Origin of the sequence: Heyndrickxia acidiproducens DSM 23148 (genome assembly GCF_000374345.1) — a bacterium.
GTDB classification, from domain to species: Bacteria; Bacillota; Bacilli; order Bacillales; family Bacillaceae_C; genus Weizmannia; species Weizmannia acidiproducens.
Genome location: NZ_KB894005.1, coordinates 1 through 42,961, shown reverse-complemented (window position 1 = coordinate 42,961; position 42,961 = coordinate 1). Strand labels below are relative to the sequence as shown.

The following is a 42,961-nucleotide window of genomic DNA, read 5'->3' as shown; positions in this document are numbered from 1 at the left end:
AATCTCAGCGAACATATCTTTTGCAAAATCAGATATTTCGCTATCGAACACTTGTCTACGGTATTTTACAACCAATACAAGGTGATAATGCAGTAAGAATACTGAATGATTATTACTATCTAATTTCATTGATATATCAACCCTTTATTCCATCTAAGACTGATTATATCAAAACCTTTGGCTAAAGCCAACCGAAATTCATCTCCCACCTACTCATTGGTGCTATTCGCACCTTCACATTCCTTGAGGATGGGAGACTTCTTTCGGAAAGCCGTTAAAAAGTTACTTGGGTCATCCGCATGCTGATTGGACCACCAAAAGCACGGACACATTCTTTTTTGGGGGGGGGGGCCGGAAAAAATTTTGTTGCTGGCCATGAGCGGCTAGCCTTGACCGTCTGCATACGGGTCAAAGAAACCATGGGCGGGAACTTGATCGGTAAACATTTGGGATCTGTATTTTACAGATCCCAATTTTTCTACTACAATTCTTTGAAATTAAAAGAAACTACCATAAGCTACCCTTGTCTTTACCTACACGAAAAATAAACACACCCCATAAAATTACAACCAAAAGTTTATAAGCTTTTAGTAAGCGAGGTACAGGATCCAATATCATACTAACAATAAAACCAACCACAGACAAAAATATAAGTAGGGCTAAAAAAATTTGATTTTGTTTACTCATTAACATTTACTCCTTTGAATTATTAGAGTTAAAAAGCAACAAGAACAAAGGCTCTATATAAAACGAACTAAACATCGCTACTCTGTTGCCTGCTGTAAAAAGTAGTAATCATGCAAATTGATACTTGGTCTTGATGTAAAAACATAAGTTCAATTTATATAGTAACAAAATTTGGCAACTGTTTTATTAACAATATGCTTTCTTACCAAGAAAACTTGTTCATACCCCTTCAATCGTCTCTCAGAATCTGCTCCATAATTTAAAAAGGCTGCGGCAAAACTTCCCTTCTGAACGTGATCGCCGGTTTTCAGGTGCCGGATTCAGGGAAAGTTAATATTGATGGAATTAGGCATGCCAAACCGGGCCCCGATGTTGGCGTCGTTTTTCAGCAACCGAATTTATTCCCCTGGCTGTCAATAGAAAATAACATTGCTTTTGGATTGAAAATGAAAAAAATGGACAAAAAAGAAAGGAAACAATTTATAGCACATTATTTACAACTCACCGGGTTGGAAGCACCTGCAAAAAAATTGCCGTATCAGCTGTCAGGTGGAATGAAGCAAAGAGCAGCCATTGCAAGGACACTCGCCGCCAATCCAAAAGTCATTTTGATGGATGAGCCTTTCAGTGCACTTGATGCGTTGACTCGTGCATCTATGCAGAACCATTTGCTCCAAATATGGAGAAAAGAGAAAAAATGCATTTTGTTTATTACTCATGACGTGGAAGAGGCTCTGTTGCTTGGCACACGGATTATAGTAATGAAACCAAATCCCGGCAGCCTTTCAGCTGATTTTGCGAACCCGCTATTTCGGCCCGGTAACCGCTCCATCGAAGAAATAAAAGCTGACCGGGATTTCCATCAATGGAGTGCCCGTTTGCTGGCAAACATACGGAGTTTTTAAAAGCTTACAAGAAAATGAATACAAGCAAAGGAGGTATACACATGAGCTGGAGCTTTCTTTTTCTCGGAATCTTTTTTGAAATCCTCGGTACAACTTCCATGAAATTATCTGCCGGATTTTCAAAATGGGTGCCCTCTATCCTCTTATTTCTTTTTTACGGGCTCAGCCTTACATTTGTCACATTATCGCTCAAAAAAATAGAGGTAAGCATTGCGTATGCTGTCTGGTCAGGTCTTGGTACTGCAATCATTACAGCCGTCTCTTTCTTCTACTTCAAGGAGCCTGTGACGTTAGCGAAAATTTTTTTCATCCTCATGATCATCGGAGGGGTGATCGGCTTAAATTTCAGCTCCGGGAGCGAACATCAGTATGCTTCCAAAGTATCGAAAATTCAGCAATCAAACAATTAATACGTCATATATCCTGCAATTTAAATATTGACTTTCTGTAAAAAACCGATATAATATCCTTAAACAAAGAAAGTTCATAAGAATACCAGGAATTAGCTTGTGCCGATCAGTCAGCTGAAGGCCCGTTTACCGTGTGGGGTAAACGGGCCTTTTTGATTCTCCTGAACTTTCTTTTTATAAAACACTACAAAAAACGGGAGGAAACAAAAATGAGCAACGCTAACCATACTCAATCCGAAAAAGCCCTGTTAAACATCAAACCGGTTACTGCGCGCATTGGCGCTGAAATCGAGGATATCCGGCTGTCTGCTGATTTACGCCCTGCAGAAGTGGCGGCCATACAGGATGCCCTGTTAAAGTATAAAGTGCTATTTTTCCATAACCAGAGCCATTTAGACGATGCAGGGCAAGAAACTTTTGCCCGCCTTTTCGGAGAGCTTTTCGCACACCCGACTGTCCCAAAACGAAGCGGAACAGGCAGCATATTTGAACTTGATTCAACACACGGCGGCCGAGCGGATGCCTGGCATACTGATGTCACATTCATAGACGCCATACCGAAAATATCCATTCTCCGTGGAGTAACGATTCCGGAAACGGGCGGTGATACCGTTTGGGCCAATACAGCTGCTGCTTATCAGGATCTGCCGGATGAATTGAAAAATCTTGCGGACCATTTATGGGCACTGCACACAAACGAATATGATTATGGTGCTTATCATTCAAAGGCCAGCGAGGCAGACACGCGTTACCATGAAGAAGTATTCACGTCCACCATTTATGAGACAAAACACCCGGTTGTAGCCATCCATCCCGAAACAGGGGGACGCACCCTGATTTTAGGACAGTTTACAAAAAGATTGCTAGGGCTCTCTTTGTCTGACTCCAACCATCTTTATTCCTTGCTACAGGACCATATTACAAAATTGGAAAATACGGTCCGCTGGAGATGGTCTGCCGGAGATGTCGCCATTTGGGACAATCGCGTAACCCAGCACTATGCCGTAAACGATTATGGCCGGCAGAAACGCGTTGTAAGGCGTGTCACTCTAAAAGGAGAGGTGCCGGTCAGTGTAGACGGCCGGAAAAGTGAAATGAAGAAAAAAGAAAGGGCCGTATCGGATCCGGCTATCTTTAAAACAGCTTTATCCTAACTGCCCCGCTTTTGAAAAAAGAATTCTGTTTTTTGTTTATATCCCGCGGTTAAGCGTTTTGGCCTGCGGGATACATTTTTATCCTTGAATTTTCCTTCTTTCTTACGCATCCGTCAGATTATCCTGCTGTCCTGACTTAATCATGGGTCACGGTGTATCTTTTATTTTTTCCGAGTAAAAAAGCAAGCCACGCTATTTAAGTGGGTTGGTTGCTCCTAAAAATGTTTCTTTTTTCTTAGAAGGCCTCCCCAATTTGTTGGAAGTGTGTTCGGTGGTCTTTTTCTAGCGTTTCTTTGCAGGCAGCTTATTGAAAACCTAATTGCTTTTCTTCAACATTCCCCATGATTTGTAAGCAGAAAATGAGGCCAAACCATGTTGGCATCCCCTGTTCTTCTTTACGTTATTTTCTTCTAAAAATTTTATTAAAAGACCCTCTGGATTATGAAGCAATAAAGCCCGCGAAATTACTTCGTGGGTTCCGATACTTGAAAACGTTCCGGGCTCATTAATTGCCATTTACCACCTACTCTCTCAATAATGCCTTGTACGGTTACATCTTTATTATCCCGGTGTGCATTACAAGCCTGCTTGTAATCATCTAAATTTAAAGGAACGTTAACCTTAATGGGTCTATCATTAATTTCGGTTTTTATGGTAATCAGCCTGTTCCCATATTGATCATCTTCGTCTTCAAGATCAGATGCAGACAATTTTACTACCTTTCCTACAATTTTACGCTTGACAGATTCGTCTGTATTCCTTAGCACTTTCGCCGCGCTCTCAATATAATCGAAAGCAATGCCTTCAATTTTCACTTTGTTCGGGACATCATTTGGCTCAGGAATATTGAGAGACCAATTGACACTATATTCAAGGTCGACGTCTAATTGATCTAACTTTAATCCTAATAAAGCCTCGCACATATTTGCATTTAATCCAGCTTTATAATGGTCCACTATAGGAGCGACATCACCCTCACTAACTGACTTTTCAACAAGGCTGATTCCTCTCTGAATGCGTTTAATGACTCGCCGGTTAAAAGGTTCTGTTACCATTTCTTCATCATCAATCGGCAAAGACAATTGCTGCGGGTGGGCAGAATAACTAGGCACAAGGGATTCAATTGTAATAATAAAACTCCCCACCTTCGTTTGGCCGAATCTGCAATTATCTGCATAATTTAAGCCAACCTTCGTTGCTCTCCTATAGAATGGCTGAGGATTTTCTTCTACACATGCCGCTGAGATTAATAAGTCTTTTAACCCGCTTATTAACTTTGCAGCATACCCGAAAGGCAGTGTGCCATCTTTTGATATGTCTGATAAAACCCGCACCTGTAACTTATCAACATTTGGATTCAACATGTCAGTTAGAATATCTTTAATCGGTCTTCCTTCCAACTCACTTAAAGACTCAATAAGTTCTTTCACTCGCGCTGCATAGTCTCTAAAATTTTGATTTGCCGGAATGACAGCTTGAATTTTCTCACCATTAATATCATCCGGTCCATCAAAAACAATGAGCTTGTTTGATGGAAAATTGGCTTTTCTGTCCCATCCTTGAAGCTTTAAGTATCGTATAATATTCGGTATGCTAATCGCCTTATAGTCATCGAGCATTTTCATAGTTGCCCACCCTCCTTTACAATAGACATCAAACGAATGATTTCATCAACTGTTAATTTCCATAGTCATATTCACGAATGGCACAATTCATTCCTGCTCTGGTTGCTATTGCAGAGACATATGATTTACTCAGCCCTTCTTTAATATGCGCTTCAGTTAACATTATTTACCCTCCACATCCCACAATATAAGTATTTATGTCACCCCTGATGTGAAACAAAGATGCTGAAATAATGGTTCCCGACTTACGATCACTGGCATTTTATTTATTTTTTATTATACAATAAAGGTTAAATTATTAAAATATTAAAACGATCTAATGTTCTGTTTTTTGTGTTTTATTGTCATTCTTCTCATATGTTAAAGGTAAAACAAATTACAGTGGAACGGTTGCTCCTAAAAAATTTACTTGCATTTTTAGAAGACTTTCCGTTTCTGTTGGGCGTATTAGAATGGTCTTCTTTTTGCGTTTCTTGAAGGACAGCTTTTTATGGGATGTCATTATCGCAGGCTTTCACAAACATAAACAACAGGAGATTGCTATTTGGCAATCTCCTGTCCAAAGGCTGAAAATAAACATAATGTGCGGTGTTATGTTCTGAATTCACAACTTCATATTTGATTGATTTAAATGTATTGAATGACTTGCATTAATATAGGTACAACCACGACAAACAATAAGGTGCTTGTGGTGACAACATTTGTCGCATAATTGACGTCACCGTGTGCCTCAGCAGCCAATATGGGCAGAACGGCAAGCATCGGAGTTGCCGACTGGACGATTTGTGTTTGCTGTAGCATTGCAGGCAAATGCGTGCCGGAGATATGCGTCCCGCTTATAAGCAGGACAATTAATATGATTGGCGACATCACAAACCTGCCTAATAGCGCAAAAACGGTATCACGATCAAAACGGATGCTTGAAAGCCCTGCGTTATATAAAACAATTCCGATATAAACGAGGGATAATGGGGTTACAATACTGCCCACATACGTTAAAGTGGAATTGATAAAACCAGGTATTGGTATATTCAACAGCAGGAAAATAAGCCCCGCAATAAAACCCAATAATGGCGGCGGAAGAATCTTCTTCCAGTTGATTTTATTTTTGGCTTCTTTTGATTTGACTTTTGTCGGATCATCATTGGAAATCAAAAATACGCCGAAAGCCCATGTTGAGACCGTATTGGTGATGTAATAGACCAGAAAATACGGCAGGCTTTTTTCTCCAAATAATGCAATATTCAGCGGAAGGCCAATAAAAATGGTGTTGGCATTTACAACGGCATTCATAAATATCCCGCGGCGCCCCGGCCGGATTTTTAGAATTTTGACCAGCGCGTAAGAAATACAGTAAGAGATGATAACTGCCAGCACCGGATAAATTAAACTGCCGGAAAGTTCAACCAAGCTATCGCGGGTTAAATATTTTAAAACCGACACGAAGATAGAAGCAGGCAGTGCAATTTTTGTGATAAGGGATGAAATGCTCTTCCCGAAATTATCATCAAACCACTTAAATTTTTTCAAAAAATAGCCCAGCGCAATCATTAAGATAATCGTTATGACACTTTGAATGGATTGTAGAAAGACCACATTTACCCTCCTTTTCTTGCGGTATGGTACTTAATTCAAGTCTAGCCCGGTGTATTTTGGCTCCCATTTGATAGCTTGAATCGCTTTTTTGGCGTCCGTAATCTTTTCACGGTTTAATTGTTGATCAAGGACACTTTGCGCAACGACTTCAGCAATTCTTTGTGAAAACTGGGTTAACTTGGAAACAGGAGGAAGAACGGCAGCTCCGGGTTGTGTTGTATCCACAATTCCGCCCAATGCATGGCTTGCTTGTGATAAAATTTCCCCGTTTACAAGGGAGGCGGTTGAAGCAATTAAGCCAAGGCCGAGGCCGGGATACATAAGGGCATTATTGGCTTGCCCGATTTCATAAGTGACGCCTTTATATTCAACAGGTTGGGCGGGAATACCGGTTGCGACAAGTGCCTTTCCATCTGTCCAGGCAATTAAATCTTCTGCTTTCGCTTCTGCTAATTTGGTGGGATTAGACAGCGGAAAAATAACCGGGCGGCTTGTATTGGCTGCCATTTCTTTTACAATCGATTCCGTAAAAGCACCTGGCTGGGTAGATGTTCCAATCATAATCGTAGGATGGACGGCTTTCACAACTGCCTCAAGATTGGTTAGTTCCCGGCTGTTTGGAAATTCCGGGCGGCTGCGCACAAAATCTTTTTGCCCCGGGGTTAACCCTTCAGTGTCATCGAACAGCAGCCCCTGTTTATCAACCAAGAAGAAATGCTTGCGTGCTTCTTCTACTGATAAACCTTTGCGCATCATTTCATCTAAAATCTGATTGCTGATGCCGACACCGGCTGTTCCGGCACCAAATACAAGAATGCGCTGATCCGTTAATTTTTCTTTGGAAATGTTCATCGCCCCTAAAATACCAGCGAGCACCACAATGCCTGTGCCCTGAATATCATCATTAAAAGTTGGAATGGTGTTTTGGTACTTTTCAAGGATCTTTGCGGCATTGGAACGCCCGAAATCCTCCCAGTGGATGAGAACTTCAGGAAATAGTGCCGTCGCTGCATTCACAAACCGGTCAATAAAGTCATCATACCGATCTCCGCGGACACGTTTGTGTTTATTTCCCAAATAAAGCGGATCGTTTAACAATTTTTCATTATTGGTTCCGGCATCAATAACAACAGGCAGGACATGGGAAGGATTAATTCCTGCTGCAGCGGTGTAAACCATTAATTTACCGATCGCAATATCGACGCCGTTTATCCCCCAGTCGCCCATGCCTAAAATCCCTTCTGAGTCCGTCACCACAATCAAGCGGATATCGCGTCCTCCCGCTGCATTTTTTAATGTAGCCGCTGCATTCCCGGGATCATCAATGGACAAAAAGGCTGCGTCCTGCGGGTTCATGAACAGTTCATGATAATGTTCAATCGAATCGGCAACTGTCGGGTCATAAACAATTGGCATGAATTCCACAACATGCTTGTCCATTAAATAGTAAAACAAGGTCCGGTTTGTATTAAATAATGTCATTAAGAAAATTCTCTTCTCTAAATCGGTTGGTTTGCTTTGATATTGGCGATAAGCCTGGACAGCTTGTTCTTCAATCGTTTGGACTTTCGGAGGCAGTAACCCCTCCAGATGGTAAGCTTTTCTTTCTTCCTCTGTGAAACCTGTAGATTTGTTTATAAATGGATTATTAAGGATTTCCTGAGGTTTGATTGCCATAATTTTGATTCCTCCTTGACTGAATAAGTTCTGATAAGTACAGTGAAGACTATAACAGCGCAAAGATTTTATAGTCAAAACTAGGGGTTAAGCAAAAAAATAGTTATATGAAAAAAAGGCCGGCAGTGAGAAATCCCGTTTCTGCAGCATGTGAAGCGCTTAACAAAAAATCGCGATGGTTGAAGAAATTGCGGAAACCCCGGAGAGCTTATTTTGAACAAAATGTGAAACTTTTACTAGTAGTGAGGATTTTTTTATGAACATCAAAGAATTACAATACTTTAAAAAACTGTACCAGGAGAAGAGTTACACGAAAGTTGCTGACTTTTTCGATGTCAGCCAGCCGGCGATTACAGCTGCCATTCAGCGGCTGGAAAAAGAGTTAAATACGCAGCTGATTATCAGGGACCAATCCCACAAGGAGATACGCTTCACAGCAAGCGGCAGCCAATTCGAAAGGCATGCCTCCCAAATATTGAAAGAGCTTGACATTGCCCGCTTAGAGATCGATGCATTGAAAATGGAAAAAGTGGTATTTGGCTTACCGCCGATTATCGGAAATTATTATTTCCCGTTGATTTCATCCAAGCTGGCTAAGGAAAACTTGCTTCAAAATATCGATGTGCACGAAGACGGTTCACAATCTCTTTTAAAAAACTTAACAACAGGCAAAATCGATATGGCTTTGCTGGGCTCTATTCATCCAATCGAAGAAAGACAGTTAACCCAGCATTTACTTTCCCGTAAAAAATTCAAAATCATTGTGAGTCCAAAGCATCCGCTTGCCACGAAAAAATCTGTTGCTTTTAAAGATCTGAAAAACGAGCCATTCATTCAGCTGAGTGACCGTTTCATCCACCCATTGGCATTTGAAAAATTAATGAAACAAACCCGCACCCAACCCGCTGTGATTTACAGAACCAACGATATCCAAATTATCAAAGGCATGGTCGCTGAAAATGTCGGCATTAGCTTTTTTACAGAAATTGCTGTCGCGGAATATGACCCCGTCGTCGCACTGCCGCTGACTGACCCGGGCCAGCCGGAATTCCTCATTTCCCTTGCCTACCGGTCAAACCACATTTTAACGCCTTTGCAGCAAAAGATGGTGGACATGCTGACGAATTGGGAGTAGATTGGCGGGTACAGGAGCGGCACTGGATGCTTCATTTCCGCAGCACTTGAAAAACAAGACCCTGACCCTTTCATTTTCCGAACGGTTTACATTCATGAATAATCCAAGGGAATAATGTCACGCTAATATTTGGAAGACAATATAAAATGAGAGGAATAGATTTGTCTTTCCGGGAGGCGGAGTATTCTGCTCATTAAGGGGGATAAGAACTACGTAGATTTATTTCGGATTGCGAAATTATACAAAAATGTTAAATTTTCTCCACAAAGGGTGAACATGATGGTAACTCAAAAACGATTACAAAACAAACAAGTAAAAGGAGAAAAAAAGAAGGAAGTTCACTTCATCTCATTGTTTATTACATTGGCTGCAGGTGTCATCATATGGCTGATCGGTGCACCTGCTGGCCTCGATGAAAAAGCCTGGCATTTATTTGCTATTTTTGTGGCGACTATTATTGGACTCATTATTAAACCACTGCCAATGGGCGGTATTGCCATCCTCTCCATTACCGCCGTTGTGCTGACAGGAACGCTGGAACTTCAGCAAGCGTTAAGCGGCTTTCAAAATACAACGATTTGGCTGATCGTTATTGCTTTCTTTATTTCAAGGGGCTTCATTAAAACAGGTTTAGGCAACCGGATTGCGTATATGTTTGTGAAACGATTCGGTAAACTTGGCCTTCTCCGCATGATTAAATTGGATGGTTTTCAGTTCAGGAAAAATCCCCGTTGTTTCTCACCATCACACCAATCCGGCATCCGCATTATATAAATTTTTCTTAAAAAATCTTTCATCTCCCCTATTAAAAAGGTACCACTTCCCAGTTCACTCTCCCGGTGGATTTGCTACAATAAAATAAGAGAAATGAGGGAGCGGGATGATTGAACAAGCCGTACTGGATTATTTGAATACATACATTTTAAGAAAAAATGAGCAGCTCAGCCTGGATGGCATCACACAAGAAACGTTTACAGATATCCCCATTGTAAAAATAACAAAACGAACGTACCGGACTATGGGCATCCTTACGATTGGAAGCCGCCAGCCGGACGGGGATAGTGAAGCAGGCCAGTTACTGAAGGGTATGCATCTGACGCCAAGGAAAAAATTAGCGCTTAGTGAAGATGATCCGCAAACGCTAAAGTGGCTCGAAGAAGGATGGATCTTAAAGGAAGTCCGCCTCAAAACGGACGGAAAAACCGTGGACAGCCAGTGTTTTCGAATGGGCTATACCTTTTATCAATTCCAAAAAGAGCAAAGGATTGTGCAGAAGCAGGAACGAAAAGATGAATTGGAGGAGCTGAATAACGCTTTTGAACAAATAAACTTTTCATCTGTCGAATCTACTGTAAAAAGAAAAATCTATGAGAATATCAGAGAACGGTTTTTATTTGTTTGCCATCCTGATATTTTGAGTGAATCCGATTTATTCGAAAAAATATGGCCGGATCAAAAGCGTATCAAGTTCCTCCATTTCTTGCTTGCACTCATCCAAATAAGCTGTACACATGAACGGTTTGACTGGAAAGAAGTCGGCGCTTCCTATTATAGGAAAATTGGCGGCTCGAAGGTTTTTGACCGGAGCAAAACAGAATTTCTGGATCTTTTTGAAGTTTGGAGCGGTTATCCGGCTGAAGCACTCGGAATGGTAAGCCTCGGCCATATTACTTCTGTCTATTTTTCGGGGCAGGTAACAGGCGCATACTCTTCCTACGGCTACGGACCGGTTCATGCTGTGACGAACTTATCCCTTTATGAAGATGCCTATACCTCGAAAGCTGAAATTTTATGGATCGTTGAAAATCGTGCCATTTTAACAAGAATGGCTGCAGAAAAAAACTTTTTGCAGGAAATGCGGATTTTATTGGTATGCTGTGACGGCCATGTCCGCTCGGCCCACCGGCATTTTATTAAACAGATTCTCCGGCATTCCGCGCTAAAACAGGTCATAATTTGGACAGACTACGATCCGGACGGCGTCAGGATCGCCCGCGAGCTATTTGAAATTGTAAAAGGCACCGGTTCCGTTAAATGGATCGGCCCAATGGGTACGGCTATAGACAGCTGGGTGCAATATGCAAGGCAAATGTCTGTATTCCTCGAAACCAATCGGATGGAACAAGAAGAACAAACAGGAGATGTGATGCTGTGGAAAAAATGGATCACCCTTTAATATCAATCTTTCAAGAACAAGCGGACTCCCCTGCTGTCCTGCAATCAATGCGGGATATTGCGACTTTATCGGGTGTCTTAAGTGAAATGGGCTCACAAAGCGTCTTTGATTCACCCGCTGAGATTTTGCGGTTCCTGAGAATTCTTCAACTCATCAATGAAGAAGCGCTCGGCCTCGGGGATCACATTCAAAACGCGGATACCTTATATTACCGGTATCAAAACCGTTTCCAGGATACGGACCCCCCATCGAAAAAGAAAGTAGCGCATATTGTGAATGTACTCGTTAACAATAACTGGCTGTCGAAACAAACAACCGGGCTGAAGATGCGGGATTTAGGAAAGCGAATGATGGACGTGCTCATCCGCCTTGCCAATGATTCGCTCGCCTATTATTTGGAGGACGACATCGGGCGTTCGCTTTTTCAGGCGCGCCGGGATGCGGAACTCAGCGAAGCATACGATGATCACGGCATTTCAGGCGGGAATAAAATCGCAAGCCTGATCCGGAATGTGGAAAATACAATTACCATGTTAAAAGAACGTGAATTGGAGCTGTTGGCCGACCGGAACGCTTTGCCGCAATTACAGAAAATCCACGATCTGATGGCCGAACTGCAGGAAAAATTAAGCGAGCGGTTCCGCATGTTTGAAACGATGGATGAAAGCCTGATTTTAACAGACCTGATGCAGCGGGGAACGGCGGCGATGTCAGAAGGAACAAACTTAAGTCTTGGCATGATCAACAAATACTTAAAGTTTACAACGATGCAGAAAACGCCTTTGTCAAGCAGCATCCAGCCTGACCTTGTACGGCAGTTTATCATGTCCATGTTTGATCCGCCTGTTGATTCAGATATTCCGAATGCCCACCAAATGTTCAGTTTTATGGAGCAGGGGCAATATGAAGGCGAGGCAATGGACGGGCTATGGATCCCGGTAAAATTCGCTTCCCCGATCTCCGGCAGCGCCATTTCGGAGGCCATTGATTATTTGGAAAACTATGAACCTGTTACAGAAGCATTAAGCGGCGAAGAAGAAACGATTGAATACGTGGCAGCAGAAGGCTCAAAAGACGATATGGGCGAACTGCTGGGAAACTCGAATTGGATGCTGACAAAATCGATGATTCAAACAGAACAAATCGAAACCTATTTGGAAAAAGTCCATAAAGCTTCTATGGAACAAGTTGTCATTGAAGCCACTTCCGATCAGTGGAGTGACGCGGTCAACGCTTTAACAGCGCTTGCCGCCCTTGTTGCCAATAAGAAAATTGATATCCGGCCGCAGCCGGATGGAATCGAAACAAAGATTTATGAAAAAGCATGGGAATGGATGAATGAACAGGATGCCAGGCAAATGATCACAAAAAGAAAGCAAGGTGAACCGAATGACAAGCAATGACTTCACGAGCCAGGAACGGGAAGCTGAAAATACTTCCCCTTTAAATGTGATGGCTTCCCTAAAAGGGATTCTCTCGGAAACCGAAGAACTGACCTTTATGAATCTATTATTTTCGTCCTCAGCTTCCATCCGCGCAGCCAACTTTGGCCTTTCCAGAAAAGAAGTGGAAAAACAGCTGAAAATCCAGCATGATGACGAGGCATTTTTCTCCTTTATCACACGCGTCAACCAGGCAGTCAGCCGCTATTTTCAAGTCATCTATGATGAACGCCGCGACCAGGTTATTGTGATGATGCGTGTTCCTGCACGGGCAGCACGCAACACTTTATCAAAGGAAAGCCTCGCCCTCCTTCTTTATATGTTTTACCAGCAGGAGGTTCTCCAGCATGAATTCTCCTTATTCGACCAGGTGCTGGAAGCTTTAGGGCACGAGACGAGAAAGGCAAACCAGCGCATCCAGCTGAGCATCGACCAGCTCAAGAAAATCGGCGCTATCGAAGAATACGATGCGAATTCCCAGCAAAAAGCCTATCAGCTGACTGCAATCGGCGCGCATATGTTTTCCGATTCGTTTTTACGGCGCACAACCGAGTTTAGCCAGTCCAACCAATTAAACAAAGAAGAAGTTTTGAAATTTTTTAAACGCTACAACTTATATCAAGAAGGGGATAACGAATGATTCCTTACCGTATTAAATTTGCAGGCATCCGGGATTTTGAACCGACTTTAATGGATCTTGGCGGGGACGAACATCTGATGATTACAGGCCCGAATGGTTCCGGGAAATCAACCATCAGCTTTTGCATGGGCGCTGTCCTCTATTCTTCAAAAGTGGACATTGAAGGCTTACGGTCCAGAAACCTGCCTTCCGATAAAGTATGGCGGGCGCACATTTCCCTCTTGTTCCGAAATGAGGGGCAAATGAAAATCGACGAGCCGGAATTTATCGAATTTACGCTGCGCATTGAACAGGAGCCGGGGCAGCCGATTAAAAAAGCATTTATCGTTGAAAAAGGCGATGCCATTGATGATTGGCAGGAAAAAACGACTTATACGTCAGGTGACCAGTACCATAATTTTTCCGCCTATAAAAAAGCGTTGCAGTACCGTTATAAAATTGACTCCGACCTCTTCTACCTGATTTGGTACCAGCAGGAAGTCAACCAATTTGCCGTTATGTATCCCGAAGAACGCTTCCGTATTTTCAGCGAAATGCACGGCATCGACCAGGCGCGGAAAAACTGGGAAGAAAGCATGGAGAAACTGAAAGAAACCGAGGAAACGCTGCGGTCTGCTGAAATTCATGTGAAACAAAATAAGCAGAATCTAAGCCTTTTAAAAAATGCTTTCAATGCTTATCTCGATAACCGAAAAAGATTAAAAGAAGGCGCCGAAAAAGCCACCCATGCCTTGCTCGATCTTGAGTTGTTTTATAAAAAAGAGATCGAAACAGCGGGGGCGATTTTGGAAGATTTGAATGCGCAAATTGAAGACTTTAAAGAACGGCATGCTTCCTCATTTATTATTAAAGAAGATCAGGAAAAACAAATCCGGCTTTTAAAGGACGAGTTAGAAAAGCTCGAACAAAATTTAGAAAGCTTGGAGCAGCATATAGAAGCGGAAAATTCCCGGTTAAAAACGATCAGAGATGAAAAAACCGGTCTCGAACAGGAACTCGAAAGCCTGACAGAAAAACAGAAAACCATTACCCGAACAGAAGAAGAAGCCAAATCCGCACAAGCGACCATATTAAAAGAACAGCACGATGCCGAACAAAATTTAAAGCAAATCAATGCATCCGTGCAAGAAAAAAACAGCGCGTTAAGCCGGCTCGCAAACGAAATGGCAGAGCTGCAATATCTCATTCAGGAAGCAGAAAAACAAGAAAAAATCCACCGCGGAAAATTGGAACGGTTTCATAGCAGCCATCATGTCCAGGAAGAAATCGATCGGCTTAATGCCGAAATAAACCAAAATAAAGATCAGCTGTATGATACCCATCATGCCATCACCCGGCTCCAGGAAGAAGAAATCTCCCTGAAAAAAGACCGCAATGTATCAGAACGGCAACAGCAATCTCTCCAATATTTTCGCCAAAATGGCATAGAAGCTTTTCCGCTCAGAGAACTTGTGGAGCTGGACGGCGCAGCTAACCTGAAAGACGAGAACCGCTTTAATGCCATTAAGTATGCCGTGTTCTTTAACGGTAAGCATGCACAGCCGCCAAATGATTTATACCATGTGCCGCTCATGGATATCGTGCCGGACAAACTGGAAGAACAGATCCCGGAACTCCATCTGAAAATCAAAGACGGTTTGAACGAAGCGCAATTTCGTTTTGCCGCCAAAGCCCTCTATTGGGTAAGACAGTTTTTTACTGATGAAGAACCAAAAATAGAAAAAAGCAGCTTAATTGATCAAAGGGGAATCCGCGGGCCGCAGGAAAAGGAAGCTTTCATTCTTAGCCAAAAAGCGCGCCAAATCCGCCTGCAAGAAGTGAAACAGCAGCTGGACGCTCTGAAAATTAAGGCATCAAAGCTTGAGCAAAAAATTCAGTCGGATACCGAACAGTTTCAGATTTTAAACAGTGAGATTCAGAAAGTGAAAGAAGCCGAAGCGTTTATGACACAAAAACATGAGCGTGCATTGAGAAAGCAGAAATTAGAAGAAACGAAAGCGGCCCAATCCCAATGCAGACAGGCACTTCAAAAACTGGACGAGGAAAGGAATCATATTTTTCAAATTCAGGCAGTGCAGCAACATGAATTGGCCATGATCAATCTGGAATTGGAGTTTTACAAAGAACTTGGGAAGCGGAAAGAAAAATTTGACCAGCTCCGCAAGCTTAGCGATCTGGAAAATGAAAAAAAGAAAGAAATCAAACACCTGAACGCCGCCCGCGAAGAATTGGAGTTAAAGATTGATGAACAGGGAAAGCAGATCAGAAAACTGGGGAGAAAGCTTGATACAACCAACGACCAGATAGAGGACATCAACCGAAATACCGACAGCACACAAAATCAGCAAAACCGGGAACAGGACCGGCTGGAAACATACCAGGCCGCACTCGTAAAAACAATGCAGCAAATTCAGGAAATGCAAAACCTGGCACCGGATTTATACGCCGAATTCAGTGCCAGCTTTGAAAAGAGCACACATGCTTCAGAAGTAGCGTTAAATAAACAGCTCGAAAATGGCATGGTCAAGTTTGACAATGCCAGGCACCAGGAAGGCATCGATCCTGCGGCTGAAGACAATTACCGGAAAGCAAAAGAAGAATTTGAAAGGCTGGAGACTGAGTATCAGCAGTCAAAAATTCTTTTGGAAAACGATAAGGAAAGAACAGCAAAGTTGAAAGAGGACCTGGAAACAACCATCAATATGCGCGTACTGGAGATCAACAAACGGTTTGCCGTTTATATGGCTGCTTTCCAATTCCAAGGTGAAATCAGCTGGGAGCCGCGTGAAGATAAAAAAGGGCGCACCCACTTTAATTTATATCTCAAAGCGCGTAAAGAAGGGCACCGCGGCACAATGGAAGATGTCAGCGTAAAAGCGCGCGGCGGCAGGGTTGGAAAGGGCGTTTCCGGCGGCGAAGAATCCCTCAGCTCCCTGCTGTTTGCACTCGCCCTTCTGCAAAACCTGGAAACCACGCCCGGCTTCATCGTGCTCGACGAATTCGACAGCGCCCTTGACGAACAAAGAAAATCAAAAGTCTTTGATCTTTATGTTGAACAGCTCAAGCGAAAACTGATCATCCTTACCCCGAAAACGCATGAGCCCGAATATGTCAACCGCTTTAAAATAGCATTTGTCGTACAACATGACCCATCCATTCCGAAGAGCAAGGTTACGGGGATTCGGTTATAGCAGCTGATAAAATAACCTGTTCAGTGCTAAATGAATTGGATATAATAAGGTAAAGGCGGGATGCTGCGAACACCCCGCTTGTGCAACTCGTCCAAAGCGGGCGGTTGCTCCTAAAAAGTATTATTTCTTCTTAGAAGACCTCCCGTTTCTGTTGGACGCATTGCGGGTGGTCTTCTTTTTTGCGTTTCTTTGCGGACAGGTTACTAAATACCAGGACAATTGTTTGATTCACAAACGCCTTGGCAGCTTCTACAACAAGAACTGCAAGAGAATATCCATTTCGCTCATCCCATTCTCTTGAAGACAAGGGAAAAAAGCAGAGGGGCAACCTCCCACCTAGCTTGTTGCGCGACACTACTATACCAGATTTTCAAGAAAATTGGACAAGAGAGAGCAAATATTAAATCACTTTTACCAGCTGCTTAAATACGTAAGCAGGATTCCCAGCTAGTTCCACTTCCGGTACATCCACCCTCTTTAAAGGCAACAATGCTCTTACATCATTTGGCATGTGATCATACCATTACATGATTAACCGCACTAAAGCCTCTAAGTCAAGTAATTTCACGGAGTTTCGTTTTGCTACTGTTTCTACATTAGGACGTAAAGCCCCCCGTTTAAACAAATAAACTATTGGCAACATAAAAATGAGGAGTTAATACAGTACCAACCATGTACTCACGTTTTTCCTTGGAATAGGTAATAACCCTGTCACCTTCCTCTATCTCTCTACTAAACCTCTAAACTTGGTTTACCCAACTTGCTCTCAATTGTGAGTTTTTTCATAAAACACTTTATCTGCTTGTTGTTGCAGCTCAGACTTATAACGAAAATTTTTGAGGGTCGCCGAACTGAGGCCAACCAATTGACGCATGCCCTCTTTTCTCCACAAAGGCATGGGCTCATTGTTGTCTCTGGCTCTAATCATCCACCATTTTGCCATTGATAATTTCTCCTTTTCTTTAATCCGCATCAATATTACTCGTAAGATAATGATATAATGCGTCCTCCACACTTTGTTCCAATATCATATTCATACATACAACCGGAAGATTCTTCCTCGCCATAACGGTTTGATGGGCAGTGTTTTGATCAGGATGTGCACGTCCTAAGTAATAAAATCCTGTTCCTTCATCATCACTTTTCTTGATAAAAATATGGATGTCCGTATGATTTTGATCTGCCTCAAGAATGGACTTTACTTCTTGTGACTTCAATGTGCGATTGCTTTTTGTGTACCATTTCAGCACTTCTGGATTCAGCAGTTCATCTTCGTAATTAACACTTGAATCCACATCTTCTTTTTTATCATAAGTAACAAAGATCGGACAGGTGTTATGCTTTGACTTGTATCCATACATGGTGGAGTGCTCATCATTTGACCAATTTAATAGCCTGCAGACATCTTTTCTTGTGTATTTTTCATATAACTTGAGTGCCCGACCACATTCATATTCTTTGCTTTTTTCCTCTGCCGTCATTACCACATCTTCAACTAGCATCCTGAAATAGGGATGTTCAGCTACACCATTGCGTATTTCTGCATTGAATTTATATTGGTTCTCTTCGAATAACACAATCGGCTGATTTCCGTATTTCTTTCGGTCAACTTCAGTGAAAAACTGAAGATTAAAGATTCTACGGATCGACTCCATTGTTCGACCATCTGTCATACAGCCATTCTTCCTTAAATACGCAACATATTCCTCTTCTGTCACCGTTCCTTGTTCCAACAGTCGTTCAAGCAAAATAATTTCGTGCTTCCTTTTTCCATTTAAAATCTCTAAGGAAAGCATGGTAAGAACCTGATTTTCATACGTTGATAAACCCGGCTTATCTTCCCGCATTTTTCTTAGGAAAAGATCGTAATTTTTATTTGCTTCTATGATGACACACGGATCGATCGAATGATTGATGATAAAATCATATAAATATGGAACACGCCCAATCCGATTTTTTAGTCCAATATACGATTCTTTTAAAATCTTTGCAGCGTTCAATTTGCAATTGTTAATCGCTTTAAAAATTTGCTTCCTCGCCACAGCCTCGAAGTTAATCGTAGATACTCCTTTAATATAGCTTGTATCCACCATTCTCCTTCGCACATTGTCTTTGTTTTGCGATTGATCACCAGAAAGGGCAATGGGAATGAGATAATTATTTTTGTAATTTCCAATAAAATCTATAATCGTCACATATTCTTTTGTATCATGTTTTCGCAAACCACGCCCGAGTTGTTGAATAAAAATAATACTCGATTGGGTTTGCCTTAGCATCACAATTTGATTGATACAAGGAATATCAATACCCTCGTTGAAAATGTCTACAGTTAAAATATAGTCCAATAATCCGTTTTCTAATTGGGTGACACAACGGATCCTTTCTTCTTGGGAATCGTCCCCTGTTAAAGCTACCGTTCGCAAGCCACGTGCATTCAGAAGTACAGATAAATGTTTCGCTTCCTTTTTCCGACTGCAGAACATCAAGCCTTTTACGCTATCTCCAGAATACCCATAGTATGTAATTTTATCGATAATATGATCTACTCGTTCATCCGCAACCAAGTGAGACAAAGCTGTCGCATCGTCAATCGTTTGTCCATTATACTGAAAATCTCTCACCCCAAAATAATGGAAGGGACAAAGCATATCTTCTTCTAATGCTTCTTGCAAGCGAATTTCATATGCAATGTTGTAGTCAAATAACTCATAGATGTTAAAATCGTCGGTTCGCTCAGGTGTGGCGGTCATGCCCATTAAAAATTTCGGTTGAAAGTAGTTGATCACTTTACGGTACGACATGGCCCCCGCTTTATGCACTTCATCGACCAAAATATAATCAAACTCATCCGTTGCAAATTGATATAACGTGTCGTCTTTCGACAGCATCTGGATCGTTGCAAATATATATTTAGCATCAGTTTGTTTCGATATTCCTGATAAAATACCAAACTCATGACTCAATCCACCTAAAATTAATTGGAAATCCTTCATCGCTTTTTGCAATATTTGTTCACGATGCACAATAAAAAGCATTTTCTTTGGCGCAAAACGGCGAACGTCAAAAGCAGAAAGATAGGTTTTCCCTGTACCCGTTGCAGAAATGACAAGCCCTTTGTTTTTTCCTTCATCTCGTAAAGCCTGGATTTCCTTTAAAGCAGCATCTTGCATTTTGTTTGGTTGAATTTTTAAGGCTTCTTGAATCGGATTCGTCTGATAGCCTACTGGAAAATCATATACTTGCTCATTTGTTTTCTTCTCTTCAGCGTAGGTTTTTTCGTATTGCTCGATCCATTCTTCTGTTAGAATCTCAGAGTTTGCCCATACTTCTTCAAATTGATTTTTAAAGTGATGTACAATTTCTCCGTTTTCATGAGAAGTGAGCTTTATGTTCCATTCATAATTTACTTGCAATGCCTGTGCAGTTAAATTGGAACTTCCGACAATTAAAGAATAATAAGCATCGTGTTCAAATATGTATCCTTTTGCGTGAAACCCCTTCACGCTTGCTAGTCGCACTCTAACATTCGTGATCTTCATTAATTCTCTAAAAACTTTCGGGTGATTGAAAATTAAATAAGTTGAGGTCAGAATCCTGCCTGTCACACCTTTTTGCTTTAAGTCTAGAAAAAGAGACTTGAGTGTTGCCAAACCACTTTCTGTAATAAAAGCAACAGAAAACAGAAATGATCTACAGTTCTCCATCTCATTTCGAATCGACGTTAAAACGTCTTCATTTTTCGTCGATTGGTTCACTAATAATTTTGGACGATAGTTTCCTGCATGTTCATGGGCCTCATTAATAAAACCGTGATATAAAGAGGCTTCCAAACTTTTAATCAAGTTACTCATATGCATCACCGTTTTTGTGGGATACCTTTATTGTAATATTCATTCCATTCATCGTAAATCATTTCAGAAAAGGGAAATACAGCATTCAATCTTTGGTAGATGCAATCTCTTCAACAGCAGGTAAATCAGCTGGGGCCCAATCCAATGACATAAGATCTTCTTTGTTCATCCATTTTATTGCAACATGTTCCGTTAAAATGGGTTGTCCTTCTAACAACTTGCAATAAAACGTTGTTAGATGAACAATGCCAAAATCATATTCATACGTTGTGTCCTCCACTTGCTTCCCAATCTCAATTTTACATTTCATTTCTTCCTGTATTTCGCGTTTCAGGGCTTGCTGTGGCGTTTCACCTTCTTCAACTTTTCCACCAGGAAACTCCCATTTATTGGCTAGGGTCCTGCCTGGGCCGCGCTGTGCACAGAGGATTTGATCGTTTTGAATTATAACGGCACCAACTACGTAGATATTCTTTTTCAAGATAAAGCCTCCAATTACTAAATATTTATATCGCAACCAAGTGCTTAAAATGTAGTGATGATATGTAAGACAAAGAAATAAAAGCTAATGTATAAAGGCATTTTTTCCCGGTAAAGTTAAACATACTCTGTTTCTATTTATTTTTCGTTTTCGGTTACTCTATATCTGTCATCAAATTAGCTATATTTCTGCTTCGTTTCTGCAATCCATTCTGGCAACTTGGTCGTTAGTGTCATGTTATGCTTTAATAAATTGCCAGCCATTTGATTGGTTGCCTTGCTGAAGTCAACACTACTGATGAGTTCATTGATGTAAGGAACAACATCAGGCTGTGAAGTAGAATATGAATTCACTGCTTTTACAAGTAATTCGCTATCTAATCCCCACTCCGAAGAAAAATGAATAATCGTATCCTTCAGTTTATCTGCTTTCCAAATTTCAAATGCCTCATCAAAGTTTACACTGTTTGATAAGTGACCAGGCACAAGCTCAGTATCCACAAATTCCTTTAATAACTGTGCTTGCTCATGTTCCCCCATGTTACTCAACTCTTGAATTTGTTCATAAATAATACGGAGTGTTTCACGATCCACCGTTTGTATGCCATACGGTGAGGTAATTTTTGAGCCAATTAAACTAATAATATGATTCGCATCGATTACTTGTGTTCCTGCCAGCTTCGTTTTTCCCGCAAGTGGATGAGTGGTTGATGGCGCAGGTGGGGTTCCTGGCTTCCATGTTAAGTTTTTATACGCACCGACATACTGTAACCAAGTATGCTCATCAATGCCAAAAGCTTGATCATCCCACATAAATTCATAATATTGTTCTAGCAAATTCAACTGATCATAGGCTTCCTTAAAAGCAAGGATAAATGCTTCTTTTTTCTTCTCATCACGTTCGATTGTCTGCCATGCGGTAGGATCAGATAAGGTCGGAATCATCTCAGTAACTTTTATTACGAATTTCTTTACAGCCGTTTCATAGGTATCAACAATTGCCTTACTACTCTTACCTCCGCTTCCATACAACTTCAAAGCTTGATTTACCATTTCTTCTGTAATTCGAGGGTACTGAAAGTTGATAATCGTACCAAACTCTTTATTGGAGCCAAATACACGATTGGTTCGTGAATAAGATTGGATTAAACCTTGAAGCTCAAGTGAACGGTCAACATAAAGCGTATTCAGACGCTTCGAGTCATAACCTGTCAGCAGTTGGTCTGCCACAATCACGAGGTCGATATTCTTAGGATTTCGTCCACTGCCGCCTCGAGTGGCACGTTCTACCACATCTTCAAAGTAAGCATCTTCGCCGTGTTTTTTATCCCCAGCAATAAACTCAATGCCTGTAAATGTAGCGTAGTCCTTAAACATCCCTTTGACAATTTCAGGGTCTAATGGTTTTGGATCATTTTCGTTACCAAAACTAAACGTCATCGCCACATTCAACTTTTCCCCACGTTCTTTTAGTTGTTTCTTAAATTCATTATAGTAAGCAATTACACGATTTTTATAGGCCACTGTCAAAATTGCATTAAATTCTCTGCCTTGTGACTGTGATTCCCAGTTATTTAAAATTTCTTCAACTACACTAGGGATATGCGTTTCATCTTGGTATACAAGCAGTCCTTGTTTTTTAGCTTGCTTTTCAACTTCAGCTTCTGACATTTCTTGAACCTGGCGTTCGATTTCTCTGTCCGCCATTTCAGGGTGTTCTTCCTTCGCTTTTTCAGCCAGTTGCTCTCTTAAATCATCATAACTCTTGAATTCTCCAGTATTGATATAATCGACGTGAAAACCCAATACGTTTTTATCCGCAATGGCCTCATCAATCGTATATTGGTGTAACATTGGCCCAAATAACTTTTCAGTTGTATTGATGACTTCGCTTTTTTCATTGATCTTGCCTTTGACCTTATTTTCATCAAACAATGGTGTTCCAGTAAAGCCGAAAAAAAGTCCATTTTTCTTGAAGTAATGCTTTATGGTTCCCATCATTTGCCCCATTGTCGTGCGATGGGCTTCATCGATGATAAATACCATCTTCTTATCTGCTAAACGATGATCGTGTGCTGCTTCCAGTTCCTTCACTAAAGCATTGAGTTTGAAAGTTGTCGTGACGACAATTCCATTCGTTGCTGACATCAGTTTCTTTTTTAGCTGGTAAGTGTGTTTTGTATCATCAACAGAAACCGGCTCATAGGCAGCATATGCTTTGAAGTTTTCACTGGTACGATTATCTAGCTCACGTCTATCAACAAGGAAGACGACTTTATCAAATCCTGCTCTTGTCGATAAAAACAAAGCAGTCTTGAAACTTGTGATCGTTTTTCCTGAACCAGTCGTATGCCAAACAAAACCGCCATGAGGCATTTTTTCATCATTGTCCCATCCAAATGCAGCTCCTTCAACCGCTTGCAGAGCATGGACCTGATAGGGACGCATTAACATATGCCGCCTGTTTTCCTCATCTCTCGCTTCATCAATGACTAAGTAATCGCCAACCATCTGATGTGCCATTGGAATCATCAAAAATTGTTCAATTACTTTTTTCCAATCGTTTATTACATTGTTTTCTTTATCCGCCCAATGAAACACGAAACTAGGGTTAAAATCTCCTATTGTTTTTGGCGTAGCGAAATAGCGAGTGTCAATTTCGGAAGTGATGACCATCATCTGCGAAAAAGCCATAAAGTTATGACTGTATTCGCCATCACGATAGTAGCGTTTAAACTGTCCAAATGCCTCGTCCAGCGTTTTGTCCGTGCGTTTTTGCTCGATATTGATGAGTGGCAAGCCATTAATCAGTAAGACAATGTCAAAACGGTTGTCGTTTGGTGTCTGTACTTCTCTAGCAATCCAATAGCTTGAGTCCCCACCACGCACTTCAGCTTTTTTGAAAATCGTCAACGTGATTTGTTTTCTCGTAATTTTGGGATTGTCATCACGGTAAATGCCATCGATCTTGCCTTTTGATCCTTCAATAGCCAAAATCTTCGCAGCCTCATAACTATTGCTGATTTGATTGACCTTTGCCGTCACTTGTTTGAACTCATTATCCGTCAATTCCACGCCTTCAAGCTGGTCAGCATTGATACGATTGAGTTCACTGCGCCAGTGCGTAACCAAATCAGCAACCGTTACCTTTTGCTTGTTGCCGTTTAAGAAATCGGGCGCTTCCCATTTATACTTTTGCAGTTCTTTGACAAAATTCTCTTGAAAAGTTTTCTCTGCCACACTCTTTGGTGCATTGCTCATGGCTTACGCTCCCCTTTATACAAACATCTCATTTAGGTATGCTTTTTTTAGATTTTGTAGTTTTTCTAACTTGCGTTTACGAAGGGTGATGAGATGGTCAAGATTGGCAAAAAATGAACCGATTTTGGTTTGTTCTTTTTTTGTTGGAATTCTAATGGGCGTGACTTTAGCCTGTTCAATTGTATAATGTGATATTGTTCCAATATGAGTAATGCTTTTAACATAGTTTCTAAAAAAAGGTGTAATAAAAAAAGTATATAAAAAATTACCATTAGTTGTTGTTTCTGAACTTTTTAACCAAATCAAATCAGCATCTTTAAAGTACAACGGGTTATCATTCTTTACCAAGTAGGGTATTCCAATCGAACCTCCTCCAGTTACCAGAACATCTCCTTTTTTAACTCGACCAGATTTTATTGATAATTTCTCGAATAGACTTTGGGAAATATAAGCTTTATTATTTTCAATTCCTTTAAATTCTGACACGACATCGCTGGATCTAAAAAAAGGAACTCCAGATTTTGTCCACTCATTTTTATGCACCCGAGAGGCAGAAGAAATCTCCATTAAATCCCCTAAATTACACTGTTCCCATGAGTCAGTAAATCCCGCAAATCTCCGTTTTGGCTTACGCTCACCTTCAGCGGGGAACATTACAGTAAGATAAGCTGATTTTAGTGCTTTCGTCTTATCTAACTTACGCTGATGTAGGGTGATGAGGTTATCTAGGTCATAGAAAAACTTACCTATCTCCTCTTGTTCTTCTTTTACAGGCAATGCAGCAGGATATTTGAATAAATTATTCGTGGTAATCCCGAACACCTTCATTCCTGTACCAACTCTGGTTCCGTAACTTTTAAAATTATCAGTGTGCAACAAGTAATAAAGAAATAACGGTGTGATTTCTTTCGGTCGCATAGCAATCGTATGAAGCCCTGCAACCACCTTAGCGCTTGGTTTATTAAGCAATACAGCAGGTTCTGCAATACCTGTATAATCTTCTGAGGCATCTGCTACTATTACATCACCCTTTTGAAGCGACTCATAATCACCCGCTTTTATCATTGGAAGTTGTTCGTCACTTTCTATCAAATCAGCAACTTTTTTATGAATATCGCCATAATGAACATAACGAAAACTGCTATCTTCATCAGTTTCAACATCACGAGAAAGCGAGTAAGATTTAACTAAGTCGACTACCTTTCCCAATTCCCGCTGTTCCCAACCGTGAGCGTTTTGAAATTCTTTAAATCTTCTTTTTGGCACCAATTTTGTTTGTTCCATTATTCTTCCACCACCAATTCACTCATCATGGCTTCAAGTGCTGATTCTGAGTCTCGAATTTCTTCATCAATTGCTGACAAGGTATCAGCATAGCGATTGTGTAGCATTTGCAATGTATCCAACTCTTTTTTTATCGGTTTCCATACCAAACCAACTATGGCATCCAGTGTGTTGCCAAACCATTTTTCATACATCAAGTTGTCAATTTCTTCATTCGTCAAAGTTAAAATACGTTCTTGTACAGCTTCCTTGAGCGCTTTTTCATCCGCTTTCACGGCTTTGTTAAGGGATGATTTTTCTGCAAATAGCTTCTCAACTTTTTTCAAAAGGTGATTTTCAGCAGTTTCCTTGCTAGCCTTTTTTAACGCAGCTTTGATGGACTTGCTTTCAAAAGCATCGCAAGCTTTATTTAAACATTCACCTAAAGCATAGGCTTCATCGCTCTCTTCCACTTTTGCAGCTTCAACCAAGTCAGAAAGCTCCGTTTCAATTTCTTGAATGCGGGTTTTCTTTGATTCGATTCCTTTTAGTTCATCACTGTATAAATGTTTCGCAATCAACTCATTCGGTACGATACTGCCAATCCATCCGTCTTGCTCTTCACGTTTTTTGTTGCCAGTTCCTTTCGTTATCATATTGGGCTCACGCGTGCGTCCCGCTGTATAGAAATCACTTAACGCAATGATTTCCGTATCATGTGTCAGTGTATTTTTCCATATCTCCGCCACAATCTGATAGCCGTCGTAAACATCAATATATTTGAACGCTGAAAGAATTTCCTTAATTTCAACCAGCATTTCATCCATCAACTGAGTCAAGCTACTGCTGTTGTTTACACTTCGTAAAATGTCCCAGTATTTATCAATATAGGCTTTTGTTTTGCTTTCGAGTTCTTTTGTTTTTTTAACAATGCGGGAATCGCCCAACACATCATCAGAAATCTCCTCAACAGGTTTTAATAGCTCAAAATATCCATCACGGATTTCTTTTAGAGATTCTTCTAAAACATCTGGTACTGTGGACTGCAAAATCTTTAAGTCTTCAATGTTCTTTTGAGGAATCCCGCCGAGTAGATGAGCATCCACATTATGAGGAATTTCCTCGTCAACTGATTCTATATAGCGAGGAATGTTCATATTATACTCATTTTCTAGTATTTCCTTACTAGTTGCCAGATGACTGTACCCATCCTCTTCTCTACGTTCAACATACGTATCCACAATTTTTGCGATGTCCTTTTCTTGGAGGACATTTTGTTTGCCAACTTTAATAAAGCTATGAGAAGCATCAATCATCAGGACAGGCTCGTCAATTTTTCGGTTTTTCTTTAAAATAATGACAACGACTGGAATACCTGTATTGGTAAATAAATGGTTTGGCAAGCCAATGATGGCATCTATGTAATTTTTGTCCAGCAATCGTTTACGAATTTCGCCTTCTGCTGAACCACGGAACAGGACTCCATGAGGCAAAACAATCGCCATTGTACCGTTTTGACCTAAGTGGAATAATCCATGCAATAGGAAAGCAAAGTCCCCTTTAGAGTCTGGTGGCAACACTCCAGCAACTGCAAAGCGGGGATCGCTGACTTTTAACCCATCTCTATTCCAATTCTTAGCTGAATATGGTGGATTCATTACCACTGCATCGAATTGTACGCCTTCATTTGGACGTTCCGGATCTTCTGGCCAGTCTTGGGAAAGTGTATCGCCGTTTTTAATCGTCATCTTTTCAGGCCGAACACCATGCAGCAACAAATTCATACGGGTTAGATTATAGGTTGCTGTATTCTTTTCTTGCCCGTAATAGCTCAGATTCTTTTGTGCATCTTCATCCAAATGCTTTTTAACTGTCAAAAGTAGCGAACCAGAACCGACAGTTGGGTCATAGATTGACTTGATGTCTGACATTTTTGCTACAATTTGTGCCATGACTTCGCTGACTTGTCGTGGCGTGTAGAATTCCCCTGCTTTCTTCCCTGACTCCATCGCAAACTGTCCGATGAGGTACTCATACGCATCACCCAGTACATCACCTTTTTGCAGTGCCACCATGTTCAGATCTGCAAACAATAAGATCAGAGCCTTAATATTTTTGCTTCGTTCGTTTAAGTTACTACCTAAAGCGGTATCCGTTAAATCAAGCGTTGAACTTGAGAATAGTCCTTGAAAGTCATCCGAATCACCAGACACAGCAATCGTACGTTCGAAGTGATTCAAGCTATCTGTTACTTTTTGAACTTCAAAATCTCCTGAATTGATGTCTTTTAACCAAGTCTGATAGAGATACTCAGGCGAGACATAATAACCGAGAACATTCTGAATCATTTTTTCTAGCTGCTCGCCGTATTCTGCTTTTGCCTTTGTGTATTCTTCAACCAATTCAAACTCAGACATTTGCCCAATACCACTGGTCACTTTGAATGTTTCTAAAGTCTTATCACTTAAAAACTTGTAGAACATCAATCCAAGCATATAATCTTTGTAACGGCTGGCATCCATTGAACCACGCAGTTCATTGGCTCCGTCCCACAATCTACGTTTAATTTCCTCTGATGTAATCACTTCGTATCCCCCATTGGTTATATTAATTCCCGGCCATCACTTATGTATTTTCTCCTAAAATTTTTTGCTTCTATTATAACTAACTATAACAAATATAACAAAAAACACCTACAAGTCGAGGTGTCTTAAGAAAAGAAAGGTCAATAAATTAATTTCAATATAACAAAACTATTGACAAAACCCATGTATTTGAAAAAGTCAGACGAATAGAAATCTCAGCCAATTTCAACAGTTTGCCAGATAGAATGGAGAGTTTTTATTCATAATATTCTAAATAACTTCATTCCAATTCATCAATTAGATAATATTCGAATTGAAAATACTCAACTTATCATGGTTTTTGGCCCCCAAAAGAGATATCCGTTCTTCAAATTCCACGTCACCATTGGCACACTTGCCTTTCACGTCCTATTTTCATCCATTGTTCTTACATTTTTTGGCTCTGATGTACAAAGACCCCATTTCCCTCAAAGTCGTCTAGACAACTTTTAGTGAGTGACAAACACCAAACCTCATGAGGCTCCACAACATTTTTTATACTTTTTCCCGCTTCCGCATGGACAAAGCTCATTTCTTTTCGGTTTTAACCGTGTAGACTGAGTAGCTTCTTTACTTTGTTGCTTCCATCTCTGCAATGCTTCTTTACCGGCATTTTTCATTTGTTTATATCGTTTTTGAAAAAGCTCCATTGCTTGATCACTGCTTTTTAATGATTCTTCTACCAATTCACGAGCTTGTTTTTTCGTCATTCCGGAAGTCTGAAGCACTTCAAATTTTTTATTTATCAATGAAATCCGTATACCGAATTCTGCAGCTTTCCATTTTTCGCGTTCATCATTTTCAACATAATGAAGGATAACTTCTTCACAGTTACAGCTTGGATTCATACAATATCTATCATATATATAATAATTAATACCATTCGATTTCGTCCCTAAGACAATTCCATCCAAATCATCAAAAACATCGATATAACTATAAGTTTTTCCGTTTAAAATATCGGTGGGGTTCACTACTTTCATACTTTTCTCCTATCCTCCAGTCATCATGCATTTCTGCTTGAATTTAGTATATCATTTTATCCTACCATGCCGAATATTTAATTACTGAATTACGTATTGCTTTCGTAAATTCTTGAACTACTTCCCCAAGGATGATAACCGTCTCCAATATAAGTAAAACCGTATTTTTCATAATAACCAATGAGGCTGGTGCAAAGAAACACTTTATTGAATCCCGCTTTTTTGGCATCAGCTTTCGCACGTAAAAGTTAGTATTGGGTGCCTGTCACCACCCGAATGAGAGTTCAAGATTTTGGCGAGTATCTTTCCGTTAAATTCCATGAGATGAAAACGAGACCACCGTGATGGAATACAGCAAGCCGGGATCTAAACAGCTTTATTATGAACTGAAGGATGAAATCTCGAAAGAAGCGATTCCAAGAGAGAAAAAAGCGGATGATCCGCTTCATATGGATATTTGGAATGGTTTTTACAAGGGTTCTGGTGAAGTAGTTGGCGATGTGATGTTATATTTAAAAAAAGCAATACGGGATTAGCAGTCAACTGGAGCCTACCGCAGTCTGGAAGGCGAGCTCATTCATAAGGTTGGTATGAAACCGGCTCAAATAGTGAGCGGCAAGAATTCTGACAGATATTTGTCCGCCAAGTTCCATATCTATAAAGACGGGTCCATTGTGATGGAATACAGGAAGCCCGGCAGCAAGCATCTCTAATATGAACTGGTAAACAAAATCCCGAAAAAGGCCATTCGAGATTCAGAAAACCCGGATGATCCGCTTTATATGGATATTTGGAATGGCATTTATGAGGGCTCCGGAAAAGCAGTCGGTGATACGATCGAAGGCCTGGAAACACTCTACAGGATAGTCGTAAGACAGGAGGACATTTTTGGTTTTCCCGAAGAACTTATCCAATATAACTATAGACGTCATCGTGGCGCCATAGTCCGTGCACGAAAATGGGAAACCATCCGTATCCTCCACAGCATACTTTGTTATTTCCTTTCCATTAATTTTGTCGATGCAGCTGCTTGTAAGCTCTTGCTCTCCTCTTTTCCAAAAAATATTCCGGCTTTAAAATTACTGTTGGTTTCTGAGTTTATACAATTTTTCGTGCAGGCTCTTCGTATTTACATATATCTGTTTATAGAGCGTAAACAATTCTTTGTACCGTTTTGCATTTTCCTCAATCGGGTGAACTGCTTTTTTCACAGTAACAAAGTGCTTTGCGCATTCTTTCAAAGATGGGTACCATCCTAAGCCGACAGCAGCCAGCATTGCCGCCCCCATGCCCGGTCCTTGTTCATTTTCCAAGCTGCAAATCGTTGTATCAAATATATCAGCCTGCATTTGAAGCCAAAAATCACTTTTTGCCCCGCCACCGATTGATACGATAGACGAAGGTTTCGTTCCACCCGCTTTAAATAACTCAAGCGATTCATTAATAGAAAAAGTGATGCCTTCCAAAATGGACCGGATAAAATCTTTTGTCCGGTGTTGAGTATCAATACCTGTAAATGTCCCCCGGATCTTGGCATCACTATATGGGGTCCGCTCCCCGGATAAATACGGAGTAAACAGTAACCCATTTGAACCTAGCTGGGATTTTGCCGCTTCATTGACCATTTCATCAAAATTCCAGCCCCTCAAAAATTCCGCTTTGAACCAATCCAGACTATGTCCCGCTGATAATGTAACCCCCATTGCATAAAAGGCATCCTGCTGGGCGTGACTAAACAAGTGCAGTTTACTACTCAAGTTTCCCTCAACGTTTTTTTTATAATTTAGGAATACACCTGATGTTCCAATGCTGCACATGGCACTTTTATCCGATAAAATACCGGCTCCTATTGCCCCGCATGCATTATCAGCCCCGCCGGCAAATACCTGTGTCGTTTCTGAAAGGCCTGTGACGGCAGCCACTTCCGGCCGGATCGTCCCTGTTTTAGCATGGGATTCTGTTAGATCTGGGCATAAACAAATTGGAATATCGAATGTTTTACAAATTTCCCTGCTCCAAACCTTTTGCTGTATATCCAATAACAATGTACCCGCGGCATCCGAATATTCGCTGTGTAAATCTCCGGACAACCTGAAACGTACATAATCCTTTGGCAAAAGAAAAACATAGCTTTTTTTAAACAGCTCCGCTTCATTTTCTTTTACCCATAATAATTTTGGCAGTGTAAAACCTTCCATTGGTTCATTTTTCGTAATCCGGTACAATTGCGGGCATTGTTTCTTTATTTTTTTACATTGTGCTATTGTGCGCGTATCATTCCATAATATTGCGGGCCGGACCACCTTCATATCCGCATCCAGCAACACCAGTCCGTGCATCTGCCCGGAAAAGCTAATGCCTTTGATTTTTCCGGCATCCACCCCTGATTCCAATACCACCGCCTTTAAGGCAGCCAACGTTTTTTGCACCCATTCTTCAGGATCCTGCTCGCTGTACCCCGGCTTGGTTTGAATTAAGGGGTATGTTTCAGATTGGGAAAAAGCCACTTCCCCTTCCCTATTCACAAGCAGCACTTTCACCGAACTTGTACCTAAGTCGATTCCAATTACATATTCCATCACGATCCTCCCTCCGTATTGAGAAATGTTTACTGTTTTTTGTTTAACCAACAGGTAATCCCGGCCAAAATTTCACGGAATGTTTCTATATCCCATGCTGCACGGCCGATAAAAAGGCCATCCACTCCTTTCAATTTTAAATAAGATAAATAGTTTTCCGTATTGACGCTGCCACCAAAAATAACCGGGATTATATTAGCGGTATCCTTTCCAAACAAACGGATTAACACTTGGCGGATATGCCTGTGCATCTGTTCCACATATTCCGGGCTGGCAGGGGTCCCTTCATTGCCGATCGCCCAAACTGGTTCATAAGCAATTTGAACCTCCCCAGCCTGAGCTTTTTCAACTTTTGCCAGTGCCATTTTTAATTGGCGTTCCACTGTTTCAGGACCCGCAGACAATTGTTTTTCTATTAAACTCTCGCCAATGCATAACAGCGGGGTCAAATGATGGTCCAAGGCAGCTTTTACTTTTTTAGAAAGATCCGCGTCATTCTCGTTGTAATACTGGCGGCGTTCAGAATGGCCCAATTCAACCAGATCAATTCCGGCCTCTGTTAGCATCAGCGGCGATATTTCCCCAGTATAAGGGCCTTCATCCATCCAGTGCATGTTTTGGGACCCGATCCGAACCGGCTTATCCTTAAGCGTTTCTTTAAGTGGATAAATGGCGGTATACGGAGGAATTACGAACAGATCAATTTGCGAGTGAATTTCCTTCGCATAGGCCGCCAGCCATTCACAATAACGTTTGCCTTCCCCCAAAGTTTTATGCATTTTCCAATTTGTTCCAATATATAGCTTTTTCATCTGATTAAGCGCCTTCTTTCCCGCAAAAAGCCGCCATGGCCCGAAAAATATAAGATATGGTTGTTGCGCCCGGATCCTGATGGCCAATAGTTCTTTTCCCCAAAGACTTAGCACGCCCGAATCTAGCAACATATTTTTTTGTATTCTCCACGCCGGCAGCTGCAGCATCTGCGGCTTTTTTCATCCCAGTGCCAACATCCTTACAGGATTTCGCTGCTTCTTCCAAAGCATCAGCAGCCGGGATCAAGGCATCCAGCATCGTTTTATCTCCGGCAGACGCGCCACCGCGGTTTTCAATATCCTTACTGGCTTCCCGAAGCCCCTTTGATAAATGCTGTATATCAAGCTCCGTTTCATTGGCAAGCTGTTTGGAAATTCCCAAAAATAAAGTTCCAAACAGCACACCGGAAGCGCCTCCCATCGACCGGATCATGGCCATGCCACAGTCCTTAAAAACCTGTTCCACATTTGTGTACTGGTTTTTCAATAAAATTTTTTCAATTTCAGCAAAACCAATCGACATGCCAACACCATGATCTCCATCGCCAATCTGGCGGTCTATTTCACCAAGTTCTTCTTTTCTTGATTGGATTTCAACCGCTACATCAAGCAGCATTTCTTTTGTTTGTTCAACTGTTAATGCATCCATGCTAGCAGCCTCCCTTTACAAAATAAGGCGCCCGGGCCGGTGCATCATACAACAATCTTAGTTCCGGATCCAGCACCATAATGCTGATCGAAAATCCGCCCATTTCCTGGGTTGTGCAAAAGTTTCCGATTTGCGTATCATGAATCTTCATTCCTTTGGCTTCCAGAAAACGGCTGACATACCGGTTCACAATATAGAGTTCCATCAGAGTCGTCGAACCCAAACCATTAATGCAAACAGCCAGTTCGGACCCTTTTTCTGCAACTATATCATCAAACAGCAAATTCAGCATTTTTTCCGTTAAAACATCCGCTTCTGCCATCGGCTGCCGGGAAACTCCCGGCTCTCCGTGAATACCGATCCCGAATTCCACTTCATTCTCAGGTAACTCAAAATTCGGTTGCCCGCTGACCGGATTGGTTCCCGGCCGGAGTCCAATTCCGATCGACCATGCAGCTGCATTGGCTTTTTCGGCCACGCGTTTACATTCATGTAAATCATAACCGGCCCTGGCAGCAGCACCGGCGATTTTCATCACGAATAAGTCACCGGCAATTCCTCGCCGTTCGGATTTATTGGGTGAAGATGCAACATCATCTGCTACCCTGACAGATTCTGTCCGAATACCTTCAAGGTTTGCCAGTTCTTCCCCCATACCGAAATTCAGAACATCTCCGGCATAATTCCCGTATATGAGCAATGTACCTGCCCCAGTATCCGAACTGCGTATCGTTTCCAGCACTGTTTCCGGATTGGGGGCTGCAAATACATGACCGATCGCCGCGCCGTCCGCCAAACCATCACCGATGTAGCCTAAGAACATCGGTTCATGTCCACTTCCACCGCCGATCACAATTGTGACTTTATTTGGAACCCTTTCATTTCTAACCAAGCCGTACCCTTGGTTTCCAACTTGCATAAATTTCCCCGGGTATGCCGCTAAAAAACCTTCCACCATCTCTAATACGGCAAGATCCGGTTGATTAATAACTTTTTTCATACGCCATCCCCCTCCAGGCCAGTTGTTCAATCGATGCAATCACCTTATCAGTGCTGAATCCATATGTGTCCATAACATCTTGAGCATTTCCGGATGCCCCGAATTTATTGACAGCAATCACGTGGTCCGCATATTTCTTCCAGCCGAAAGCAGCACCCATTTCGATGGCAACCTTTGTTTTAAATTCATTGGAGATTACTTGATTCTGATAGCTTTCCGTCTGCGATTCAAATAACTCCATACATGGCATACTGACAACCCGTACTCCGATGCCTCTTGTTTCAAGTACTTTTTTAACTTTTAATGCGAGCGAAACTTCCGACCCGGTTGCAACCAGCAGTACGTCTTTTTTATCTGTATCAGCCAAAATATAAGCACCGCGATTTAAGGCTTCCTTTTCCTTAACTGGAATGATCGGTAATGCCTGCCTGCTGAGGACCAGCATAACGGGCACCTCCCGGTTTTGCACTGCATATCGGTAAGCCATCACTGTTTCATTGGCATCAGCGGGGCGGATCACTTTTATCCCCGGCATCGCCCTGTAAGATGCCAGTTGTTCTACCGGCTGATGGGTCGGTCCGTCTTCTCCAACAGCAATCGAATCATGTGTCATGATATAAATCACTGGCAACTTCATCAGTGCTGCCGAGCGGATTGCTGATCTAAGATAATCGGAAAATACAAAGAAGGTACCACCAAATGCATGCAAACCCCCATGGAGCATGATCCCATTTAATATCGCCCCCATACTGAACTCGCGTACGCCGAACCAAATATTTTTACCTGCATAATTTTTTTTGGAAAAGTTTCCTGCTTGATTAAGTATGGTGTTATTGGAAGATGAAAGATCTGCTGACCCGCCGAATAGTGTAGGGATCCGGTCGTTTAATGCATTCAGTACTTTCCCGGAAACATCCCTGGTTGAAAGCGGCCCATCCAAACTTGAAAACTCCGATAATTCTTCGTCCCAGCCGTCCGGCATTTTTCCTTGCATCGTTTCATCAAAGTTTTTGTACAGTTCAGGGTATTCCTTACCATATTCATAGATTAATTGAAGCCAGGCCGATTCGGTTTTAGATCCTTTTTCCCGGTAAATGTCTTTTAATTTCTGAATGCTGTCTGGCAATTCGAAGGGTTCCAGCCCCCAGTTATAAATGGCTTTTGCGAGTCTCGCTTCATCCCGGCCCAGTGGCGTTCCATGTACGCCTGATGTTCCTGCTCTGTTTGGGCTTCCGTAACCGATAATGGTATTGATTTCTATTAATGTCGGTTTATCAAGATGTTTCTTGGCAAGTCTAATGGCGCAGTCGATCGCTTCCAGGTCATTGCCATCTTCAACATGGATGGTTTCCCAGCCTAAGGACCGGAATCTATCCTGTACGTTTTCAGTAAATGTTTCGGATGTGCTTCCATCCAATGAGATATGATTAGAATCATAGAGAAGAATCAATTTTCCGAGGCCCAGATGGCCGGCAAGCGAAGCGGCTTCGTATGAAATTCCTTCCATTAGGCAGCCATCTCCGCATAAAGCATACGTGTAATGGTCGACAATCGGATAGCTGGGCCGATTAAACATGGCCGCCAGATGGGCTTCAGCCATGGCCATACCGACAGCCATCGCAATCCCTTGCCCTAGCGGACCGGTCGAGACATCAACTCCCGGCGTTACCCCGTATTCCGGATGCCCTGGCGTCTTGCTCCCGAGCTGGCGAAACTGCTGCAAATCACTGGTGCTGACATCATAGCCGAAAACATGAAGCAGACTGTAAAGCAATGAAGAACCATGGCCGGCCGAAAGAATAAAGCGGTCACGGTTAAACCATTCAGGATGAGCCGGATTAAATTTTAAATGTGATTTAAATAAAACTGAAGCCATCGGGGCGGCCCCCATCGGCAATCCCGGATGACCGGAGTTGGCTTTTTCAATCATATCAATGGATAATACACGCAAGGCTTGAACAAGCAGTTGATCGGTTTTTCCCATTTTCCATTCCTTCTCCCTGTTTGTTGTAACACCGTCCGCCAATACTTATCTACTTTCATCTCAACACGATTGTCGATCTCAAAATAATTCAGGATCGAGCCCTTTTTTCCAAATACGCCTTTTCCATTTTTGAAATTTTTTCGATTTTCATCGTTGACCGTCCATCCTTGAATGTATGGCTTAAAAATTCTTCCACGATGCGTAGTGCCGGTTTAATGCCAATCACCTGCTGACCGATTGTTATGATTTGCGCATTGTTGCTTAATTGTGCGCGTTCTGCCGAATAAATATCATGGCAACATGCTGCGCGGATTCCGGGAACCTTGTTTGCTGAGATCGCCATTCCGATACCTGTTCCGCATATTAAAATGCCTCTGTCGATCGTTCCGTTTAAAACAGATTCCCCCACTTTTTTTGCAACATCCGGATAATCCTCACCGCAAACTGTATCGCACATATACTTTATGGGATCATGCCCGGAGTTGTACAAATAATCAATTATTTCATTTTGATAGGTAAGGCCATTTGGATCAGCGCCAACTCCAATCTTCATTTTCGGTTCTCCTTTCGCTATTATAAGAAAATCGCAGGACGGACTTTTAAAAACACCCTCCAGTTTTCAAGTCCGCCCCGCGATTTTTTCAAAGTGTAGTACATTCACCTCAAGGGCTGAAGGTCATTCATCCAAACCGGATTCTGTTATAACACTTTGACCGTTTTATGCTTGAAGCACTTTGTCTCTAGCAATCCGCTTTACTTTCGGATCGGTGAAAATATCGGATGCATCGTCACTCGGTGAAGAAAATTCGCTGATCACCGCACCTTCAGGACCCGCTTTAAACCAGTGCCGGGTATCCGGTTTAATAGTGTACTGCTGACCGGGTTCCAAGGCGATTTCTTTGCTAGCGGTATAATATTGACTGTTCCCTTCCGGAGGGGCAACCTGAATTTTGCCTAAATCCAGTTTTTCATTACTTTCCACATACAAATACACTTTTCCCCATCTGCAACGAAATGTCTCCTGCTTTCCAGCTTTGCCATCAATCGAAGGGTGCAAATGTTCCGGACATGTTTGATTCGGCAGCAATACCATTTCTTTTGCGCAGTATCTGTCATTGTTAACATAAACGACTAGATTTAATGCTTCCTCCCGGATATTATCCAGTCCAAAGTCAGCATAATCTATATTTGCAATTTCCGCATCAGTAAGTGCAATATGGGCTTTTTCGTAATAACTAATAACCTCTTTTTTATATGCTTCTGTTACGTCTGACATGTTATGACCTCCATTTGTTTGCATAGTTTCATTAATTGTTAGCAACTTTCAAGTTAAGAGATTTTTATAGAACTCATATCGATATCGATATCATGATCGTCAGAAATATTTTCATCGAGTGCCACCGGTTTCTTCAAAATGAATAGTACAATCGCCGTGGCCAAAGAACCAATCAATAGTGCAATGAAAAATTGCAGCGGCTTCGTCATCGTGACCATTGCAAGCAAACCTCCGTGCGGCACCTTCGAATCAGCTCCCCAGAACATCGATAAAGCACCACCAATGGCTCCACCGACCCCGGTGGCAATGACACATCTGATGACGTCATTCAGAATGATCGGGAAACAACCCTCTGTAATCATCACAACGCCCATTGGAAATGCCGTTTTTAACGTTTCTACTTCGTTTCTTGTATAAATGTTTTTCTTGAATGGTTTTTGAAAGAAATACGCCATCGCCATCCCAAACGGGGTAACCATGGATGCTAACATGAGCACAGTAATTGGTTCATAAATACCTCCCGTTTGCAAACTTAACACGAATGCAAATACAACTTTGTTGATCGCGCCGCCGTAATCGATGGAAGACAGAATGCCAATGATTGCCCCATAAATCAGTTTGTCAGAAGTATTCAAGCCGGACAGATAATTTTCAAGATACCCCGTTGCAATTCCGACCGGTTTGCCGACAATGAAATACATGATGGATCCAGAAATAACTGCCGATATAAGCGGAATAAGAAGCATTGGTTTTATTCCCTCGGCCCACCCAGGAACTTTCATTTTATCCCTGATAAATTTTGTAATCCATCCTGCAATAAATCCTCCGATTAAACCTCCAAAGAATCCCGCTTTAACACTAATAGCGGCAAGCCCCATTACCATCCCAGGAGCAATTCCGGGCTTGTCAGCGATCGAGAAGGCAATCCCTGTTGCAATAACCATAGGCAAAAGCCCGAGCACCGTTCCACCCATCGTAGATAGCGCATCAAAAAAATTATATTCTTTCGAGATATCTGAAATTGTTTCGCCCCCACCAATGTTACCGATCGCCAGCATAAACCCGGCACCTACAACAATCGGAATCAAATACGAAATAGCAGTCATAAGGTGCTTCTTGATTTGCAAATTTTTCCAATCCATATTAATCTACCCTTCCGAGTATTTTTTCATTTCTTCGTACGTCCAAGTTGACTGAAATATGATGCGCTTTTTTCGTTTTTAACTGCTCCACTCATATAATATCCGAATTATTTACTGGCTTGAGATACAAGGGTTTCTACTTTTTCAATAAATTTATTAGGAGACTTAATCACTAAATCTGTCGGAACTTCAATCACTTTCTTTCCGGCGAATCTTTCCCTGCCGGAGACTTTTACATCCGCAGCAATGATGACAACATCTGCTTTTTTTATGAGTTCCGCGGGAATTTCATCTTGGAGGCCGATAGTTCCCTGGGTTTCAACATGAATATTGTGTCCTGCTTTTTCGGCCGCTTTCACTAATTTTTCCTTTGCAATATAAGTGTGTGCGATACCTGCTGTGCATGCTGCAATTCCAACAATGTTCATTTTTTCATCCTCCCTCTATATAAAAATCTGTGTTGCTAACCAGTCATGAAAATACATTTTTTATCTCATCGACACTCTCCGCTTTTAACAGCCCATCGATAGCTTCATCATTTCCAAGCTTACCGGCAATCTCTGCCAATAACTTCAGTTGGTTCTGTGCGTATTCATGATCTTTACTGACCGCAAACAGGCACACGACTTTGACGCCCTTTCCGTCCAGCGTTTCCCACTCAATCTCGTTTTGAAATTTACCGATAGCAACTCCAATTTTTGAAGCGCTTTCACTTTGCCCGTGGGGAATAGCAATATAATTGCCAATCCCCGTTAAGCCTTGCGATTCTCTTAAATAAATATCTTTTTTGAAAGACTCCACATCATTAATGTAATCAGCTTCTTTTAATTTTTGTGAAAGAATCGTAATCGCCTCGTCTTTATTCTTTGCCGTTAAATTGACCGCGATGATTCTGTCATCCAATAATTCTTTTAAACTCATAAGCCTGCCCCCGCAACAACTTTATCGAAAAGTGAAAAACATTTTACTTTATCAGCCGCATTAAAAAGATCAATTTTCTGGTCTGCTGTTTTCCGGCATACGTTAATGCATTCCGGGAAAATAGCGTTTGGTTCACGGATTTCAAAATTACTGTTATTTAAGATTTCCCTTAATTTTTCGGTAAAGGAGATCTTGATATCGCTTGAAATATTAATTTTTGAAATGCCCAGTTGCACTGCCTTGGCAATTTCTTCATCCGGATTGCTTGAGCCGCCGTGCAAAACAAGTGGAATATCCACAGCCTTAGTTATTTTTTCAAGAATATCCAGGCGTAGCTTTGGTTTCACATTTTTCGGGTAAATTCCATGTGCTGTACCGATCGCGACCGCCAAAGAGTCTATATTCGTACGGCTGACAAATTCTGCTGCTCTGTCCGGATCGGTGTAAATCACTTCTGTTACCCCGCCTTCCACTGTGTTGCCGGTATCCCCGATCGTTCCAAGTTCTGCTTCAACAGAAACGCCAACCGAATGGGCAATTTTAACCACTTCTTGTGTGACCTTGATATTTTCTTCGAAAGGAAGATGTGAACTGTCAATCATAACCGAAGTAAAGCCCAGTTGTATAGCATGAATGACCTGTTCAATTGAGGCCCCGTGATCCAGATGGATGGCAATTGGAATCCTGGAATGATTGCATTCATAAATCACTTGCGCAACAAAACTATCCCGCAAAAATTTCAACTCTGACGGATGGATTGCCATGATAAAAGGCGCTTGTTTTTCTTCCGCACTTTCCATAATGGCTGTCAGCAACTGACCGCTGCCGGCGTTAAAAGCAGGTACCGCAAATTTGTTTGCCTTGGCTACATCTAACATTTCTTTACCGGTAATTAACAAAATCAATCATCCTTTCTTTTTCTTTTTGAAAATAAGAAAAATGGAAAGCAGGCAAAATAACGAATGTAACCGTTACCAAACCCTAATAATCTTTCTTTTCATTTCCCATATTTTCTTTACGTTTTCATTTTATTACGTTTATATTCTTTTGTAAACTCTTTTTTTAATTTTTATTTTAGTTCTTCTTTTAACACTTTTTGCATACTTTATATGTTATTTACAATTATCATGTTTACTATCCCTCTTGGTTTATAAGTACTTATCTTACGCTTCATAAAACAGAGCGTGCCTCATAAATTTTGTATAACAGCTCAAGAAGGTTTACGATTGATTTTCTTTTTTATTTATTTTATTTTTTATTTCTTTCTTTTTGTTGCTTTAAATATTGCCATTTTCCTTTTTATCTCTTATAATAAAATGAAAAGAACGTTTTTTCTTTATATATAAAGAAAACCTTTTTAGTGAGGGAAGGGATAGTTATGTTTGTAGAAGAACGGAGGAAAGTGATTTTAGATATATTAAAAGAAAAAAAATCCGTTTCAGTCAGGGAAATGTCAAATGTCCTTAACGTATCCCTGCCAACCATCCGATCTGACCTGGATCACTTGGAAAAAGAAAAACTGTTAATCCGCACCCATGGCGGAGCCGTATTAGACGTTCACTCAAATCAGGATTATACCGAACAAAGCTTTGAGACAAGAACCAAAATCAATATAGAAAAAAAGCAAAATATCGCATCAAAGGCGATCGGCATGATCCACCCAAAAGACTGCATTATTTTGGACTCGAGTTCTACCTCTTATGGACTGGCAAAGCTTTTAAGAAATACAAAAGAAAATATCACCGTACTGACAAACGGGATCAACATTGCATCCCTCTTAAAAGAAAATCTTAACTTAACTGTCATCATTATCGGCGGGATCCTCAGCGGAAAATCAAACGCTGTTCAAGGGCTGCTGGGACAAGAGATTCTTGATAAAATGAATGTCGACAAAGTTTTTTTCTCGGCTTATGGCGTATCGATTGAACATGGATTTTCCGATTTTAATTTATATGAAAGTGAGTTAAAAAGGCGTATGCTCAACTCATCTTTTAAAAAAATTGCACTGATGGACAGTACAAAGATGAATAAATATTCAAGTTCAAGCTTTGCCAAATTAAGCGATGTCTCCATGATCATCACGGATAACGATATTGATCCCTCTATTTTAAAAGAATACAGCCAGTATGTGAATATCGTTGTATAAAAAAAGGGCAGCTAAACCCATTGAGGTGCACGCTTGATTGATCTATTTCCAAAATAGCTGGATCACTTATTCTTCTTTATAAGATAGTTGAGATTGCCCAAAAAGCTCAATTTTCGAGATTTAAATCGGCATGGAGGCAGCAACCGTTTCAATATATAAAAGAACGGAATATCAGTTAACTATCCAGAATTAGATACGTATAATGTTCTTTTTTGAAAAGCCTTCTGAAAATACACTAGAAACTAAGCAATTTTTAGAGATGTTGTTAATATGGAGAGAGAAAATCTTAGAAATATTTGAGGAGTAATTCAATAAAATCTGATATCTAGTGAAGATTTGACTAAGAACAAAGCGCTTGATTGCATTTTAGACAACAAGCGCCTTTATTTATATCCAAGTACAGGCGCATAAAATATTCTATATGAAATATAGACCTCGTGAGCCTTACCACCAAGAAGTTCGTTTGACATTTTGAATATCAGTTGAGAATAAAATATGACATTTTACATCTTTTATGAAGGCTATGTAGGCTTTTATCCAGGACAGCATCTTCCCTGCCTTGAGAAAACAGCAAAATCAGTAAAGCCACAAAAGCTGTAGGTACCAGTAAACTGGCTGAAAAGGCTGAGAACCTGAAAATCAATGTCGAAGTTCACTCGTCCACACTTCTCAAATAAATCCGTTTCTCAAATCCTCCCATTGAACGAAAATTTTAAAAGTGCAATCACACAATCTAAAACCTTTGTGCTATTTTCTATCCATTATTTGGAACACACTTGTTCAAGAAGACAAATTATATTTAATATAATCACAAACCACGCCAATCCCCTCTTTTCTTCTAATTCCATCTACCCATCTATCCCCGTTCACCAAATTGACAACGTTCCCGCTACGCTGGATAATAAAACCAAATCAGTTTTACGGAAATAGGGGTGTGAATATGAGTGCCATTTCGCTTATGAATCTGCAGCTTTCACGGAATCAGGAAGAACTGGAACGCCTGAAAAAAAGCAAAAAGGAACTTGTGGAATCAAAGCACGCACTGGCAGAGAAAGAACACCTCTGCCTCCAGCCCGCCCTTTCCGCCTCAACCTGGCAAGGGCAGTTGGCGAAGCAGTTCCAGACAGTAAGAAAAAACGAACTCCTTGAAAGCTATAAAGCTACTGAAAAGCAAATCAATACGGCCCTTAAACTGTTGGAAGGGAAAATTAGTCAGCTTGCCTCAGAAAACACCCAGATTGAGAAAGCCATTCAAACAGAAATCGTAAAAATGCGCAAAAAAGAGGTGTGACGATGGAAGTCAAAATTCAATTTGACACGGTTGAAAAATCACTCGCAAATATCCGCTCAAA

33 protein-coding genes and 2 pseudogenes are annotated in these 42,961 nt (G+C 41.2%); 12 read left to right on the top strand and 23 right to left on the bottom strand.

Annotation, left to right across the window (positions count from 1 at the left end):
• Positions 1 to 129 (bottom strand): transposase (locus C232_RS19460; protein ID WP_211211492.1); only part of this gene is annotated, 129 nt, incomplete at its 3' end.
• Between the two features lie 378 nt (positions 130 to 507).
• Positions 508 to 687, bottom strand: a complete 180-nt coding sequence (locus C232_RS0111845) for a hypothetical protein (RefSeq protein WP_018664376.1) — start codon at positions 685 to 687, stop codon at positions 508 to 510.
• Positions 688 to 965: 278 nt separating this feature from the next.
• On the opposite strand from C232_RS0111845, the pseudogene C232_RS18610 reads away from it, so the two are divergent.
• The 3 genes and pseudogenes from C232_RS18610 to C232_RS0111830 form a co-directional block, all read left to right on the top strand.
• Positions 966 to 1,592: pseudogene (locus C232_RS18610) on the top strand (ABC transporter ATP-binding protein); the annotation flags it as partial.
• 41 nt (positions 1,593 to 1,633) lie between these two features.
• Positions 1,634 to 2,002 (top strand): DMT family transporter, encoded by a 369-nt coding sequence (locus C232_RS0111835; RefSeq protein WP_018664372.1) that lies wholly within the window; start codon positions 1,634 to 1,636, stop codon positions 2,000 to 2,002.
• Positions 2,003 to 2,211: 209 nt separating this feature from the next.
• A complete protein-coding gene (locus C232_RS0111830; protein ID WP_018664370.1) occupies positions 2,212 to 3,156 on the top strand; it encodes a TauD/TfdA dioxygenase family protein in 945 nt (314 codons plus the stop codon).
• Positions 3,157 to 3,620: 464 nt separating this feature from the next.
• Here C232_RS0111830 and C232_RS0111820 read toward each other — a convergent pair whose 3' ends face one another.
• The 3 genes from C232_RS0111820 to C232_RS0111805 form a co-directional block, all read right to left on the bottom strand.
• Positions 3,621 to 4,781: a hypothetical protein gene (locus C232_RS0111820; protein ID WP_018664367.1), complete on the bottom strand. Its 1,161-nt coding sequence runs from the start codon at positions 4,779 to 4,781 to the stop codon at positions 3,621 to 3,623.
• A 627-nt stretch (positions 4,782 to 5,408) separates the two neighbouring features.
• The gene (locus C232_RS0111810; protein ID WP_018664362.1) at positions 5,409 to 6,377 is read right to left on the bottom strand and encodes an AEC family transporter; all 969 of its coding nucleotides are present in this window, start codon (positions 6,375 to 6,377) and stop codon (positions 5,409 to 5,411) included.
• 30 nt (positions 6,378 to 6,407) lie between these two features.
• Positions 6,408 to 8,048 carry a malolactic enzyme gene (locus tag C232_RS0111805; protein ID WP_026314592.1) on the bottom strand — a complete coding sequence of 547 codons (1,641 nt, stop codon included), beginning with the start codon at positions 8,046 to 8,048 and terminating at the stop codon, positions 6,408 to 6,410.
• A 262-nt stretch (positions 8,049 to 8,310) separates the two neighbouring features.
• On the opposite strand from C232_RS0111805, the gene C232_RS0111800 reads away from it, so the two are divergent.
• The 6 genes and pseudogenes from C232_RS0111800 to C232_RS0111775 all read left to right on the top strand — a co-directional run bounded on the left by C232_RS0111800 (position 8,311) and on the right by C232_RS0111775 (position 16,638).
• Positions 8,311 to 9,189, top strand: coding sequence for a LysR substrate-binding domain-containing protein (locus C232_RS0111800; protein ID WP_018664357.1), 879 nt, complete (start codon positions 8,311 to 8,313; stop codon positions 9,187 to 9,189).
• Positions 9,190 to 9,468: 279 nt separating this feature from the next.
• A pseudogene (locus C232_RS0111795) lies at positions 9,469 to 9,873 on the top strand (SLC13 family permease); the annotation flags it as partial.
• A gap of 196 nt (positions 9,874 to 10,069) precedes the next feature.
• The gene (locus C232_RS0111790; protein ID WP_018664354.1) at positions 10,070 to 11,365 is read left to right on the top strand and encodes a DUF2399 domain-containing protein; all 1,296 of its coding nucleotides are present in this window, start codon (positions 10,070 to 10,072) and stop codon (positions 11,363 to 11,365) included.
• Positions 11,341 to 12,768, top strand: a complete 1,428-nt coding sequence (locus C232_RS0111785) for a hypothetical protein (RefSeq protein ID WP_018664352.1) — start codon at positions 11,341 to 11,343, stop codon at positions 12,766 to 12,768. Before C232_RS0111790 ends, C232_RS0111785 begins: the two co-directional genes overlap by 25 nt.
• A complete protein-coding gene (locus tag C232_RS0111780; RefSeq protein WP_018664350.1) occupies positions 12,755 to 13,447 on the top strand; it encodes a hypothetical protein in 693 nt (230 codons plus the stop codon). The genes C232_RS0111785 and C232_RS0111780 overlap by 14 nt, the downstream gene beginning before the upstream one ends.
• Entirely contained in the window at positions 13,444 to 16,638 is a 3,195-nt protein-coding gene (locus C232_RS0111775; protein WP_018664348.1) for an AAA family ATPase, read from the top strand. Before C232_RS0111780 ends, C232_RS0111775 begins: the two co-directional genes overlap by 4 nt.
• Positions 16,639 to 17,404: 766 nt before the next feature.
• Here C232_RS0111775 and C232_RS20255 read toward each other — a convergent pair.
• From C232_RS20255 to C232_RS0111735, 7 genes are all read right to left on the bottom strand, one after another.
• Entirely contained in the window at positions 17,405 to 17,581 is a 177-nt protein-coding gene (locus C232_RS20255) for a hypothetical protein (RefSeq protein WP_018664344.1), read from the bottom strand.
• Between the two features lie 19 nt (positions 17,582 to 17,600).
• On the bottom strand, positions 17,601 to 20,489 hold the full coding sequence (locus tag C232_RS0111760; RefSeq protein ID WP_018664342.1) for a DEAD/DEAH box helicase: 2,889 nt from the start codon (positions 20,487 to 20,489) through the stop codon (positions 17,601 to 17,603).
• Positions 20,490 to 20,574: 85 nt separating this feature from the next.
• Positions 20,575 to 20,970: a (deoxy)nucleoside triphosphate pyrophosphohydrolase gene (locus C232_RS0111755; RefSeq protein WP_018664334.1), complete on the bottom strand. Its 396-nt coding sequence runs from the start codon at positions 20,968 to 20,970 to the stop codon at positions 20,575 to 20,577.
• 176 nt (positions 20,971 to 21,146) lie between these two features.
• Positions 21,147 to 24,230, bottom strand: coding sequence for a type I restriction endonuclease subunit R, EcoR124 family (locus C232_RS0111750; protein ID WP_018664332.1), 3,084 nt, complete (start codon positions 24,228 to 24,230; stop codon positions 21,147 to 21,149).
• Positions 24,231 to 24,245: 15 nt separating this feature from the next.
• A complete protein-coding gene (locus tag C232_RS0111745; protein ID WP_026314591.1) occupies positions 24,246 to 25,517 on the bottom strand; it encodes a restriction endonuclease subunit S in 1,272 nt (423 codons plus the stop codon).
• A complete protein-coding gene (locus C232_RS0111740; protein ID WP_018664328.1) occupies positions 25,514 to 28,078 on the bottom strand; it encodes a type I restriction-modification system subunit M in 2,565 nt (854 codons plus the stop codon). Before C232_RS0111740 ends, C232_RS0111745 begins: the two co-directional genes overlap by 4 nt.
• A gap of 512 nt (positions 28,079 to 28,590) precedes the next feature.
• On the bottom strand, positions 28,591 to 29,100 hold the full coding sequence (locus C232_RS0111735; protein ID WP_018664326.1) for an SEC-C metal-binding domain-containing protein: 510 nt from the start codon (positions 29,098 to 29,100) through the stop codon (positions 28,591 to 28,593).
• 344 nt (positions 29,101 to 29,444) lie between these two features.
• Here C232_RS0111735 and C232_RS20020 point away from each other — a divergent pair, with 344 nt between their 5' ends.
• On the top strand, positions 29,445 to 29,636 hold the full coding sequence (locus C232_RS20020; RefSeq protein WP_018664324.1) for a hypothetical protein: 192 nt from the start codon (positions 29,445 to 29,447) through the stop codon (positions 29,634 to 29,636).
• Positions 29,637 to 30,179: 543 nt separating this feature from the next.
• Here C232_RS20020 and xylB read toward each other — a convergent pair.
• The 11 genes from xylB to C232_RS0111670 all read right to left on the bottom strand — a co-directional run bounded on the left by xylB (position 30,180) and on the right by C232_RS0111670 (position 40,362).
• Positions 30,180 to 31,679, bottom strand: a complete 1,500-nt coding sequence (gene xylB / locus C232_RS0111720) for a xylulokinase (RefSeq protein WP_018664322.1) — start codon at positions 31,677 to 31,679, stop codon at positions 30,180 to 30,182.
• A gap of 29 nt (positions 31,680 to 31,708) precedes the next feature.
• On the bottom strand, positions 31,709 to 32,491 hold the full coding sequence (locus C232_RS0111715) for a triose-phosphate isomerase (protein WP_018664320.1): 783 nt from the start codon (positions 32,489 to 32,491) through the stop codon (positions 31,709 to 31,711).
• A gap of 4 nt (positions 32,492 to 32,495) precedes the next feature.
• Positions 32,496 to 33,140 carry a dihydroxyacetone kinase subunit DhaL gene (dhaL, locus tag C232_RS0111710; protein WP_018664318.1) on the bottom strand — a complete coding sequence of 215 codons (645 nt, stop codon included), beginning with the start codon at positions 33,138 to 33,140 and terminating at the stop codon, positions 32,496 to 32,498.
• A 1-nt stretch (position 33,141) separates the two neighbouring features.
• Complete coding sequence (locus C232_RS0111705; protein WP_018664316.1) at positions 33,142 to 34,140, bottom strand: dihydroxyacetone kinase subunit DhaK; 999 nt, start codon at positions 34,138 to 34,140, stop codon at positions 33,142 to 33,144.
• Positions 34,124 to 36,124, bottom strand: coding sequence for a transketolase (gene tkt, locus C232_RS18605; RefSeq protein WP_018664314.1), 2,001 nt, complete (start codon positions 36,122 to 36,124; stop codon positions 34,124 to 34,126). Before tkt ends, C232_RS0111705 begins: the two co-directional genes overlap by 17 nt.
• 88 nt (positions 36,125 to 36,212) lie before the next feature.
• Positions 36,213 to 36,677, bottom strand: coding sequence for an RpiB/LacA/LacB family sugar-phosphate isomerase (locus tag C232_RS0111695; RefSeq protein ID WP_018664312.1), 465 nt, complete (start codon positions 36,675 to 36,677; stop codon positions 36,213 to 36,215).
• A gap of 165 nt (positions 36,678 to 36,842) precedes the next feature.
• Entirely contained in the window at positions 36,843 to 37,400 is a 558-nt protein-coding gene (locus C232_RS0111690; RefSeq protein WP_018664310.1) for a D-lyxose/D-mannose family sugar isomerase, read from the bottom strand.
• Positions 37,401 to 37,453: 53 nt separating this feature from the next.
• Entirely contained in the window at positions 37,454 to 38,542 is a 1,089-nt protein-coding gene (locus C232_RS0111685; RefSeq protein WP_018664308.1) for a PTS fructose transporter subunit IIC, read from the bottom strand.
• A 107-nt stretch (positions 38,543 to 38,649) separates the two neighbouring features.
• Positions 38,650 to 38,970 carry a PTS fructose transporter subunit IIB gene (locus C232_RS0111680; protein WP_018664305.1) on the bottom strand — a complete coding sequence of 107 codons (321 nt, stop codon included), beginning with the start codon at positions 38,968 to 38,970 and terminating at the stop codon, positions 38,650 to 38,652.
• A 43-nt stretch (positions 38,971 to 39,013) separates the two neighbouring features.
• The gene (locus C232_RS0111675; protein WP_018664303.1) at positions 39,014 to 39,463 is read right to left on the bottom strand and encodes a PTS sugar transporter subunit IIA; all 450 of its coding nucleotides are present in this window, start codon (positions 39,461 to 39,463) and stop codon (positions 39,014 to 39,016) included.
• Positions 39,460 to 40,362 carry a ketose-bisphosphate aldolase gene (locus tag C232_RS0111670; RefSeq protein WP_018664301.1) on the bottom strand — a complete coding sequence of 301 codons (903 nt, stop codon included), beginning with the start codon at positions 40,360 to 40,362 and terminating at the stop codon, positions 39,460 to 39,462. The genes C232_RS0111675 and C232_RS0111670 overlap by 4 nt, the downstream gene beginning before the upstream one ends.
• A gap of 479 nt (positions 40,363 to 40,841) precedes the next feature.
• On the opposite strand from C232_RS0111670, the gene C232_RS0111655 reads away from it, so the two are divergent.
• Positions 40,842 to 41,609: a DeoR/GlpR family DNA-binding transcription regulator gene (locus C232_RS0111655; RefSeq protein WP_018664296.1), complete on the top strand. Its 768-nt coding sequence runs from the start codon at positions 40,842 to 40,844 to the stop codon at positions 41,607 to 41,609.
• 940 nt (positions 41,610 to 42,549) lie between these two features.
• The gene (locus tag C232_RS0111650) at positions 42,550 to 42,900 is read left to right on the top strand and encodes a YwqH-like family protein (RefSeq protein ID WP_018664294.1); all 351 of its coding nucleotides are present in this window, start codon (positions 42,550 to 42,552) and stop codon (positions 42,898 to 42,900) included.
• The last annotated feature ends 61 nt before the right edge of the window (positions 42,901 to 42,961 follow it).

Bases quoted from the DNA above. Each gene is read 5' to 3' on its own strand.
- C232_RS0111675 (WP_018664303.1), bottom strand. From the start codon at position 39,463: ATGAGTTTAAAAGAATTATTGGATGACAGAATCATCGCGGTCAATTTA.
- C232_RS0111750 (WP_018664332.1), bottom strand. From the start codon at position 24,230: ATGAGCAATGCACCAAAGAGTGTGGCAGAGAAAACTTTTCAAGAGAAT.
- C232_RS0111780 (WP_018664350.1), top strand. From the start codon at position 12,755: ATGACAAGCAATGACTTCACGAGCCAGGAACGGGAAGCTGAAAATACT.
- C232_RS0111820 (WP_018664367.1), bottom strand. From the start codon at position 4,781: ATGAAAATGCTCGATGACTATAAGGCGATTAGCATACCGAATATTATA.
- C232_RS0111835 (WP_018664372.1), top strand. From the start codon at position 1,634: ATGAGCTGGAGCTTTCTTTTTCTCGGAATCTTTTTTGAAATCCTCGGT.
- C232_RS0111735 (WP_018664326.1), bottom strand. From the start codon at position 29,100: ATGAAAGTAGTGAACCCCACCGATATTTTAAACGGAAAAACTTATAGT.
- C232_RS0111655 (WP_018664296.1), top strand. From the start codon at position 40,842: ATGTTTGTAGAAGAACGGAGGAAAGTGATTTTAGATATATTAAAAGAA.
- C232_RS0111695 (WP_018664312.1), bottom strand. From the start codon at position 36,677: ATGAAGATTGGAGTTGGCGCTGATCCAAATGGCCTTACCTATCAAAAT.
- C232_RS0111680 (WP_018664305.1), bottom strand. From the start codon at position 38,970: ATGAACATTGTTGGAATTGCAGCATGCACAGCAGGTATCGCACACACT.
- dhaL (WP_018664318.1), bottom strand. From the start codon at position 33,140: ATGGATGCATTAACAGTTGAACAAACAAAAGAAATGCTGCTTGATGTA.
- C232_RS0111650 (WP_018664294.1), top strand. From the start codon at position 42,550: ATGAGTGCCATTTCGCTTATGAATCTGCAGCTTTCACGGAATCAGGAA.
- C232_RS0111685 (WP_018664308.1), bottom strand. From the start codon at position 38,542: ATGGATTGGAAAAATTTGCAAATCAAGAAGCACCTTATGACTGCTATT.
- C232_RS0111775 (WP_018664348.1), top strand. From the start codon at position 13,444: ATGATTCCTTACCGTATTAAATTTGCAGGCATCCGGGATTTTGAACCG.
- C232_RS20020 (WP_018664324.1), top strand. From the start codon at position 29,445: ATGGAATACAGCAAGCCGGGATCTAAACAGCTTTATTATGAACTGAAG.
- C232_RS0111845 (WP_018664376.1), bottom strand. From the start codon at position 687: ATGAGTAAACAAAATCAAATTTTTTTAGCCCTACTTATATTTTTGTCT.
- C232_RS0111830 (WP_018664370.1), top strand. From the start codon at position 2,212: ATGAGCAACGCTAACCATACTCAATCCGAAAAAGCCCTGTTAAACATC.
- C232_RS0111800 (WP_018664357.1), top strand. From the start codon at position 8,311: ATGAACATCAAAGAATTACAATACTTTAAAAAACTGTACCAGGAGAAG.
- C232_RS0111705 (WP_018664316.1), bottom strand. From the start codon at position 34,140: ATGAAAAAAGTTATTAATCAACCGGATCTTGCCGTATTAGAGATGGTG.
- C232_RS0111715 (WP_018664320.1), bottom strand. From the start codon at position 32,491: ATGAAAAAGCTATATATTGGAACAAATTGGAAAATGCATAAAACTTTG.
- tkt (WP_018664314.1), bottom strand. From the start codon at position 36,124: ATGGGAAAAACCGATCAACTGCTTGTTCAAGCCTTGCGTGTATTATCC.
- C232_RS0111760 (WP_018664342.1), bottom strand. From the start codon at position 20,489: ATGAGTAACTTGATTAAAAGTTTGGAAGCCTCTTTATATCACGGTTTT.
- C232_RS20255 (WP_018664344.1), bottom strand. From the start codon at position 17,581: ATGGCAAAATGGTGGATGATTAGAGCCAGAGACAACAATGAGCCCATG.
- C232_RS0111790 (WP_018664354.1), top strand. From the start codon at position 10,070: ATGATTGAACAAGCCGTACTGGATTATTTGAATACATACATTTTAAGA.
- C232_RS0111690 (WP_018664310.1), bottom strand. From the start codon at position 37,400: ATGTCAGACGTAACAGAAGCATATAAAAAAGAGGTTATTAGTTATTAC.
- xylB (WP_018664322.1), bottom strand. From the start codon at position 31,679: ATGGAATATGTAATTGGAATCGACTTAGGTACAAGTTCGGTGAAAGTG.